Annotated in this window: 52 protein-coding genes, 1 tRNA gene and 1 other RNA gene (2 of these 54 only partly in view); 29 read left to right on the forward strand and 25 right to left on the reverse strand. The window is 65.2% G+C overall.

The window, feature by feature from the left end:
- The 4 genes from CHB77_RS12640 to rplU form a co-directional block, all read right to left on the reverse strand.
- Positions 1–192: the start of an LLM class flavin-dependent oxidoreductase gene (locus tag CHB77_RS12640; RefSeq protein WP_207303043.1), read on the reverse strand. 795 nt of this gene lie to the left of the window's left edge; 192 of the gene's 987 nt are visible here — the first part of the coding sequence; it begins with the start codon at positions 190–192; its stop codon lies off the left edge, out of view.
- Positions 193–330: 138 nt separating this feature from the next.
- Positions 331–879, reverse strand: coding sequence for a GNAT family N-acetyltransferase (locus CHB77_RS12645; RefSeq protein ID WP_089388586.1), 549 nt, complete (start codon positions 877–879; stop codon positions 331–333).
- A gap of 111 nt (positions 880–990) precedes the next feature.
- Entirely contained in the window at positions 991–1,263 is a 273-nt protein-coding gene (gene rpmA, locus CHB77_RS12650) for a 50S ribosomal protein L27 (protein ID WP_089388587.1), read from the reverse strand.
- Between the two features lie 12 nt (positions 1,264–1,275).
- Complete coding sequence (rplU, locus tag CHB77_RS12655) at positions 1,276–1,638, reverse strand: 50S ribosomal protein L21 (protein WP_089388588.1); 363 nt, start codon at positions 1,636–1,638, stop codon at positions 1,276–1,278.
- A 265-nt stretch (positions 1,639–1,903) separates the two neighbouring features.
- Between rplU and CHB77_RS12660 the strand changes: the two genes are divergently transcribed.
- Complete coding sequence (locus CHB77_RS12660; protein ID WP_089388589.1) at positions 1,904–2,878, forward strand: putative zinc-binding metallopeptidase; 975 nt, start codon at positions 1,904–1,906, stop codon at positions 2,876–2,878.
- On the opposite strand, the gene CHB77_RS12665 is transcribed toward CHB77_RS12660, so the two are convergent.
- Positions 2,875–4,683 (reverse strand): ABC-F family ATP-binding cassette domain-containing protein, encoded by a 1,809-nt coding sequence (locus CHB77_RS12665; RefSeq protein ID WP_089388590.1) that lies wholly within the window; start codon positions 4,681–4,683, stop codon positions 2,875–2,877. The two genes, CHB77_RS12660 and CHB77_RS12665, sit on opposite strands and share 4 nt — an antisense overlap.
- A gap of 106 nt (positions 4,684–4,789) precedes the next feature.
- Here CHB77_RS12665 and CHB77_RS12670 point away from each other — a divergent pair, with 106 nt between their 5' ends.
- On the forward strand, positions 4,790–5,728 hold the full coding sequence (locus CHB77_RS12670; protein WP_089388660.1) for a nucleoside hydrolase: 939 nt from the start codon (positions 4,790–4,792) through the stop codon (positions 5,726–5,728).
- Between the two features lie 4 nt (positions 5,729–5,732).
- Here the strand turns inward: CHB77_RS12670 and CHB77_RS12675 are convergent, their stop codons facing one another.
- From CHB77_RS12675 to pyrH, 8 genes are all read right to left on the reverse strand, one after another.
- Entirely contained in the window at positions 5,733–6,374 is a 642-nt protein-coding gene (locus tag CHB77_RS12675; RefSeq protein ID WP_089388591.1) for an OmpH/Skp family outer membrane protein, read from the reverse strand.
- Positions 6,374–8,674, reverse strand: a complete 2,301-nt coding sequence (gene bamA, locus CHB77_RS12680; protein ID WP_089388592.1) for an outer membrane protein assembly factor BamA — start codon at positions 8,672–8,674, stop codon at positions 6,374–6,376. Before bamA ends, CHB77_RS12675 begins: the two co-directional genes overlap by 1 nt.
- Before the next feature lie 101 nt (positions 8,675–8,775).
- Entirely contained in the window at positions 8,776–10,107 is a 1,332-nt protein-coding gene (rseP, locus tag CHB77_RS12685) for an RIP metalloprotease RseP (protein ID WP_089388593.1), read from the reverse strand.
- A complete protein-coding gene (dxr, locus tag CHB77_RS12690) occupies positions 10,104–11,261 on the reverse strand; it encodes a 1-deoxy-D-xylulose-5-phosphate reductoisomerase (RefSeq protein WP_089388594.1) in 1,158 nt (385 codons plus the stop codon). Before dxr ends, rseP begins: the two co-directional genes overlap by 4 nt.
- Positions 11,262–11,264: 3 nt before the next feature.
- Complete coding sequence (locus CHB77_RS12695) at positions 11,265–12,110, reverse strand: phosphatidate cytidylyltransferase (RefSeq protein ID WP_089388595.1); 846 nt, start codon at positions 12,108–12,110, stop codon at positions 11,265–11,267.
- The gene (uppS, locus tag CHB77_RS12700; protein ID WP_089388596.1) at positions 12,107–12,841 is read right to left on the reverse strand and encodes a polyprenyl diphosphate synthase; all 735 of its coding nucleotides are present in this window, start codon (positions 12,839–12,841) and stop codon (positions 12,107–12,109) included. Before uppS ends, CHB77_RS12695 begins: the two co-directional genes overlap by 4 nt.
- Positions 12,842–12,850: 9 nt before the next feature.
- Positions 12,851–13,414: a ribosome recycling factor gene (frr, locus tag CHB77_RS12705; RefSeq protein WP_089388597.1), complete on the reverse strand. Its 564-nt coding sequence runs from the start codon at positions 13,412–13,414 to the stop codon at positions 12,851–12,853.
- A gap of 120 nt (positions 13,415–13,534) precedes the next feature.
- On the reverse strand, positions 13,535–14,269 hold the full coding sequence (gene pyrH, locus CHB77_RS12710) for a UMP kinase (RefSeq protein WP_089388598.1): 735 nt from the start codon (positions 14,267–14,269) through the stop codon (positions 13,535–13,537).
- 93 nt (positions 14,270–14,362) lie between these two features.
- Between pyrH and miaA the strand changes: the two genes are divergently transcribed.
- Entirely contained in the window at positions 14,363–15,277 is a 915-nt protein-coding gene (miaA, locus tag CHB77_RS12715; RefSeq protein WP_242626625.1) for a tRNA (adenosine(37)-N6)-dimethylallyltransferase MiaA, read from the forward strand.
- Between the two features lie 61 nt (positions 15,278–15,338).
- Complete coding sequence (locus CHB77_RS12720; RefSeq protein ID WP_165456265.1) at positions 15,339–16,229, forward strand: helix-turn-helix transcriptional regulator; 891 nt, start codon at positions 15,339–15,341, stop codon at positions 16,227–16,229.
- On the opposite strand, the gene CHB77_RS12725 is transcribed toward CHB77_RS12720, so the two are convergent.
- Entirely contained in the window at positions 16,217–16,975 is a 759-nt protein-coding gene (locus CHB77_RS12725) for an RlmE family RNA methyltransferase (RefSeq protein ID WP_089388600.1), read from the reverse strand. The two genes, CHB77_RS12720 and CHB77_RS12725, sit on opposite strands and share 13 nt — an antisense overlap.
- 1 nt (position 16,976) lies before the next feature.
- The gene (locus tag CHB77_RS12730) at positions 16,977–18,098 is read right to left on the reverse strand and encodes a Ppx/GppA phosphatase family protein (RefSeq protein ID WP_089388601.1); all 1,122 of its coding nucleotides are present in this window, start codon (positions 18,096–18,098) and stop codon (positions 16,977–16,979) included.
- A gap of 251 nt (positions 18,099–18,349) precedes the next feature.
- On the opposite strand from CHB77_RS12730, the gene pdxY reads away from it, so the two are divergent.
- From pdxY to CHB77_RS12755, 5 genes are all read left to right on the forward strand, one after another.
- Positions 18,350–19,195, forward strand: a complete 846-nt coding sequence (pdxY, locus tag CHB77_RS12735) for a pyridoxal kinase (protein WP_423212894.1) — start codon at positions 18,350–18,352, stop codon at positions 19,193–19,195.
- 14 nt (positions 19,196–19,209) lie between these two features.
- Positions 19,210–19,689, forward strand: a complete 480-nt coding sequence (locus CHB77_RS12740; RefSeq protein ID WP_089388602.1) for a PaaI family thioesterase — start codon at positions 19,210–19,212, stop codon at positions 19,687–19,689.
- Between the two features lie 34 nt (positions 19,690–19,723).
- Complete coding sequence (gndA, locus tag CHB77_RS12745; protein ID WP_089388603.1) at positions 19,724–21,124, forward strand: NADP-dependent phosphogluconate dehydrogenase; 1,401 nt, start codon at positions 19,724–19,726, stop codon at positions 21,122–21,124.
- A 220-nt stretch (positions 21,125–21,344) separates the two neighbouring features.
- Positions 21,345–21,699: a transfer-messenger RNA gene (gene ssrA, locus CHB77_RS12750) on the forward strand.
- 143 nt (positions 21,700–21,842) lie between these two features.
- The gene (locus tag CHB77_RS12755) at positions 21,843–22,304 is read left to right on the forward strand and encodes an SspB family protein (RefSeq protein ID WP_089388604.1); all 462 of its coding nucleotides are present in this window, start codon (positions 21,843–21,845) and stop codon (positions 22,302–22,304) included.
- A gap of 21 nt (positions 22,305–22,325) precedes the next feature.
- On the opposite strand, the gene CHB77_RS12760 is transcribed toward CHB77_RS12755, so the two are convergent.
- A complete protein-coding gene (locus CHB77_RS12760; protein ID WP_089388605.1) occupies positions 22,326–23,921 on the reverse strand; it encodes a peptide chain release factor 3 in 1,596 nt (531 codons plus the stop codon).
- Between the two features lie 175 nt (positions 23,922–24,096).
- The gene (locus CHB77_RS12765; RefSeq protein WP_165456266.1) at positions 24,097–25,542 is read right to left on the reverse strand and encodes a reverse transcriptase domain-containing protein; all 1,446 of its coding nucleotides are present in this window, start codon (positions 25,540–25,542) and stop codon (positions 24,097–24,099) included.
- Positions 25,543–26,148: 606 nt separating this feature from the next.
- Here CHB77_RS12765 and CHB77_RS12770 point away from each other — a divergent pair.
- The 5 genes from CHB77_RS12770 (at position 26,149) to CHB77_RS12805 (ending at position 35,987) form a co-directional block, all read left to right on the forward strand.
- A complete protein-coding gene (locus tag CHB77_RS12770) occupies positions 26,149–26,778 on the forward strand; it encodes a recombinase family protein (RefSeq protein WP_089388607.1) in 630 nt (209 codons plus the stop codon).
- A 2,057-nt stretch (positions 26,779–28,835) separates the two neighbouring features.
- Positions 28,836–31,100, forward strand: coding sequence for a hypothetical protein (locus CHB77_RS12790; protein ID WP_089388611.1), 2,265 nt, complete (start codon positions 28,836–28,838; stop codon positions 31,098–31,100).
- Positions 31,101–31,109: 9 nt separating this feature from the next.
- Positions 31,110–34,880, forward strand: coding sequence for a hypothetical protein (locus CHB77_RS12795; protein WP_089388612.1), 3,771 nt, complete (start codon positions 31,110–31,112; stop codon positions 34,878–34,880).
- A gap of 128 nt (positions 34,881–35,008) precedes the next feature.
- Positions 35,009–35,320 carry a hypothetical protein gene (locus CHB77_RS12800; RefSeq protein ID WP_089388613.1) on the forward strand — a complete coding sequence of 104 codons (312 nt, stop codon included), beginning with the start codon at positions 35,009–35,011 and terminating at the stop codon, positions 35,318–35,320.
- Between the two features lie 67 nt (positions 35,321–35,387).
- Positions 35,388–35,987 (forward strand): RNase H family protein, encoded by a 600-nt coding sequence (locus tag CHB77_RS12805; RefSeq protein WP_165456267.1) that lies wholly within the window; start codon positions 35,388–35,390, stop codon positions 35,985–35,987.
- A gap of 1,270 nt (positions 35,988–37,257) precedes the next feature.
- Here CHB77_RS12805 and CHB77_RS12815 read toward each other — a convergent pair.
- Positions 37,258–38,775, reverse strand: coding sequence for a DUF6538 domain-containing protein (locus CHB77_RS12815; protein ID WP_165456268.1), 1,518 nt, complete (start codon positions 38,773–38,775; stop codon positions 37,258–37,260).
- Positions 38,776–38,867: 92 nt separating this feature from the next.
- Positions 38,868–38,942 (reverse strand) — tRNA-Thr (locus CHB77_RS12820).
- Positions 38,943–39,073: 131 nt separating this feature from the next.
- Between CHB77_RS12820 and CHB77_RS18360 the strand changes: the two genes are divergently transcribed.
- The 6 genes from CHB77_RS18360 to CHB77_RS12845 all read left to right on the forward strand — a co-directional run bounded on the left by CHB77_RS18360 (position 39,074) and on the right by CHB77_RS12845 (position 43,332).
- Entirely contained in the window at positions 39,074–39,238 is a 165-nt protein-coding gene (locus tag CHB77_RS18360; RefSeq protein ID WP_165456269.1) for a hypothetical protein, read from the forward strand.
- The gene (murA, locus tag CHB77_RS12825) at positions 39,239–40,507 is read left to right on the forward strand and encodes a UDP-N-acetylglucosamine 1-carboxyvinyltransferase (protein ID WP_089388617.1); all 1,269 of its coding nucleotides are present in this window, start codon (positions 39,239–39,241) and stop codon (positions 40,505–40,507) included.
- A gap of 3 nt (positions 40,508–40,510) precedes the next feature.
- Entirely contained in the window at positions 40,511–40,987 is a 477-nt protein-coding gene (locus tag CHB77_RS12830) for a DUF2948 family protein (RefSeq protein WP_089388618.1), read from the forward strand.
- 85 nt (positions 40,988–41,072) lie between these two features.
- Positions 41,073–42,386, forward strand: coding sequence for a histidinol dehydrogenase (gene hisD, locus CHB77_RS12835; protein WP_089388619.1), 1,314 nt, complete (start codon positions 41,073–41,075; stop codon positions 42,384–42,386).
- Positions 42,383–42,862, forward strand: coding sequence for a UPF0262 family protein (locus tag CHB77_RS12840; RefSeq protein ID WP_089388620.1), 480 nt, complete (start codon positions 42,383–42,385; stop codon positions 42,860–42,862). Before hisD ends, CHB77_RS12840 begins: the two co-directional genes overlap by 4 nt.
- 2 nt (positions 42,863–42,864) lie before the next feature.
- On the forward strand, positions 42,865–43,332 hold the full coding sequence (locus tag CHB77_RS12845) for an arsenate-mycothiol transferase ArsC (protein ID WP_176430342.1): 468 nt from the start codon (positions 42,865–42,867) through the stop codon (positions 43,330–43,332).
- 82 nt (positions 43,333–43,414) lie between these two features.
- Here the strand turns inward: CHB77_RS12845 and CHB77_RS12850 are convergent, their stop codons facing one another.
- Positions 43,415–43,639, reverse strand: coding sequence for a DUF1127 domain-containing protein (locus tag CHB77_RS12850; RefSeq protein WP_089388622.1), 225 nt, complete (start codon positions 43,637–43,639; stop codon positions 43,415–43,417).
- Between the two features lie 135 nt (positions 43,640–43,774).
- On the opposite strand from CHB77_RS12850, the gene CHB77_RS12855 reads away from it, so the two are divergent.
- From CHB77_RS12855 to recR, 8 genes are all read left to right on the forward strand, one after another.
- Positions 43,775–44,644: a LysR family transcriptional regulator gene (locus CHB77_RS12855; RefSeq protein ID WP_089388623.1), complete on the forward strand. Its 870-nt coding sequence runs from the start codon at positions 43,775–43,777 to the stop codon at positions 44,642–44,644.
- Positions 44,645–44,710: 66 nt separating this feature from the next.
- Entirely contained in the window at positions 44,711–45,508 is a 798-nt protein-coding gene (gene trpA / locus CHB77_RS12860; protein ID WP_089388663.1) for a tryptophan synthase subunit alpha, read from the forward strand.
- Positions 45,508–46,068, forward strand: coding sequence for a VOC family protein (locus CHB77_RS12865; RefSeq protein ID WP_089388624.1), 561 nt, complete (start codon positions 45,508–45,510; stop codon positions 46,066–46,068). Before trpA ends, CHB77_RS12865 begins: the two co-directional genes overlap by 1 nt.
- Complete coding sequence (locus CHB77_RS12870; protein WP_089388625.1) at positions 46,065–46,556, forward strand: GNAT family N-acetyltransferase; 492 nt, start codon at positions 46,065–46,067, stop codon at positions 46,554–46,556. Before CHB77_RS12865 ends, CHB77_RS12870 begins: the two co-directional genes overlap by 4 nt.
- Before the next feature lie 71 nt (positions 46,557–46,627).
- Positions 46,628–47,359 carry a molecular chaperone DjiA gene (locus CHB77_RS12875; protein WP_089388626.1) on the forward strand — a complete coding sequence of 244 codons (732 nt, stop codon included), beginning with the start codon at positions 46,628–46,630 and terminating at the stop codon, positions 47,357–47,359.
- 63 nt (positions 47,360–47,422) lie between these two features.
- The gene (locus CHB77_RS12880) at positions 47,423–49,213 is read left to right on the forward strand and encodes a DNA polymerase III subunit gamma/tau (RefSeq protein ID WP_242626626.1); all 1,791 of its coding nucleotides are present in this window, start codon (positions 47,423–47,425) and stop codon (positions 49,211–49,213) included.
- Between the two features lie 3 nt (positions 49,214–49,216).
- Positions 49,217–49,561, forward strand: a complete 345-nt coding sequence (locus tag CHB77_RS12885) for a YbaB/EbfC family nucleoid-associated protein (RefSeq protein ID WP_089388627.1) — start codon at positions 49,217–49,219, stop codon at positions 49,559–49,561.
- Positions 49,562–49,564: 3 nt separating this feature from the next.
- Entirely contained in the window at positions 49,565–50,164 is a 600-nt protein-coding gene (gene recR, locus CHB77_RS12890; protein ID WP_089388628.1) for a recombination mediator RecR, read from the forward strand.
- Here recR and CHB77_RS12895 read toward each other — a convergent pair.
- On the reverse strand, positions 50,161–51,744 hold the full coding sequence (locus CHB77_RS12895; RefSeq protein ID WP_089388629.1) for a lysine--tRNA ligase: 1,584 nt from the start codon (positions 51,742–51,744) through the stop codon (positions 50,161–50,163). The genes recR and CHB77_RS12895 overlap by 4 nt on opposite strands.
- A gap of 96 nt (positions 51,745–51,840) precedes the next feature.
- Here CHB77_RS12895 and CHB77_RS12900 point away from each other — a divergent pair, with 96 nt between their 5' ends.
- Entirely contained in the window at positions 51,841–52,263 is a 423-nt protein-coding gene (locus tag CHB77_RS12900; RefSeq protein WP_089388630.1) for a tellurite resistance TerB family protein, read from the forward strand.
- Position 52,264: 1 nt separating this feature from the next.
- Here CHB77_RS12900 and CHB77_RS12905 read toward each other — a convergent pair whose 3' ends face one another.
- The 4 genes in view from CHB77_RS12905 to CHB77_RS12920 are tightly spaced (each overlapping or abutting the next) and all read right to left on the reverse strand, a layout consistent with a single transcriptional unit that may run on beyond the window.
- A complete protein-coding gene (locus CHB77_RS12905; protein WP_089388631.1) occupies positions 52,265–53,629 on the reverse strand; it encodes a D-alanyl-D-alanine carboxypeptidase in 1,365 nt (454 codons plus the stop codon).
- A complete protein-coding gene (locus CHB77_RS12910) occupies positions 53,626–54,225 on the reverse strand; it encodes a nicotinate-nucleotide adenylyltransferase (protein WP_278185019.1) in 600 nt (199 codons plus the stop codon). The genes CHB77_RS12905 and CHB77_RS12910 overlap by 4 nt, the downstream gene beginning before the upstream one ends.
- Complete coding sequence (pgeF, locus tag CHB77_RS12915; RefSeq protein WP_089388633.1) at positions 54,225–54,989, reverse strand: peptidoglycan editing factor PgeF; 765 nt, start codon at positions 54,987–54,989, stop codon at positions 54,225–54,227. The genes CHB77_RS12910 and pgeF overlap by 1 nt, the downstream gene beginning before the upstream one ends.
- Positions 54,973–55,969: the 3' portion of a class I SAM-dependent methyltransferase gene (locus CHB77_RS12920; RefSeq protein WP_089388634.1), read on the reverse strand. Its footprint extends 62 nt past the window's final position; only the last 997 of its 1,059 coding nucleotides appear in the window; its start codon lies off the right edge, out of view; the stop codon is at positions 54,973–54,975. Before CHB77_RS12920 ends, pgeF begins: the two co-directional genes overlap by 17 nt.

The raw sequence follows: 55,969 nt of genomic DNA on the forward strand, positions 1-55,969 counted from the left end.
CACCAGCCCGATCAGCACCGCCGTGGCCGCGCTGGCGATGCCTGGCATGTTGTGATGTTCGGCCAGCCAGAACCGCCCATAGCCCCAGCTTTCCGCGTGGCGGGCAAGATCCAGCGTGTTGCGGATAGCATCGCCGGCCTCGAACCCTTCGGGCACCGGCGACAGATCGAGAAGGGAAAAAGGAATGGTCATGACGCCGAGTTATGCGCTGGGGCCTCGAATGCAAGCACCTGCGTGCAGAATCTGCAACGCGCCATCGTCCGTGCGCGAATATCCTGGGGGGGTGAATGGCGCGCCTTGGGCGAGAGGGGGCGCAAAGGCCCCCGCCCGTCAGGCCATCTTGCGCAGATAGGTCCAGGTCGGCACCCGGCCATTGCGCGCGACCGACCAGCTTTCCGCATCGCCCAGATAGACAAAGCCGCAGTTCGTCAGCACCCGCGCCGAACCGGGATTGTCCTGAAACACCTCGGCGAACAGGGTGCGCGCCTTGTGGGGATTGGCACGGACAAGGGCGTCCACGGCTTCGGTCGCGAATCCCGTGTTCCAGAACCCGGCGCCGATCCAGAAGCCCAGTTCGGACTGGTCCCCCTCCATCCGGGTCAGGGACACGACGCCCAACAGTTCCGCCAGATGGGTGTCGGACCCGTCGATGGCCCAGACATCCTCGACCCGGTTGGGCGACAGGGCGCGGGCCACGAAATCCTCGGACGCGCCGGGCGGCAGGGGATGCGGGATCGCCCGCGTTCCTTCGGCGACGCGTTTGTCGGCGGTGTAATGCGCAATCATTCCCGCGTCGGATGGACGCAGGGGCCGCAGGACCAGACGTTCGGCGGGGATGACAGGCTGGTTCAGCGCATCGGAAATCTTCAGATCGTCCAAACGCGTCCCCCCCCTCATCGGTGCTGACATGACCATTTTCCCTCCCCGGAAAACAGGCGGGGGACCGGCTTTCGCCGATCCCCCTGGTAACACTGAAATGTTAAGCTCGGGTTACTCGGCGGCTTCGAGGGTGGCGGGCACCACCGAAATGAAGGTGCGACCCTTCAGGCCCTTCCTGAAGCTGACCTGCCCGTCGGCCAACGCGAACAGGGTATGGTCCTTGCCCATGCCGACGTTGTCGCCTGCCCACCATTTGGTACCGCGCTGACGCACGATGATGTTGCCGGCAATGGCTTCCTGACCGCCATACAGCTTGACGCCCAGGCGACGGCCGGCCGAATCGCGACCGTTGCGGGACGAACCGCCTGCTTTCTTATGTGCCATGGCTGAATCTCCTTACGCGTTTTCTTTGGTGCGGGCGCCCAGCGCGGCCTGTACGCCGGTGCTGTCCGCGCCTTCGGCCAGAACGTCGGTCACGCGCAGCAGGGTCAGTTGCTGGCGATGCCCGCGAGTCCGCTGCGAGCTGTGCTTGCGGCGGCGCTTGACATAGGTGATGACCTTGTCGGCCTTGATCTGGTCGATCACTTCGGCCTGGACGCAGGCGCCGCCGACCAGCGGGGCGCCCAAGGTCGATCCGACCATCAGGATTTCGTTGAACTGGACCTTGTCGCCAGCCGCGGCATTCAGCTTTTCAACGCGCAGGACATCGCCCGCCTGCACCTTGTATTGCTTGCCGCCCGTCTTCAGAACCGCGAACATCGCTTTCGTTTCCTTTGTTGCCGCGCCCTTTGGCCCCGGATCGTTCCGGCGTTGGGGGTGAACCGCCTTCGGACAGCGCATCCCGCATGTAGGGATGTCATTGAAAATAACACGCCGGCCAAGGGCGTCTGCCCGGCCGGTCCGCGCGGATATGGCGGATTTCCGGGGGCAAGTCAAGCATTCGGCACGACGGCAAGTTTTCTGGCGTTTCGTGGAACCTTGGCCCGCAAACCGGCTTGGTCAGCAGCCCACAAGGACGCATACCATGCAAAGTTTCACCTGTCCCGCCTGCCAGTCCCGCGTTTACTTCGAAAACCTGTTCTGCGGCTGCAGCGCGCCGCTGTTCTATGAACCCGAAGCCCGCGCGATGTGGAACGAAGGCGTGCCATGCGCCAACCGCGAAACGATCCAGTGCAACTGGATCGCGGTTCCCGGTGCCACGCTGTGCCGGTCCTGCGACATGTCCGACGTGGTTCCCGCGCTGCATATCGGCGACAACCAGCAGCTTCTGGAACGGGCGGAACGGGCCAAGCGGTGGGTGCTGGCCAACCTGTCGAACTGGCAGTGGTTCACCGATGCCGACGGGGGAATGCGGCCCCGGTTCCAGATGTTGTCCGAAAACACCGGGGGCGGGCGCGCGGTGCAGATCATGATGGGCCATGACAACGGGGAAATCGTCATCAACGTCACCGAGGCCGATGAACTGATCCGCGTGCAGCGGCAGCATCAACTGGGCGAACAGTATCGGTCCATGGTCGGCCATTTCCGTCATGAACTGGCGCATTTCCTGTTCGACCGCCTGGCGGTCGCACCCGGCTTTCTGGATGAATTCCGCCCGCTGTTCGGCGACGAGACCAGCGATTATGACGCGGCCTTGCAGGAACACTATGCCAATCCGAAAGAACCCGGAGAGGATTTCATCACCGGATACGCGACCTCGCACCCGCACGAAGACTGGGCCGAAACGGTCGCCCACCTGCTGCACATGGTCGATTTCACGGACAGCTTCGTCAGCGCGGGCCTGTCGATGAAAGACGTTCCCCAGGATTACCGGCCCTATGCCGACACCGACGCCGACCACCTGCTGACCATCGCGACCGAGGTGGCCATCGCGATCAACGACATCAACCGCGCCCTGGACAATTCGGATCTGTATCCGTTTGTCCTGACCCCCCGGATACGAGAAAAGATCAAGTTCGCGCACGGCTGGATCAGCAGCCATATCGAACGCGGCGCCTAGGACGCGGCCTTTTCCTCCAGCGTCAGCCATTCCTCCTCGGCGGCGGACAGGGCTTGCTGGCGTTCGGCCAGGGCCTCGGTCGCCTTCTGGAACCTGGCGGGCGCCGTCGAATACAGATCGGGCTGCGCAAGGAAATCGGTCAGCCTGGCGATCTCGGCTTCCAGCCGATCGATCACGGCGGGCAGGCCGTCCAGGCGATGACGTTCGCTGAAGGTCAGCCCGGACTTGGCCGCCTTTGGCCTCTCGGCCGGGGCATCGGGCCGCCGGGGGGGGGTATCGGCGGCCATCGGCGCGTCCTCGCCCCGCTGCGCGCGGTAATCGGTCCAGCCGCCGGCATAGACGGTCGCGCGTCCGTCGCCCTCCATTGCCACGGTGGTATCGGCCACGCGGTCGATGAAGTCCCGGTCGTGGCTGACCAGCAGGACCGTGCCGTCGTAATCGCCCAGCAGATCCTGCAACAGATCCAGCGTTTCCACGTCCAGATCGTTGGTCGGTTCGTCCAGCACCAGCAGGTTCGACGGCCGCGCCATCAGCCGCGCCAGCAGCAGCCGCGCCTTTTCGCCCCCCGACAGGCTGCGCACGGGCGCGCGGGCCTGCGCGTCGTCGAACAGGAAATCCTTGAGATAGGCCACCACATGCCGGGGCTGGCCCCGCACCATCACCTGATCGGCCCGGCCGGACACGCGCATGTCGGGATCGCCCGTCAGCGATTCCCACAGGGTCTGTTCGGGGTTCAGGGCCGAACGGGTCTGGTCGAAGACCGCAAGTTCAAGATTGGTGCCCAGCGTGACCGTTCCCTGATCGGGCGCGACCTCTCCGGTCAGCATCTTGATGAGGGTGGTCTTGCCCGCGCCGTTCGGACCGACAAAGGCCACCCGGTCGCCCCGGTTCACCATCAGGTCGAAGGGGCGCAGGATCACGCGGTCGCCAAAGGACTTGGCGATGCCCCTGGCGTCGATCACCTTCTTGCCGGATTGCTGACCCGCGTCCAGGGCCATGGCCGCCGTCCCCTGCCGCCGAATCTGGGCGCCGCGTTCGGCGCGCAGGGCGGCCAGGGCGCGGACGCGGCCCTGGTTGCGCTTGCGCCGCGCGCTGATGCCTTCGACCGCCCAGCGGGCCTCGGCCCTGATCTTGCGGTCCAGCTTGTGCCGGGCGTCATCCTCGGCCGACCAGACGGCCTCGCGCCAGTCCTCGAACCCTTCGAAACCGCGTTCCTGGCGGCGCACCTCGCCCCGGTCGATCCACAATGTCGCGCGGGTCAGGCGGCGCAGAAAGGCGCGGTCGTGGCTGATGATGACATAGGCGGCACGGGTCTGGGACAGGTGATCCTCCAGCCAGCCGATCGCCTGGATGTCCAGATGGTTGGTCGGTTCGTCCAGCAGCATCAGTTCGGGCGCCTGCGCCAGCAGCCGGGCCAGGGCGGCGCGGCGGCGTTCGCCGCCCGATGCGGTGGCAACGGGGCGGGCGGGATCGAACTTCAGCCCCTCGGCCGCCATCTCGACCCGATAGCGTTCCGATTCCGGCATCCCGTCGGCGGCGAAATCGCCCAGGGTGGAAAAGCCGGACAGGTCGGGATCCTGCTCCATATAGCCGGTGGACACGCCCGCGCTGGCGACGCGTTCGCCCCGGTCGGGTTCCACAAGGCCGGCCATCACCTTCATCAGCGTCGATTTGCCCGACCCGTTGCGGCCCACCAGTGCCACCCGGTCGCCGGGCTGGATGGTCAGGGACAGCCCGTCGAACACGGGATCGCCGCCAAACGTCAGCGAAATGTCGGTCAATTGCAAAAGGGGTGCGCGTGCCATCTGCGCGCCCTATCGCGGGACAGGCGGGGGGTCAATGGACCAACGGCGGGGGCTTGCGCCGGAACCAATTCAATCCCACAACGGCCTCACGATCGAGGAGGTTTGCATGGCGCGCAAGATCATCATTGACACGGATCCCGGTCAGGACGATGCAGTGGCGATCCTGCTGGCCCTGGCCAGTCCCGAACTGCACGTCCTGGGCGTGACCGCGGTCGCGGGCAATGTGCCCCTGGCCCTGACCGAACGCAACGCGCGCAAGATCCTCGAGCTGGCGGGGCGCGCGGACGTTCCGGTCTTTGCGGGCTGTGACCGCCCCTTGTCGCGCCCTCTGGTCACGGCGGAAAACGTCCACGGACAGTCCGGCCTGGACGGCATCGATCTGCCCGACCCCACCATGCCGTTGCAGACGGGGCACGCGGTCGATTTCATCGTCGAAACACTGCGCCGCGAAGCGCCGGGCACCGTCACGCTGGTGCCTGTCGGCCCGCTGACCAATATCGCCCAGGCGTTCCGCAATGCCCCCGACATCATCGGCCGCGTCCAGCAGATCGTGCTGATGGGCGGCGCCTATTTCGAGGTGGGCAACGTGACGCCCGCCGCCGAGTTCAACATCTATGTCGATCCCGAAGCCGCGGCCGAGGTGTTTGCCGCGGGCGCCCCCCTGGTGGTGATGCCGCTGGACGCCACGCATCAGGCCCTGACCTCTCGCGACTGGATCGAGGGGATGCGCGCCTTGCCCGGCCGGTGCGGCCCGGCCATCGCCAGCTGGACCGATTTCTTCGAACGCTTCGACAAGGAAAAATACGGAAGCCAGGGCGCCCCGCTGCACGACCCCTGCACCATCGCCTGGCTTTTGCGCCCCGATCTGTTCAGCGGGCGCGACATCAACGTCGAAATCGAAACCGAAGGCCGCTTCACCTGCGGCATGATGGTCGCCGACTGGTGGCGCGTCACCCGCCGCCCGGCCAATGCCCTGTTCATCCGCGACCTGGATCGCGACGGGTTCTTCGCGCTGCTGACGGAACGTCTGTCCCGGTTGCCCTGAGCGATCAGTCGCCGCTGCCCGGATCCGGCAGCGGCACCCGTCCGGCCCCGTCGCCAAGTTCCGCGTTCAACCGCAGGACCATGGCCTGCGTCAGGTCGATGGCGTCCAGCGACACGAAGATGGTTCGACGGTCCAGCACGACGACGGCACCGCGTTCCTGCATCATCTCGCCCATCAGCGGCAAAGCTGCGCGATAGAAAGCGGCACGATCAGCCTCGGCCCAGGCGTTCAGACCCTGGACCACCTGCGCGCGTTCCCGCCGGACCTCGGTCGCACGGGTGTCAAAGGCTTCGGCAAGGCGCCGGAACTCGGCCGGATCCAACGTGCCGCGCTGTTCGGTCAAGGTCGCCTCCTCGGCCGACAGTTGGGCGGCCAGACGTTCGTTTTCGGCGGCGATCCTGCCCCCGGTTTCGTCCAGGACACGCTGCGCGCGCTTGCCCCAATCGGATTCGGCGAACAGCAGATCCTGGTCCACCGTCAGCAGGGGCGCCGTCGCCATCGGCTTGGCGTCCTTTGGGGATTCAATGGTCCGCGACGGCAGCGCGGGCGGCGCCTGCGCGCCTGCGCTGCCCGGCATGTCCTGCGCCGTCGCCCCGCCAGCCGTGGCCAGCATCACGATCGCAGCCAGCCCCCGAACCGCCGCCATCAAAACCGGGTCGAGATGGTCAGATCGAAGTTCTGCTCCTCGTCATAATCCTCTTGCTGGATCGCCTTTGAAAAATTGAACCGCAGCGGCCCGATGGGCGTCGTCCAGAAGACCGAGGCACCGACCGACGCGCGAATGCTCATCGAATCATCCACCGCGACCCCGCCAGTGCCAACCGTATCGTCCAAGCCCCAGATCGATCCGACATCCGCGAACAGACCGCCGGAAATGCCGTATTCCTCGGGCAGGCCGACGGGGAACTGCGCTTCGGTGCGGACCACCCAGAAATAGTTGCCCCCCAGGCCATCCTCGTTGTCCGCCGCCAGGTCGCGTGGTCCGATGCCGTTCGGTTCGAAACCGCGTATCCGGGTGCCGTTCCGATAGCGGTCCAGGATCCAGGTCGAATAATCGTCAAACGAGTAGATCGCCCCCGCCTCGAATTCCGCGCGCAGGGTCACTTCCTCGCGCCAGGCATTGCTTTCGACCCCGGCCAGGGCGCTTGTGGTCACGCTTTTCGTGTCGCCGCCTATGCCTGCGAAATCCTGCGAGAAACGCAGCTTGTAGCTGGTCAGCGGATCCAGCCCGGTGATGCGGGTGTCCCAGAGATAACTGTAGCCAAGGGCCGACGTGACGCGCTGCCCTTCCTCGGCCTGCAACAGTGCCGAGCTTTCGTCCTCGACCCCGCCCAGGGTGTCCTTGGACAGACGATAGCGCAGTTCCAGCCGCCCGTTCTGCGAGATCGGGAATTCGATCGAGGGCCGCACCCCGACCGAGCGGGTGTTGTAATCGGAATTCAGGCTTTCGGTGACGTTGTAATAGGTGTTGAACCCAAAGCGCAGGTCGCGGCCCAGGAAATACGGTTCGATGAAGGTCAGGGACGACGATTGGTCGCCATCGGCGGTCGACAGCGACACGCCGACCGTCTGGCCGCGACCCAGAAAGTTGTTTTCCTGCAACGAGGCGTTCAGGCCCACGCCGGACGACACGCCATAGGACGCGCCGAAGGACAGCGATCCGGTCGGCTGTTCTTCCACGTTCACATCGACGATCACCTGTTCCTGGCTGCTGCCGGGGCGGCTTTCGACCTGCGCATCGCTGAAATAGCCAAGCGCGCGGATGCGTTCGGCCGCGTTGCGGATTTCGCGCGGATTGAAGGGATCGCCCTCGACCGTATTGAATTGGCGGCGGATCACCTGGTCCAGGGTGGTGGTGTTTCCCTCGATGTCGATGCGTTCGACAAAGACGCGCGGGCCGCGCGTGATGGCAAAGGTCAGGTCCAGCGTCTGGGTCTGCGGGTTGCGGGTCACGCGGGGATCGATGTTGACAAAGTTCAACCCCTGCTGGATCGCCACCGTCTCCATCCGGCGGATGGTATTGTCGATGGCGGCGGGGTTGTAGACATCGCCCTGTCCCACGCGGTTCTGCGCCGCAAAGGCCCCGGCATCGACGCCCGGAATCTCGGACACCGTGTTGACCTGGGCGAAACGGTAACGCGGGCCTTCCTGGATGTTGAAGGTGATGTAGAAGGCGTCGCGTTCGCGCGCCAGTTCGGGCGCCACCGCCTGCACCCGGAAATCGGCATAGCCGCGCGAGCGGTAGAAATCGGTCAGCAGCTGTTCGTCCAGTTGCAGCCGTTCGGGGGCAAAGGTGTCCCGGCGGATAAAGGTGCGCAGGATGCCCGCCTGCTTGGTGTCCAGCACGTTGCGAAGCCGGCGGTCGCTGAACGCGCGGTTGCCGGTGAATCCGATGCGCTCGATTTCGGTGACGTTGCCTTCGCGCACTTCGAACACCAGATCGACGCGGTTGTCGCTGCGCCGGATGATGCGCGGATCGACGCGGGCGGCCAGACGGCCTTGCGCGGCATAGGCCTGGGCGATGTTGTTCGCATCCTGCAAGGCCTGGCTGGGCTGATAGACGCGGCGCGACTGGCTTTGCACGACCTGGGCCAGTTGGTCGTCCTTGATGCGGCGGTTGCCTTCGAAGCTGATCTGGTTGATCGTCGGGTATTCGCTGACCCGGATCACAAGAACGCCGCCCTGGGGCAGGATTTCGACCGTTTCGAACAGGCCCGAATTTTGCAGCCGTTGCAGCGCATCGTTCAATTCGCCCGCCGACACGTCCTGCCCGCGCGCGATATTGGCATAGGACAGCACCGTCGCGGGTTCGACCCGCTGCGCGCCTTCGATGCGCACGTCGTTGAAAACGGCCGCCGCCCCCGCGCCGGGGATCAGGACCGCCGGTGCCGCAATCGCCAAGGCCGTCACAAGCGCAACCGCGCCCTTGCCCAGTTTCCGTGTCATTGCCGCCCCTCTTATCCAGCCTGCATGGCGCCCTTCCGGCGCCTTCTTTTCTGTAATTCTCTAGCCCCAACCGGGACTGCCTGTCAAAACCGCATCATGGCCTAGGGGCAGAAAAGATCGTTGGTGAGCCCGAAAATCATCAGCGACAGGACCGCCGCCATGCCGATCCCGGTCAACAGGCTCAGCGCCCGGTCGGACGGCGGGCGGCCGATCACGGCCTCATAGGTGTAAAACATCAGGTGCCCGCCATCCAGAACCGGGATCGGCAGCAGATTCAGGAACCCGATGGCCGCCGACAGGACCGCGATCCACCACAGGAAATTGCCGCCCCCCGCACTGGCCGCCTGGCCGGTGCTTTCGGCAATGCTGATGGCGCCGCCCAGATTGCAGCTGTCGATCTGGCCCGAGATCATGGCCCACATCCCCGACAGGGACGACGCCACGATTCCCCAGGTCTGCGCAACCCCCAGCCACAACGATTCCAGCGGCCCGGCTTGCCGGGTGGCGGGCGCGAAGAAACTTTCGCCGCCAGTCACGCCGATCAGCCAGCGGCGTTCGTATCCGCCTCCCTCTGCCGGCAGATCCTGCATCTTGGGGACCAGCGTGTAATCCGCCACGCCCTCGCCCGGACGCCAGACTTGCAGGGTCAGGGGCTTGCCGTCTGCCGCCTCGACTGCCTGGCGCATCTGGGCAAAGCGGCTGATGGGTTGGGCGTCGATGGCCAGAACCACGTCGCCCGCGCGCAATCCGGCATCGGCGGCAGCCCCGCGCGGTGCGACCCCGCTGATCCGGGCAGGCATTGGATCGGGACCGCGCACGGTCAGTTCGGCGCCATCGCGTCGGACGCGCCAGTTCTGATGGTCGGCCACGGGCAGGGTTTCGGCGATCCGGCCGATGTCGCGCCAGGATTCCACCGGCGTATCGCCAAGAGCGACGATCCGGTCGCCGGGCCGCAAATCGTTGACGACCCCTGAAGGCGCCTCGGCGATGACGCCGACCCGCGGTTCTTCGGTCGGCAGGCCGCCGAACAGCGCGAAGCCGCCAAAGATCAGGATCGACAGCACGAAATTGAACACCGGCCCGGCCAGCAGCGTCGCGAACCGCGCCCACAGCGGCGCCCCGGTCAGCGTCTGGCGGTGCAGCGCCGGGTCCACCGCCCGGCCCGGCCCGGCGCTGGCGGCATTGGCATCGCCCAGAAAGCGCACATAGCCGCCCAGAGGGATCGCTGCCACCTGCCATAAGGTGCCCCGGCGGTCGCGACACGAGACGAGCCGGGGTCCGAACCCGACCGAAAACACCTCGGCCCGGATGCCCGAAAGCTTGCCGATATAGTAATGGCCGAATTCATGGACGGTGACGATCACCGCCAAGGCCACGACGAACGTCGCCATGGTCCACAGCGTGCCGCCGAATTGCGGGATCAGGTCGGTCATGCGGCGGCTTTCTTGCGTGCTTCGCGGTCCCAGTGCAGAACCGTGTCCAGGTCCGGGGGATTATCACCGAAACCCGCCTGGCCCGACAGGGCCTGCAAGGTCATTTCCACGCGAGCCGCCATCTGCATGAAGCCGATCCGGCCTGCGATGAAATCGTCAAGCGCCTGTTCCTTGGCCGCATTGAACACCGCGCCCGCCATACCCCCCGCCGCCAGCACCTCTCGGGCAAGACGAAGGGCGGGCCAGCGGTTTTCATCCGGAGCACGAAAGGTCAGGCTGCCCAGGGTCGCCAGATCCAGCGGCGCCACGGGCAGCGGCGCGCGGTCCGGCCAATGCAGCGCGAATCCTATGGCATGGCGCATGTCGGGCGCGCCCAGATGGGCGATGGTGCCGCCATCGATATGGCTCACCATGGCGTGAACGATGGATTCGGGATGGACCAGTACCTTGATCTGATCGGATCGGAGGCCGAAGAACTCCTTTGCCTCGATGACTTCCATCGCCTTGTTGAACATGCTGGCGCTGTCGATGGTGATCCGCTGGCCCATTGCCCAGTTGGGATGGGTGGAGGCTTCGGCCACGGTGGCCACCGCCAGCCGCTCCAGGGGCCAATCCCGGAACGCGCCGCCGGATGCGGTAATGGTCACATCCTTGACGGTTTCCAGGTTGTCATTGCCAAGAGACTGAAAAATTGCGGAATGTTCCGAATCGACCGGCAGGATCGTCGCGCCGCTGGCCTTGGCCGCGCCATGCAGCAACGGCCCCGCGCAAACCAGCGACTCCTTGTTGGCGAGGGCCAGCACCCCCCCTTGAGCCAGCGTCGTCAGTCCCGGCGCCAGTCCGGCAGCACCGACGATGGCGGAGAGAACCCAGTCGGCAGGCCGCTCTGCCGCCTCGATCAGGGCCAACGGTCCCGCCGCGGACTGAACGCCGCTGCCTGCCAAGGCCGCGCGCAGGTCGCCCAGCAGTTCGGGATGCGCCGTCACCGCAATTTCGGCTTGCAGGTCGCGGGCCATCTGCGCCAGCCGCGCAATGTTGCGCCCGCCCGTCAGCGCGACGGTGCGATAGACCGCGGGGCCGCCTGCCCGGCGGATCAGATCGACGCCGTTCACCCCGACCGACCCGGTGGCCCCAAAGATCGAAATACGCCGCATGGGTCAGTGCACCACCGGCAGCGCCGTCAGAAGCCCGATCAGCATCGCGGCCAGAACGGCCCCCGTCACAGCATCGAAACGGTCCATGAACCCGCCATGGCCGGGGATCAGGTTCGAGCTGTCCTTGACCCCCGCCCGGCGTTTCAGCCAGCTTTCGGCAATGTCGCCCATCTGCCCGGCAAGGCAGACCAGCGGCGAACTCCAGACCAGCGATCCGTCCGCCCGTCCCATCCACCACAGGACCAATCCCAGAAGAAACGCGCCGATCCAGCCCGCCACGGTGCCGGACCAGGTCTTCTTGGGGCTGAGCGAGGGCCAGAACTTTGGCCCGCCAAGGATGCGGCCAAAGAAATATCCCGCCGTGTCGGACACGATGACAATGCCCATCAGCCACAATACGAAATTCAGGCCATACGCCTCGCGGAACCCGACCAGCCCATAGGCGACCAGCATGATCGCCAGACCAAAGATCGCATAGGTCCAGCGGTCGCGCGTCGCCGCGCCGGGGATGCCCGCGACCAGGGGAAACATCAGCGCCAGGATCGCCAGCGGATGACCGAACATCGTGGCCACGACTTGCGACATGAAGGCGATGATCGCCAGCGCAAAGGGTCGCCATGCGCCAAAGATGCCGGGATGCAGGCGCGGATTGCGCCAGCCCGTCATCGCCGCCAGTTCCCAGAACGTCACGGCCGAGATCAGGGCCATCGCCAGCCGCAGCCAGATCCCGGTGGCGACCGCCAGCATCACGCCGATCCCCAGCAGCACCAGGGTCGAGGCGACCCGGCGCGACAGATCGGCCCATCGGCCGGGCGGAGGCTTGAGCGCCTTGGCGCGCGCCCTGCTCATACGCCCCCGAACCGCCGTTCACGCAGTCCAAAGCGGTCCAGGATTTGAGCTAGATGGTCGGGGGTGAAGTCGGGCCACAAGGTCGGCGTGAATTCGTATTCCGCGTACGCCGCCTGCCAGGGCAGGAAATTCGAGATGCGTGTTTCGCCCGAGGTGCGGATCACCAGATCGGGATCGGGATGGCCCGCCGTATCCAGGCAGGCCGTCAGGTCCGCTTCGGTCGGCTGAGAGATTTCGCCGCGCACGATCTTTTGCGCCAGCCGGGCCGAGGCGCGGGTCAGTTCGTCCCGCCCGCCGTAATTGATCGCCACCGTCAGGTTCAGCCGGGTATTGCCCGCGGTCCGCGCCTCGATCGACGACATCAGGGCGCGCAGCTTGTCGTCCAGCCGGTCGCGCCCGCCGATGAAACGCAGGCGCACGCCCTCGGCGGCCATGCCCTCGGCCTCGTACTGGATGTAACGGCGGAAGATCTTCATCAGACCCAGGACTTCCTCGGTCGTGCGCTTCCAGTTCTCGGTGGAAAAGGCATAGATGGTCAGCCAGTTCACGCCCAGATCCGGGCAGGCGCGGACGATCTGCTTGACCCGTTCGGCCCCCCGGCGGTGGCCCACCAGACGGGGCCAGCCCCGATCGGCCGCCCAGCGGCCGTTGCCATCCATGATGATCGCGACATGCCGGGGCCGCTGATCGACCCCGCCCGAAGTCAGCAGCGGTGCGGTTTCAGCGGCCATGTCGTTCCCTCAGACCTGCATGATTTCGGCTTGCTTGCCTTCAAGCGCCTGATCGACATGGGCAATCATCTTGTCGGTCAATTCCTGCACGGCGGTTTCCCAAAACTTCTGGTCGTCCTCGGGCATTCCGTTTGTCTTGCCCTTCTTGATCTGATCCATGCCGTCGCGGCGCACGTTGCGGATCGCGACGCGCGCGCTCTCGGCATACTGGGCGGCAACCTTGGTCAGTTCGCGGCGGCGTTCCTCGTTCAATTCGGGGATCGGCAGCATGATGATCGTGCCGTTCAACTGCGGGTTGATACCCAGGCCGGATTCCCGGATGGCTTTTTCCACCTTGCCGACCATGGCCTTGTCCCAGACGTTGATCGTGACCATGCGCGGTTCGGGGACGTTGACCGTGCCCAGCTGGTTGATCGGCGTCATCTGTCCATAAGCCTCGACCTGCACGGGTTCCACCATGGACGCCGAGGCGCGGCCGGTCCGCAGGCTGCCGAATTCGTGGCGGAGACTTTCCATCGCGCCCTTCATCCGCCGTTCCAGATCGTCGATGTCGATTTCGATGTCCTCTGCCATGCCGGACTGCCTTTGCCTTTGAATTTTGTCTGCTTGTAACTGCATTGCGCAGGCTTGGCAAAGTCTTTGCCCCGCCCATGCGCAAGCGTCTGCCGGTCGTCCGTCCGCTGCCGCCGGGGGCTAGTTGTGGACCCGCGTATAGGTGCCACGGCCTTCGAGGATACCGCGGAACCCGCCCGGCTCGTCCAACGAAAAGACGATGATCGGCAGGCGGTTGTCGCGGGCCAGCGCAATCGCCGACGCATCCATCACGCCCAGATGCTTTTGCAGCACCTCGTCATAGCTGACTTCGCCGTAACGTTTGGCATCGGCGTGCTTTTTCGGATCCCTGTCATAGACGCCATCGACCTTCGTGCCCTTGAAGATCGCCTCGCAGTTCATCTCGTTCGCGCGCAGGGTGGCGGCCGTGTCGGTGGTGAAATACGGGTTTCCCGTGCCTGCGGCAAAGATCACGATGCGCTTCTTTTCCAGATGCCGGATGGCGCGGCGGCGGATGTAGGGTTCGCACACCTCGTCCATGCGGATGGCGCTGATGACGCGGCAATGCAGGCCCTTTGCCTCCAGCGCCGACTGCATGGCCAGGGCGTTCATCACGGTGGCCAGCATGCCCATGTAATCGGCGGTTGTCCGTTCCATTCCCTGCGCGCTGCCTTGCAGGCCCCGGAAGATGTTGCCGCCGCCGATCACCATGCAGACCTCGACGCCCATCGCCTGGACCGATTCGACCTCGTTGGCAATGCGCGCGACGGTCGGGGGATGCAGGCCATAGCCCTGATCGCCCATCAGCGCCTCGCCCGAGATCTTCAGCATCACCCTGCCGTATTGCGCGGGCGCCGCGCCCCCAAGATCGGTCATGTCGATTCCTTCGTATCAGCGCCGGTCGCTTTCATCGCCGCGCAAAATGTCGCAAAAGGCGGCGGTGTTCAACCGCCCGAAAGCCGCCCTTCCGTGACCTGCCTGAATCGGATCGATCCCGCGCGCCACCTGCTGATCGCCGGTCCGACGGCCAGCGGCAAATCGGCGCTGGCGCTGGCCGTCGCCCGCGCGCAGGGCGGATTGATCGTGAACGCCGATGCGCTGCAAGTCTGGTCCTGCTGGCGGGTGCTGACCGCCCGTCCGTCGCCCGAAGACGAGGCGTCGGCGCCCCATGCGCTTTACGGCCATGTCGCCCCCGGCGTGGTCTACTCTGTCGGCGACTGGCTGCGCGACGTGGCCGGGCTGATGAACCGGCGGCTGATCGTGGTGGGCGGGACCGGATTGTATCTGACGGCGCTGACGCAGGGACTGGCCTATGTGCCACAGACCCCGCCCGACATCCGGGCGGCGGGCGATGCCCGACTGGCCGAAGGCGACGGCCTTGCCCGGATGGCGGCCGATCTTGACGCCGCTACCCGCGCCCGCATCGACACGCGCAATCCGGCCCGTGTCCAGCGCGCGTGGGAGGTTCTGACAACCACAGGGCGCGGGCTGGCCGAATGGCAGGCCGACACCCCCCCTCCGCTGATCGGGCCGGACGACGCCCAACGCATCGTCCTCACCGCCGACCGCGACTGGCTGGCCGACCGGATCGCCCGACGCTTTCATCGGATGAGGCAGCACGGCGCCTTGGACGAGGTCCGCGCGATGATGCCCGTCTGGGATCCGGCGCAGCAATGGACCCGTGCCATCGGCGCCCCCGATCTGATGGCGCATCTGAAGCAAGAGATCGACCTGCCCACCGCGACCGAACGGGCCATCATCGCGACGCGCCAATACGCCAAGTCGCAGCGAGCCTGGTTCCGGGGGCGGATGAAGGATTGGCACAGGGTGGCAGCGGATTCGGAAATATCCGTAAAGATTGATCGAACCGGAAATTCGGATTGAGCCAAAAGCCTTTATCGGCAATAATCCGCTTATTGATCTTTTGTATCAGCGGATCATGTCGATGTTCCAATATCCACGACATCCAGACGGCTTTCCGGTCAAGCCGGACCCCCTGCGCCTTGGACGCCACACCTCGCAGACCCGGCAGGCACGGCGGTCCATCGCGGATGAGAACGCCGTTCGCCTGCTGCCCGTTCATGCCTTTACGTGGGGCAGCCGGGCTGTGCCGCAGCAACCGCGAACCCGTCCCGACCATGTGCTGATCTGGGTGACGAACGGCAGGGTGCGGCTGGACTTTCCACGCGCCTCCCTGTGGCTGATCGCCGGCGACCTGCGTCACATCCCGGCGGGCACGGCGTTTTCAGCCCTTGCGGACAACGGGGCGCAAGGCCTTGCAGTCCTGATCCCGGCGCGGCTTGCCTACGGGGCGACGCCGCCCTTGCCCGAACGTGGATTGGCCACGCATGTCGGGAACAATGCCCCGCAAATGGAAGCGACGCTTCACCAGCTTGCCGTCGAAGGGCCAAATCCCGACCCGGCCATGACCGCCTGCCTGGTCAATCTGCTGTCGCTGCGGCTGCGCCAGCTTGCCCCGGCTCGTTCCGACGATGCGCCCCAGGCGATGGCGTCCGACCAACCGTTGCTTGACCGTTTCCTCGCCCTTGCCCGCCAAGGGCTTGGCGAATATCGGTCCGTGGCCGAACTGGCTGCCGAACTGGGCTGCACGACCTTGACACTGGATCAGGCCTGCCGTCAGGCTCATAGCAAGCGCGCGGTCGATCTGATCCACGATCTGCAACTGGATTGCGCCAAGGATCTGCTGCGGAATACCGAACGACCGATCCACAACATTGCCTGCCGGCTTGGCTATTCCAGCCATGCCCATTTCAACCGCGCCTTTGCCGCTGCGACAGGACGCTCACCCCAGGCCTTTCGCGCTCAGCCCGGCTGATCGTCGTCCAGATCAACGGCGTGCCGGCCGCGAAATCCGGTGGCAACCACGAATTTCTCGGACGAATCGCTGCGGCTGGCGGGCGGCTTGACGTTCGCCACCTTGTCGAAGTTCCGCTTGAGCATGGCCTGCATCTCTGTTTCCGCCCCTCCTGCCAGCACCTTGGCGACAAATGTTCCGCCGGGTTCGAGGACATCGAAGGCAAAGGCCGCCGCCGCCTCGACCAGGGCCACGATGCGCAGGTGATCGGTGCCCTTGTGGCCTGATGACGCGGCGGCCATGTCGGACATCACCACGTCGGCGGGACCGCCCAGCCAGTCCTTGACCCGTCCATCCGCGCCGTCGGACAGGAAATCGAGCTGATGGATGTCCGCCCCGGCAATGGGATCGACCTCTTGCAGATCGATGCCCAGAACCTTGCCCACGGCCTTGCCCGATTTTTCGCCCAGGGCGTTGACGCGGCCGACAGCCACCTGGCACCAGCCGCCGGGCGCGCAGCCCAGATCGACCACCCGCGCGCCTGGAACCAGAAACCGGTACTTGTCGTCCAGTTCCAGGATCTTGAAGGCCGCGCGCCCCCGATACCCCTCGCGCTTGGCCCGCACGACATAAGGATCGTTCAACTGCCGTTCCAGCCACAGCTTGCTGGACAGCTTGCGCCCCTTGGCGGTCTTGACCCGCACCCGCAGGTCGCGTTGCCCGCGCCCGCTGGATTTGCCTTCGCGGCTGTTCGGTGCCTTTGTCATGTCACGCCACTCCGTTCAGTCCTTCGGCCTCCAGCACGCCATCGCGCACCATCTGGGCGTAAAGCAACCCCTCGCGCAGGCCGCGATCGGCCACCGACAGCCTGCTGGTGGGCCAGATTCGCATCAGGGTTTGCAGGATCGCCGCGCCTGACATGATAAGCGCATGGCGTTCCCGTCCGATGCGCGGATCGGCCCGCCGCCCGTCGGGACCAAGCTGCAAATAGGAATGGATTACCCGGTCGATCTGCCCGCTGGTCATTTCCAGACCGTCCACCTTGGTCCGGTCATAGCGGCGCAGCCCCAGAAAGCTGGCCGCGACGGTCGTGACGGTGCCCGAGGTGCCGATGATCTGGAACCCCTCGTCCGGCGACCCTTCGGCATAAGGGGTAAAGCCCGCCAGCATCTCCTCGAAATACCAGCTCATCAGGGCGAAACGGCCCTGGTCGTCCTCGACATCGGCGAATTGGTCGCGCAGGGTCGCCACGCCCAGGGGCACGCTGATCCAGTCGACGACGCGCGCGCCACCCGGCTGCGGATTGCCGAACCCGTCCGACAACCGCATGATCGCGCGCGGGCGTTCCTTGGGCTCCACGTCCTCCAGGTCGATCCAGACCAGTTCGGTCGATCCGCCGCCGATGTCCACGACCATCAGGGTTTCGGTCTTGTGGCTGACCAGCGGCGCGCAGGAAATCACGGCCAGTCGCGCTTCTTCTTCGGCGCCGATGATTTCGATGGGCAGGCCGGTTTCGCGGCGGATGGTGCGCAGAAGATCGCGGCTGTTTCTTGCGCGCCGGCACGCCTCGGTCGCGACCAGGCGCATGTTGCGGACGCGATGCTGTTCCAGCTTGCGCCGGCAGACCTGCAAGGCATGGACCGTCCGCGCCATCGAACTGCGCGACAGACGCCCAGACGCTTCCAGCCCCTGACCAAGCTGAACGGGCTTGGAGAAGCTGTCGATGACCTGGAACTGACTGCCCTTCGGTCGGGCAATCAGCATCCGGCATGAATTCGTGCCCAAGTCGAGGGCCGCATAAAGTGCCCCCTCCTCGGGTTGGCGGGCGACGGACGGCTCTACCGCAGGTTTCGGGAACGCGTCCGCACCCGCGGGACGCTTGGGCGTCATGTCAACACGCCCTCCGATATCAAGTTAGGGCAAACGTAACCTGCGCCCTGCGCCCAATCAAGGGGCGGGAAATGGACGATTGCCGAACGCGTGCCAGTCGGTTGATAACGGTCCAAAGTTTACATCCGAACCGTTATGCCGATGCCCCCGCCGAACGCACGGACAGCACCCGTCGCAGCCCAGGTCAGGCTGGCCGACAGTCATCGGCATCGGGGATGCCGGGCCACGTGCCCCCGGCAATGGGACCGTCCATGAGCATGGCACCACCCCCGCTGGTCATCTCGATCCAGAGCCAGGTCGTCTTCGGCCATGTCGGCAATTCTGCCGCCGTTTTTCCGATGCAGGCGGCGGGGCTGGAGGTCGCGGCGATCCCCACGGTGATCTTTTCGAACCAGCCCGGCCATCCCACCCTGCGAGGCGCCCCCCTGCCCCCGGACCTGTTCGCCGATCTGCTGGCGGGGGCCTGGGAACGCGGCTTGCCCCAGCGGGCGTCGTGGCTGGTGACGGGCTATATCGGATCGGTCGAGGTGGCAGGAATGATCGCGGATTTCGTCGGGCGCGCCAAGGCCGCCAATCCCGGCCTGCGATACCTGTGCGATCCGGTGATGGGCGATCACGAGCCGGGGCTGTATGTGCCCGCCGCTCTGGCGGGGATCCTGCGCGACCGGCTGTTGCCGCTGGCCGATCTTGCCACGCCGAATTCGTTCGAGGCGGCCTATCTGAGCGGACGGGCCATGGCCACGCTGCCTGACCTTGCCGCCGCCGCCGCCGCCCTGCGACTGGCCGATGGCGGCACGCTGATCGCCACAGGCTGTGTGCTGGCCGACAGCCCGCCGGGACATCTTGAAAGCGTGATCGCCGGGCCGCATGGCCTGTCGCGTCATCCGATACCCCGGCTGCCCGTGGCCCTGCCAGGCGCCGGCGATCTGTTCGCGGCCCTGATCGTGGCGGGGTTGGCCAGGGGCCGCGCCCTGACCCAGGCCGTCGAATCGGCGCAGGGCCTGACAGCCGCCGCATTGGCCCATGCCGACCGGATCGGCGCGGCCGAGGTCGTCTTGTCCGACCCCGGCTTTCGCGCCGCCCTGCTGACCTTGTGATAACGGAGAAACAGATGGATATCGGCCACGACCTGCCGCAGGAAACGGTGCAGCGCATCGGCGACAGCTTTGCCCGCCAGGGACTGATGCGGCTGCTGGGGGCCGAACTGGCCCAGGTCAAGGCCGGGCTGGTCACGATCCGCCTGCCCTTCCGCCCGGAACTGACCCAGCAGCTTGGCTACTTTCACGCGGGCAGCACGGCCTCGATCGCCGATTCGGCGGGCGGCTATGCCGGCAACACCTTGCTGCCGCAGGGCCAATCCGTTCTGACCGTCGAATTCAAGCTGAACCTCGTCAATCCCGCGCAAGGCGTCTGGCTGGAGGCCGTGGGCCGCGTGCTGAAACCCGGCCGCACGCTGACGGTCTGTCAGATGGACGTCTGGGGGATCGCGCCCGGCAAGCGCGTCCATGTCGCGACCGGGCTGCAAACTTTGATCGGGGTACCGGACACCGGCCCCCAAGCCGCCGTGACAAACGCTGCCCTCTTGGCATAGACAGGCCGGAACGGGGGCTTGGAAAGGCGGCGCCATGGAACGGCCACGGATCGGGTTGATCGGACTGGGCACAATGGGAACGGCCCTGGCGCTGAACATCGCCGAAAGGGGCTTTCCCATCGCCATCTGGAACCGCACTGCCCAGGTGACGGCAAAGGTGGTCGCCCAGGCTGGCATGCTGGCCGACAGGATCGTTCCCGCGCAGACGCTTGCCGACCTGGTTGCTGCCATCGCACCGCCGCGCGCGATCATCCTGATGATCCCGGCGGGTCAACCGGTGGACGACCAGCTTGCGGCCCTGGCGCCGTATCTGGATCGGGACGATCTGGTGTGCGATGCGGGCAACGCCGATTTCCACGACACCGACCGCCGCATGGCCGCCGGCCTGCCGTTCCGGTTTCTGGGCATGGGCATTTCAGGAGGGGAGGAAGGTGCCCGCCACGGCCCGGCGATCATGGCCGGGGGCGACCGCGCCGACTGGGACCGGGTGGCCCCTGTGATGACCGCCATCGCCGCGCGTGCCGATGACGGCACCCCGTGCGCGGCCTGGATGGGCCAGGCGGGCGCGGGCCATTTTGTCAAGATGGTCCACAATGGCATCGAATATGCCGACATGCAGATGATCGCCGAAACCTATGGCCTGATGCGCGACGGGATGGGCATGGATGCCGCGGCCATCTCGGACCTGTTCACCGGCTGGAACGACGGCCCGCTGAAGTCCTATCTGATCGAAATCTCGGCCCAAATCACAGCGGCTGCCGATCCCCGCACCGGCAGGCCGATGATCGACATGATCCTGGACCGCGCGGGTCAGAAAGGCACCGGCCGATGGACCGCCGTCGAGGCGCAGCACCTTGCGGCCCCGATCCCGGTGATCGAGGCCGCGGTGATGGCCCGCAACGTTTCGGCCCGTCTGGGCGAGCGGCTGGCGGGCGAGGCCCGTTTCGGCCCGGCGCCGCAACCCTGCGACCTGGCCCCGGACACGCTGGAACAGGCACTGATCGCGGGCAAGATCCTGTGCTATGCGCAGGGCTTCGCGATGATCGCGGCGGCGGCGCAGCGTTTCGGGTGGTCCCTGGATCTGCCCCGGATCGCGCGCGTCTGGCGGGCAGGCTGCATCATCCGGTCGGCGATGCTGAACGACATGGCCGCCGCGCTGGCCGAGAATCCGGCCCGAAACCTGATCCTGGCCCCTTTCTTTGCGGACCTGATCGAAACCGCCTTGCCCGGCCTGCGGCAGGTGGTGGCCCAAGGCACGGCCCATGGCCATGCCCTGCCCGCGCTTGCATCCGGGCTGATGTGGTTCGACCTGATGCGGACGGGGCGCGGCACGGCGAACATGATCCAGGCGCAACGCGATTTCTTTGGCGCCCACGGGTTCCAGCGGCTGGATGGTCTGGCCGATCCCCATGGCCCATGGGGTCGGACGATCTGACAGAAAAACGGGGTCCGGCATTGTCCGCCGCGTCTGGATTCCATCGTGGCGACCCATTTCGCCCGTTACGGAATCGACCCGGCGGGCGGGGCTTCCTGCACGGAAAGCACGGCGGAGGCGGCAAGGTTTGCTGCCGGGACAGCCTTGCGGGTGGTCATCGACATTTTCGTCAGGGATTGCGGCGACCAACTTTGCTGGCACAAGGGGCCTGGATCAGGACAGCCTTGCGGACCGAGCAACCCCGTCCTATATTCGTATCGTTCGGCGCAAGCCGGGCTATGGACATAAACGCGCATGGAATAAGCGGATCGGACCCGGGGGCGGTACCCGGCGACTCCACCAGATCACCCTCGTTGGGGGGCCAGGGGGTCGAAACAGGATCGACGAACGTCTAAAGATGTTTGCTTTGTCTCGGTGAGCCACCACCGTCATCGGTGCAAAATGTACAGTTGCCAACGACAACCGTGCTCCGGTCGCGCTGGCTGCGTAAGCAGTCCGCAAGATCGAAACCTAAGCCCTTGCGCCTAGCAGCGTAAGGCGGGGCCCGCAGGAGCCTGGCAACAGAATCCTGCATTTTCATTTGCTTTCGTTCCCTGTCTGCCTGTGGCCGTTGCGACGGCCGATCGGGCAGCGTGGGTTTCTTGCATCCGTGCGGGCCGTCCCCCTTTTCAATACTGGTCATATGCCTATGCTGGCCCGGAATCCGAAAGGGACAGGCATGGCGCGATCGGGAATTGATTATGGCGGAATGATGCGCAGCGCGTTGCAGGGGCTTATTGCCGATGTCCTGGAACGCGTCGCCGATCACGGACTGCCGGGCGATCACCACTTCTTCATCACCTTCGACACGCGCGAACCCGGCGTCGAGATGGCCGACTGGCTTCGCGAACGCTATGCCGAGGAGATGACGATCGTCATCCAGCACTGGTTCGACAACCTGACGGTGGACGACGAAGGTTTCACCGTGACGCTGAACTTCGGCAATTCGCCCGAACCGCTGCGCATTCCGTTCGACGCCCTGCGCAGCTTTGTCGATCCCTCGGTCGAATTCGGCCTGCGCTTCGAAACGCATGATTCCGACGATGACGACGACGATGCCGAGGATGGCAACGGCGACGGCCCCGACGAAAACCCTCCGGGCGGAGGAGAGGTCGTGCAACTGGATCGCTGGCGGAAATAGCCCGCGATCCCGGAAACAGCCCTAGGCCATCATTTCCTTTGTCGCCGTCAGCCGCAAGTCGGGATGATCGCGCTGAACGCGGTCGATGTCCCATTGCAGGCGGGTCAGATAAACCATGTCGCCGTCGTGATCCTGGGCGATATGGCCCTTGTTGGCGTTCGCGAAGGCGTCCACCTTGTCTTTTGGCCCCGCCACCCAGCGGGCGGACGTGAACTGGGATCCTTCGAACCGGACCGGGATGCCGTATTCGATCGCGATTCGGCTGGCCAGCACCTCGAACTGCAAGGCGCCGACGACGCCCACGATGAAGCCTGACCCGATCATCGGCTTGAAGACCTTGGCCGCGCCTTCCTCGGCGAACTGCATCAGCGCCTTTTCCAGATGTTTGGCCTTCATCGGATCGGTGGCGCGCACCGATTGCAGAAGTTCGGGCGCGAAGGACGGAATGCCGGTGAACCGCAGCGCCTCGCCTTCGGTCAACGCGTCGCCGATCCGCAGCTGGCCGTGGTTCGGGATGCCGATGATGTCGCCCGCCCAGGCCTCGTCCGCCAGTTCGCGGTCGGCGGCCAGGAACAGCACCGGATTCGTCACCGCCATCGGTTTCTTCGACCGCACATGGGTCAGCTTCATGCCGCGTTCGAAATGGCCGCTGGCCAGCCGCACAAAGGCCACGCGGTCGCGGTGCTTGGGGTCCATGTTGGCCTGCACCTTGAAGACAAAGCCGGTCACAGGCGTTTCCTCGGGCGCGATTTCCCGGTCGGCGGCGTTCTGCGGCTGCGGCGGCGGGCCGTATTCGCTGATGCCCTTCATCAGTTCTTGCACGCCGAAACTGTTGATCGCGCTGCCGAACCAGATCGGCGTCATATGGCCCTCCAGGAACGACGGACGGTCGAAGGCGGGCAGCAGCTCGCGCGCCATCTCGACCTCCTCGCGCAGCCTCGAAAGCAGGTCGGCGGGAACGTGATCGGCCAGGCGCGGATCGTCCAGCCCCTGCATCTTGACCGATTCCGCCACCTTGTTGCGGTCGGCGCGGTCCATCAGTTCCAGCCGGTCGTGCAGCATGTCGTAGCAGCCGATGAAGTCACGCCCCACCCCGATGGGCCAGGATGCCGGGGCCACGTCGATGGCCAGGTTCTCCTGGATCTCGTCGATGATCTCGAAGGTGTCGCGGGATTCGCGGTCCATCTTGTTGCAAAAGGTCAGAATCGGCAGGTCGCGCAGGCGGCAGACCTCGAACAGCTTTCGCGTCTGCGATTCGACGCCCTTGGCCCCGTCGATGACCATGATCGCCGCATCCACGGCGGTCAGCGTGCGATAGGTATCCTCGGAAAAGTCGCTGTGGCCCGGCGTGTCCACCAGGTTGAAACGATAGCCGTCGAAATCGAACGACATCGCCGATGCGCTGACGGAAATCCCGCGATCCTGCTCCATCTTCATGAAATCCGACCGCGTGCGCCGCGCCTCGCCCTTGGCGCGCACCTGCCCGGCCATCTGGATGGCGCCGCCATACAGCAGGAACTTTTCGGTCAGCGTGGTCTTGCCCGCGTCGGGATGCGAAATGATCGCAAAAGTCCGGCGTCGGGCGATTTCGGCGGGAAGATCGGGACGGTTTGTCATGGGGCGCGCTCTAGCCTGCGACGGGCGAATGCGCAATCCACAGGCGCGATAGGATGTCTGAGAAGATGGTGCTGTGAGAGAGGATTGAATTCGGCGTCAAACTTAACTGTATGTTGATTTTATTACAGAAATTTTGGTGGCTTGCAAGTGCTGTGTGTAAGGTAAGTGTGCACTGTCATGGGGCAGTCGGCTTGCGCCTTGATACTGCCCTCACCAAGGCGGCAGCAACACGCCTGCGCATTATCGCCTCAAACGAGTCTACTTGTTTGAAGATCCGATCACCTTTCACTCCAAACACACTAGATGCTCTAAGAATATAACTGTAGAACGTCCAGGTTCTATGGTCATCAGTTAACTTTTCCTTCTTTTGCCGCATGAAACGACTAAGCAGCAGGGAATCGGTCTTAATCAAGTCGGCAGCAGGGAGGCTAGGGTTTTTCTCTGCATGTCGATGCGCAGCCTGGTTAATAGCCGACGATATCTTTCTATAAAGGCGAGATACCGTTGACTCTCTTATGTAGACCTTCCGACCATCGTAACGAAAGCCCAAATACTCCAGACCACCGCTCCCCTGAGGGCCACTCAAATGCTTGAACCGCAGTTTTTGGCCGTCCCGCTCATATTGAACAATACAGGTTTTCTCATTCTTGATTCGGAGCTTGTTTCCCTGCTTGGTGATTTCCTGAACGGCAAAGTCAGCGGCGGCGCTGGCGGCGGCTTCCCCTCCCGGTAGGATAAGAAGAATGTCATCTGAGTAACGCATGTAGCAGCCACCCAGAGACCGAGCGTAATTTGCAAGCGATAAATCAAAATCTATCAAGTAGAAGTTCGCAATAAGGTCTGAAATGGGGGAGCCTTGCGGTATGCCATAACAGCCTTGGTTCTTCTGGATCAAAGACGTGTAGACGCCACCATAGCCACAAATTTTTTGCCGAAACTCTTGCATGGTGCACAGTTTCTTCGGGATATCTTCAAAAGGCTGTAGAAAACCTTCAATCGATTTACCATTGACGACCTTGGGACCAAAAAACCCAAGCCTCCGATAAACCTCACGCTGGTCCACGAACCGATAATCGGTCACATTCTTGAATACAGCAAAATGATCTTCAGGTAGTCGCGCCACTCCGAGCAAGTCGCACCAAATTTCCTTGATCCTAGCGTGGTCCAGATGCTCAAAGAACTTGGAGATGTCCAGAGCGATAGCGACACAATTGCCTATTCTGTCAATCTCATTGAAAGCATCCTTCGCGAAATCAATATTGCATTTACCGCCGCTCTGTCCGGGCTTGCGTATCTTCCTGTAGGCGATAGGACAGTCAGAAATTCCAAGGGTCACGAGCCGTTCTTCATACAGCTTTGAGAGCTGCCTTCGGTAGTGAGTGAAGATGTAAGCGTCACGCCTTGCGCCGTAGCGAATGGGACGGGACTTCCTGTCCGGCTTGGCGGCACCCTTTTCCCTGTATGGTTGCCACCCTTCCTCGTATCGCATGAACGGGAAGAAAGTGTTCGAGGCGACCCGCGTCTTGCAGGTGACTAGCTTCCTGATCTCGCGAAGAGAGATCGGACTATCAAAGTGGGGATAATTCTTGAGGTCTGACGAACTGAAGTCGAAGGTCGTCATAGGCGGTCCCAAGTGGAGACGGAGCATTGGGCCAACGCACTTGCCCTTAGCATCTCCGCCCCCGCCGTTTTGTGGGGTGCGCTATCTTTCGACGTGGCCGTGTATACTGTGGTCGTGCTGGCAATCTGGTATTGCCGCAATGCCGGTATGCCGGACCGATATCTGGCACGAGGAGCCCGAATTGTGAAACTCGCGCATTGCCTGGACATCGCGACATGCCTTGACAGTAGAAACACGTAACTGCGAAACCCTTTCGGTCCCGATACAAAATCACTTGGGACGCGCTAACCAATCTTTCAAGGTCATCCTAGGAACTTTTTTGCCTACCGCGTAACGCCCCACATTCGCACCAGAAATTCCGTGCATTTTTTCCTCAAAAATGTGAAGGGCCAGCCTCGACAGGGTTGACCCACGCACACCCCCCGTGCCCCCGCACGGTTGTTGCTCCCGCGTATCGCCTCCGCGCCCAGGGCCCTCCGCAGGGTGGTTCTTCTGGGTATGCTTCAAGCGAACCGGCTTGCGAATGGTTCGATAAATACCCATTGACAACCCATAGCGAACCGAAGATAAGAGAACCATCCAAACCGAACCGATGGGGTTTCCGCCATGTTCATCCGCGCCTATCTCCGGGCTTCCACCAAGGACCAGGACGCTGACCGCGCCCGTGCCGACCTCGAACGCTTCGCCAGTGACCGGGGCGTCCCCATCGCCGCCCGCTACACGGAGAACGAAAGCGGGGCCAAGCTGGAACGCCCCGAGTTGTTCCGCCTTCTGTCCGACTGCCAGCCGGGCGACGTGCTGCTGGTAGAACAGGTGGACCGCCTCAGCCGCCTCAACGCTGCCGATTGGTCCCGCCTCAAGGCCGAGATCGCGGCAAAGAGGGTCCGTGTGGTCGCCTTAGACCTTCCGACCTCTTATCAGTTGATGCAGACGGGCGGGAATGACTTCACGGCGCGGATGCTGGACGCGATCAACGGCATGATGCTGGACATGCTCGCGGCGATTGCCCGCAAGGACTACGAGGATCGGCGCAGGCGGCAACGGCAGGGGATCGAGACGGCCAAGGCCAACGGGGTCTACCGGGGCCGTCCGGCCGATCAGGAACGCAACGGGGCGATCAAGGACATGCTGCGCAAGGGCCAAAGCTGGAACAGCATCACCAAGGCCACGGGATGCTCGCGATCCACCCTGGCACGGCTCGCAAAGGAGATTGCCCCTGCTGTATTAGCGTCTTAACCAGCAATTTCTCTTAGCAGGCCGTCCTTAGTGTTGCAGGATCAAGCCACTAGCAGTCGAGGGCACTTCTATGAAGAGCGGCAAGTTTATCCCTACGCGGGAACAATGGGACGACGCGGGGCAGGTAGCTGAAAGACGGCATCCCTACCCCGCCACGTCCACAGCCCTTGCAACAGCCTGCGGCCTCTTCGGCGGCGCGATGGCTGCCGTTATCGTCCTGGGCCTTCATGGCATCGACCCCTCAGTCTACCCAGGGAGCCGCACGGTGGGCCTCATGGGCGTTGGCTGCGGGCTCGTGGGATACCTCTGGATCAGGGCCCAGCAGAGGGCACATGCCCGAGTCGCAAGGCGAGTCTTGGCGATGTATGAGCAAGCTGCCCAAAAGAACCATCGCTCCTAGTTTTCGCTTGACGCGGCCAACACGGACGATATACGGGGCGGTTATGTGGAGTAAAACTGCCGCGTGTCTCGCACCCTCTGCTCTCTGAGCACCGCGAGATCGCTTAATGACCAGACCGAAGCCCGAAAGGGAGGTTCGGTAAGATGCCGCCGGGGCGCAAGCCTCAAGATTGATCCCCGATCCACGGCCTCCTTCGGGCGCATGGATCATAAACCCCGCGCTTCTATCAACCCGCCAAACGGCGGGCGATGTCGTGCACCCCCATGAATAGCACCTGACGCCACCGTCCTGTCCATCGGGAGGGGACCGGCTGTCGGTGCCGTTTTCTCTGTTCCCCAGATCAACAGCTTTTTCCCTCGTCACGGGGGCGGGTGCGGGTGGCCGATCCATCGCGTCTAACCCACGACACGGGGCCAGCGCATTAGACCGGCGGATGCCGTTGTGACCGAAACAACCCAATGGAGTAGGTCTAAGCTCTCCCCCCTCGATGGAACGGGGTGGGGAGTTTCACGCGCATGTCTTCTTTTCCCCCGCAGAATTATTTTCATAGGGATGCAGTCCCCTGTAGGGAGCACCGCCAACGAGTCCCATCAAAGACTTACGGGTATTTTCCTGGAAATGTAGTCCCCTATAGGGAGCAAACTACTGATATATCTGTAAAATTTCTCTTGCGGTGCATTCTGGACAGGGCGTAAGGATCGCCCATCCAACCCCAGAGGAACACCTATGAACGCCCCTGTCCACCTTCCTAGCGCCCTTCCCACCCTCTCCTCCAACGACGCTCCAGCCCCCGCGCTCTGCGACAGCCGCCCGCTAGACTATGCGCTGTGCCGGTGCATCGGCAATTTGATCGCGGCGCAGCGTTCCATGTTCCGAGGCTTCCCTGCGAGCGATCCAGAGGTGGCCGTCCATCTGCGATGGGCGGAAGAATACTTCGCGCAGATCATGCAGCCGCTTCGCCTCCCGATCACAGGAACGTGAAGTAAAAGGGTGGGAGTCTGTAGACCACAAATCTTTCCCAGCAGCCGCCACCAGGATCAGCATCCGCGTAGATTAAAACTGGTCGATAGACTCTATAACTAGCTGCGCCGGCTGGGAAAATCCGTTGACGAGGATACGGCGCTGACTCATGCCTAGCCCGTCAGCCACCCTTAAGGAACACCCCTCATGCCCCACAAACGCCGCCGCCATCCTCTGTCAGGCGATCCTCTTGTTGATCTTCTCGACGTGATGCTGATGGACGCAACCGCCTCCTATGTCAGCGCAGAGACTGCCCGCGCCGTCCGTGCCCTCCGCCATTCTGCCGAATATGCCGTGATGGCGGCTCACGCGATGCTTGAAGGCAGCCGGAGGGGGGCCGACACGTCTGCTCACCAAATGATGCAATGGGCTGCGATCAGACTGGACGAGGCCCGTTGCGGCTCCGCGCCCGTCTCCTGCCGCCCGCTGTCCCCCTTCGCTGCCTAATCGCTCTTCTCGGAAGGCCGAAGCCTTCTGAACCGCCGTAAGTCGGCACCCCCACCCGACAATTCCCACCATCCCCGCCTGCTGCCTTCTCAGCAGATTGGAAACGCATGGCCTAACGCCACCCAAAGATAAGGATCAAAATCATGAAAATTGCCACCGACAATGCCCATCGCCGCCGGAGGGCCACCTGATGGCAGGTCTGTTCGGATCAGGAAAGAACATCGCTCCGGCCACGCCGGTCAAGGTCCAGGTCTCCCCTACCCCGCAGCAGGCCGCGCTACGGCCCCCGCAGCAGGACACCGGGGGGAATGCGAAGGCCCTGGCATCGGCGCTAGGAAGCCTGAACGGCTCGCTCCGGCGCTATGCCGAGGTCGATCTTGCCATCAAGGAAAACCCCGAAAGCCTCGCCAACCGGGAATGGATCGCCCGCGCTCAGCAGATGAGTAAGGAAGAATTGGAGGCCGCCCTCCACAACGGCGAAACCGACGGTCGCCGTGTCCGGGAGGATGCGGCCCATCTCTTGCTAGGTGAGAAGGCAGTAAGCGATACCCGCGCTGAGATCGCCGAATATTTCAACACCGGCTTTGATTACCAGAGCGGGGATGCTCAGGCCGAAATTGACGAGATCATCACCCGCCACGCTCAGGCGCTCCCCACCGACATCTCCCGTGCCGCCTTCACGCGCGGCATGGGCACCTTCCGGCAGGGCTGGCTAGACAAGGTAACGGAGATCAAGGTCTCGGACGCCAAGGTCAAGGTCAACTCGGCCATCGTGGACAGCTTCCGCAACACCATTGACGACGCCCAGGCCAACGGGAGAACGGCGGCGGAGACGGCGGCGCTGGTCCTGGAGAGGTCGGCCAGCAACCGGACTTTCCTGGGGCTGAGCGGTCAGGAGCAGAACGAGACGATCCTGGCGATTGCCCAAGAGGCAGCGAACCGGGGCGATGTCGATCTTGTTGACGCCCTCGTCAACGGGGAGCGTAAGGGTGCCGGTGGGGAGACCATACCGGCCCTGTCGCGGATCGCGGGCATCTCGGACAAGACCACGAGGCTCATGGACGTGGCCCGCAACCGTCAGACGGAAGTGCTGGAGCGGGAAAACTTTGCGATCTATGACGGGTTGAACCGAAAGGTCGCTGACGGCACCTTCACCCAGGCCGATGCCGAGCCCCTGATCGCCAAGGGGGCGCTGTCTGCCAAGGGGGCCGCCACGGCTGTCAGGCAGTCGGACGCCAACCGGGCGCAGGCCCAGGCACGGGCTGCAAGAGAGCAGCAGGAGCTTGGCTACAAGCAGGCCAACGAGCGCCAGACGGCGGCGGTGGTGGCGGCGGCAACGCACGAGCTAGAGACCTACGCCGGGGTGACGAACATCCGGGATGTCGAGGTGGTCAGTAAGAGCGGAGAAGGCACCACGACCGTCTCCAAGAAGCAGATCATCGACACGGCGATTGCCCGGAAGGAACAGGCGCTCCAGGACAAGCGGGCGATGCTGATCCAGGAGGGCACCTCCGAGGCCGATGCTGACCGGATCGTCAACCGCGACCGCGTTTCCTTCTACGCAGCGAACGCCCTGGATAACAGCGCATGGCAGATGCAGTTCAACGGGATCGCCGCGATGGTGGCCCCCGATGCTCTCGCGAAGGGAGGCGCTCCGTCCCAGCAGGCCCAGGACGTGGCAGAGCTCTATCTCCAGGTCCGGGCGGCCAACCCCGCATACGCCGAAGGGATCGTCTCGAACCCCCAAGCGCGGGAGTTCCTGGACGCCTACGAGATCGAGCGAAACGTCACGCGGCTTCCCCCGGATCGTGCGGCTGTCGCTGCGTCCCTCTGGCAGGCCAAGCCCGAGCACGAGAAGAACCGCTACCGGATGAAGGACGAGGACCGGGACAAGATGTCGGGACAAGTCCTGAACGATGCCCTGGGTGGCGGCTGGTTCACCTCCGTTGACACGGGCGGGGCCAACTATGCCCTGGTCCGGTCGAAGGTCGAACAACTCTCCCGCATGAACCTCCCCGAGGCTGTCATCAAGCAGCGGACGGAGGAGTGGCTCAAGACCTCCACAACGTCCGTCAACGGGATGCTGATGGTCACGAACGGGCGCACCCCGTCCGACTTCAAGCCCCTTGCCGAGGCCCGTCTCGCCACCCTCTTCGAGGAGGTGAAGGAGGCCGAGGTGCTGGACGACGAGGACGCGTCGGACCTCTATCTGGTTCCCACCCCCTCGGGCGGAAGCTGGACCGTGTGGTCGAAGTCGCGGCGCGTTCCGCTGGCCTACACGATCACCGAAGCGGACCTTGAACGGGGTCGGCAAGCGGCTCGTGACAAGCGGGCGGCAGAGGGCGCGGCGGCATCCGGCGATGCAGCGGCAATCCGGCGTCAGGAAGCTGACACCCAGCAGAGGATGCGAGACGCGGACGCGGACATCTCCGCAGGCTTCGGCTTCTGGCAGTAAGGAACGAACATGACCAATCGTCTAGCCGACGCCATCCGCAAGGAAGCGGCCCGGATCGGGGCTGACCCGGCCGACTTCGCCACCGCCATGAGCTTTGAGACCGGGGGCACCTTCGACCCCTGGCAGCAGGGGCCCGTCACGAAATGGGGCCGCCACATCGGCCTGATCCAGATGGGCGAGCCCCAGCGGGAGAAGTATGGCTACTACGAGGGGATGCCGATTGAGGACGCGGTTCGCGCCTCTGCGGACTATCTCGTGGACAATGGCTTCAAGCCGGGCATGTCCGGGGCTCAGCTCTACGCCACGATCAACACCGGATCGCCCAACGGCGGCCACAAGTCGGACGCGGCGGCGGGCGGCACCTGGGGCTCCGCTGACGACAAGTGGAACCACCAGATGGAGGGGCACCGGGCGAAAGCTGCGGCCCTCCTCGGGGGCACCTACGTCCCCCAACAGTTCGACGGGTTCACCGATGCGGACGGCAGGCCGAACGCGGCGCTGGACTACGAGGCCGCCTATCAGGGCCCGAAGGCCGTCACCCCGAACGACTACCTGTCTGAGGAGAGCCAGAGGGTCCAACCCTACGGCTCCTGGCTGGAGGAGATCGGGGCGCAATACCGCTCCAACGCCATGACGGCCCACGCCGTCCGCGCCGCCTCCGAGGGCACTATCGACCCCCTCTTCGAGATCGGTGAAGCCCGCGCTGCCGAGCTCGTCCAGTCCGTCCCCGAGCACTACCAGGACTTCATCATGACCGCTGGGTCGGAAGAGGTTCTGCGTTCCCGGGTGCAATGGATGACCGAGGACATGGACCGGCAACAGAAGCTCGCTGCGGGCGGCTGGAGCGCGATGGGAGCGGGCCTTGTCGCGGGCGTCATCGACCCCATTCCGCTCGCTGTGGGGGTCGCTACGGGCGGCCTATCGGCGGGCGCTGCGGGCTTCGGCTTGGCCGGTCGTGTGGCTGTCGGGGCGGCGGCAGGCGCGGCGGAGAACGCGGCGCTTGAGGTGGCCTCGGGCGAGCTCCTGGACAACCCCAACGCGGACCCCGGAATGGCGGCTGTGTTCGGGGGCGCTTTCGGTGCCCTTGGCGGGGCGTTGGCGCGTGGTCCGGGGGGCGCTGCCCATCCCGAGGCGGCCAAGGCTTACAGGATCGCTGGCGACATCAATGCGGGCAAGGAGAGGCTCCACGCGGACCCGATCATGGCCCGTGACGACAGCCTCAGCGCCGCCCGCAACACCACCTCGCTCACCCCCCTGATGCCCGATGCGAGGGCCTACGATACCGAAGTGAACCCCGGCGATGCCCCACGGGGCTACAGCCTTCGGGAGGACGGGAAAGACAGGTTCGACGTAACGGGCCAGATGACGACCTCGGATCAGCCCCTTGTGCGGGTGCTGGGGGCGCATCTGGGGGAGGAAGTCGCGGGCTTCACGGATCATTCCGTGGTCCCGGACAGCGCCTCCAGTCGGATGATCGCGTATCATCGGAAGGCCGTGGGCAACTACATGTCCGTCGCGCGGCGGGCTGAGGCGGAATATCTGAGGGAAGTGACCGGCATCCGGCGGGGCCTGTTCCATCCCATCAAGGCCGCCCAGGCCAGCGCCGATTTCAACCGGCAGGTCCGGGATTGGGTGCTGGATAGAAACCCCAGCCAGGACGTTCACCCTTCCGTCGCCAAGGCAGGGACAGCGTTCCGCAACGGGATGGCACATTTCCGCGACGAGATGGAACGGGTCGGACTCGCCACCCTGAACGCCGACCCCCATTATGTGCCGATGGTCCCCGATGCGTCCCGGATTGCCGAGCTTGACGTGCGCGTTGGGGAGGACACGATGGCCGAGCTTCTGTCGGCGGCGATCCGTGCCCATTCACCCCACCTTTCGCCCGAGGTCGTTTCTCGCATGTCCGTAGGCTACTGGCGAAACATCCGCAGGGCCGGATGGGGCATGGAAAATGACATGGACCGGGCCATGTCCACCGGGGACCGGACGGCTTTCAAGGAGGCGCTGATGGCCTCGCTGGGGGGCAGGAACAGCCTGACGGAGGCCCAGATAGAGGAGGCGTTTGACGCCATCACCGGGGCCCTGGACGGGACCGGCAAAGACCCCAACGCGCCCTCGTCACGGGGGATGCGGGCCCTGAAACGGCGGACCCTGATGGATTACACCTTCAAGGCCACCGTCAAGGACCGCGACGGCAACCCCCTGGAGGTCCGGGTGGCGGATTTCTTCCGGCAGGATGCGGGCGAATTGTTCCAGCATTACGCCCGGTCCATGTCGGGCCGGATCGCCTTGGCGGAAACCCGCATCGAGAACCCCTCCAAGCCCGGATACTGGATAACCGAAGGCATCAGGGGGGACGCCGATGTCGCCAAGCTCCGCGAAGCGATCATCGAAGAGGCGCGGGCCATGGGCAAGGATGCGGACAACAAGGACGTGGCGAACCAGCTTGGGAACCTGGATTTCTTCTACAAGAAGATCGCGGGCATCCCCGTATGGGATCAGTCGGGGCGGGCAGCGCAATGGGCGCGGCGCATCAAGCAGTCTCAATTCATTCGCCTGATGTCGAACATGGGCCTTAATCAGGTTCAGGAAGGATGGAAGATCGCTACCTTGACGGGCTTCCGGGCGGCCTACGATCAGATGCCGTCCATCCGGGGCATGGTCGCAGGCATCCGCTCCGGGAAGTATCAGGCCGATGCGCTTGCGGAAGAGTTGCAGGCCATGACCGGGATCGGCGTGGACGGGCTCTTCTCGGCACGGGCGATGAAGGCGGCGGAAGAACGCGTCGGGGAGAAGGTGGCCGGGAAGTTCGACCGGGCCGTAGACGGGACGCTGGACCACATGTCCGAGGTCACGTCCTCCATTTCCCTGATGCGGGCGATCCACGGCACCCAATCGACCTGGGCCGCATCCTCCATCATCCAGCAGATGGCGAACATGGCGCGGCTGGCCCGCACGGAAACCGGCTTCGACCTCTCCAGATTGGCGAAGGGGGATCGTGACCGGCTCGCTACGATGGGGCTGGGGGCCAAAGATGCCCGCACCCTGTTCCGCAACCTGCTGGACCATGCTGAGTTCGACGGGCGGCGCGTGGTGCAGATCAACCATCACCGCTGGGATGCCGATGCGGTCTCCAAGGCGCGGGTGTTTATCGGGCGTTACGTTGACCGCTTGGTGCAAGCTAACGACCCTGGGGGGCTGGCGAAGTGGATGTCGCACCCCGTGGCGTCCATGCTCGTCCAGTTCCGCACCTTCACTTATGGGTCGTGGCACAAATCGACCCTGTGGGCGATGAACCACGGCGCATTCACCGACCCACGGATGCAGGCGCTTATCGCCGGGGAGGTGGCGATGGGCGCGGCGATGTATGCCGTCCGGTCCACCGTGGTTCTTGCCGAAGAGGACGGCTGGGACAAATACAAGGAACGGATACTGAACCCCACCGGGCTCCTTGCCAATGGGTTCGCCCGGACGGCCTCCGCTTCCATCATTCCCATGCTGATTGACAGCACCCTGATTTTCACCCCCGCAGGACCGCAGTTTGGTCAGGCGAGAAGCTCAGGAACCCCCACAGATGCCTTCATCGGCATCCCCGCAGCGGATCACCTCAGGTCGCTAAAGGACTTCTCACGGGGCAGCATGGAAGCGGCCTTCACCGACAAGCCCTTCACCAAGGGAACGGCCAAGGCGGGGGTCCGGGCCTTCGCACCCTTCGGCAACTGGCTCCCCTTCGCAGCCGGTTTCAGCGCCCTGACGCGGGGCCTGCCGGAACGCTGACAAGAACACGGGCGGGGGATCGTTCCTCCGCCTGCCTTCTCTCCCCAACACGACAACTTAACTCGCTCTGCCCTGTCCACCCAGCGTGGCAGGCGGCGGCGACATGCAAACACGACAAGGAAATCACCATGAACACGCCCACCGAAAAAACCGCAGAAATGCAGATCGAAGCCAAGTTCCGCGACATCCTAGCAATCCTCAAAGCCGAAGCCACAGCGAATTGCGACCCTCTGCAATACAAGGTCGCGGATGGGATGGCCCTCGTAGCCGTCCGGGCTCTGTATGCGGCAATGGCCGCCGCAAAGGTTCGTCACGTCGATACCACGGAGGAGGCGCTGACGGCCCTGTGCGAGCCCCTGCTGGCGCTGTGGGATGGGGAGAAGCTGACCCTCCCGGCGCATTGGTATGCCGAGGCCAACGAGGAAGCGATGGCGCGATGAACAGGCCACGGGCGGGGGCACCCTCGGCCCTGCCACCCTCCTATCAGCACGACAATCAGGAACAACGATGCACAACAGATACCCGGAAGCAGTCACGCGGGAGGTTGGAGACCACATCATACTCTCGCCCGCTTCTTACATTAACGCCCAAGATACCGTGCCCGGCAATTTCGCGCACAAAGAACAAGTCGTCGTCTATATCGCAGCAGGGAGTTACGCCCCCGCCGCAAGCCTGGCTGCGTTCTCTGTTCTCCTCGTCAAGGGGGATCGTTGTGGCAACCCCCTTGCCCCTGCACTCAGCTTCACGGGGCGTAGCTCTGCCTTCACTACCGACCAGCGCATGGTCCTTCTCGGAAGCCGACAAGCTCTTAAGTCCCTAAAGGACTCCTCCCATCTCCCTGCGCTTGTCCGGTCGGACATTCAGACCCTAGTAGGCGGCCTAGAGAAATGGATGTCGGGGTGGAAGCGCAACGGCTGGCGCACTTCCTCCAAGAAACCTGTGGCAAGCGTGGACCTGTGGCAAGACATCGACGCCTTGTGCGGCCCGTTGTCCGTGCGGGCCGAGAAGGTGAAGGCGGGGACAGGCGATCCATGGCACGAACGCTGCACCCATGCCCTAGCCGCAGCCTTGGAGACCGCCGTGGCAGAATGGCAGGCTCAGAAATGAAAGGCGGCACGGGGGCGGCAGAGATCATCGCCCCTGCTCTCACCACCACCGTCTGCCCCCACTGCAAGACCCCGTTCACGCCCCGGCGGAGCAATCAACAGTTCTGTGGAAGGGCCTGCCAGAAAGCCTCCAGCAGACACACTGCGCGGGGAGCCCGGACAATCGAGAACGCGACACGTAACCGGGACCATTACAGCCGTGCAGCGTGGCTCTGCTATGACATCTTGAGGATGCCCGAAGCGAGGCGAGAGGGAGCCTTGCACGATCTCTTGGTGGCTGCGAGGGGCGGCAGGGGGGCGAAGCTGCGCAACATCCTGCAAGACCCTCGGCTCCTTGGTGCCCCGCGTGAAAGCCCACTCGGAAAGCTCTATCCCGACACCTCAGACCCCTCCGTCAGAAACATCGCCCAACAGGTGAACGCATACTGCCAACGACGATGGGGAAAAGGGTCGCGGGAAATACTGAAAGCCGATTGCCTGCCGCGAGACGGGAGGGCGGAAGCGCCCGAAACGTCAGAAGCGGAAACATATTGGCAGGCCATGCGGCGGGAGGGGAAGCTGGAGCGGCAGTCCCCTGCCCACGACCCGTTAGTCAAGAGCTATGACTGGCGGCGGCTGGCGCGGGCCATGCGGGATCGGGGCTGGCGGCGATATTTCACCCCTGAGGAGCTAGACGAAATGTTAGAAATCCGCCCCCCGCACTTGGAAAGGGGATCGTTTGCGGTTTCGTTTGGGGCTGCCCCCGATGGAGACATAGACCTCCTAGACGATGGGTCTACGGACGGGGAACAGGTGAAGCTCGCTGCATGACGGGCGAGCTAATCCGCCCCCCGCACTAGTATAGAGGATCGTTTGCGGGACTGTTCGGGGCCTGTGAAAGGGAACGCCGGACGGACCCCTCCCCTGGGCGAGCTAATCCGCCCCCCGCACTAGTATAGAGGAACCATAACGACACCCTGAACGGGGATCAGGGAGGGAGACCCACGGACGCAGGCCGCCAAGCCTGCTCCGCGTAAGACCCCCTGAGGAAAGACGACCGGAGGGAGGGGGATTGGGGCCCACTATAGGAGATGAGAACAATTCTCAATTAACCCTCCCTATAGGATAGCCTTCACCTTTGCGGCTATCTGTTATGCGGCCCCATATCGACCATTTAGGGGCCTGTGACAGGGAGCCCCGGACGGACCCCTCCCCTCCCATGTTCCTCATTGCTCCAAGCATCAGGGTTCGATGGTCTTGGGGGTCGCTGGGCGAACGGCATCCGCCGTCCGTCAGACCGGATACTCGGGCAGCTTGCATATCTCCCGATACAGCGCCTTCACGCGCCTTTCGCCATACCCTTCCGCAGCCCTTGGGTTGCTATGTCCTTGGAGGTGGTCTGCCCATTCCCCTGCAATGTCGTGGTCCCGGCTGAGGGTCTTGAGGCGATGCCGCCACGCATGGTTGGGCTGTAGGGCGGGGTCCGTTACCTTCGCATGATCGCGGACCCACCCGCCTATCCTCCCGCTAGTGGTCTTTGCCGACTTTCCGGGGGCGTGGAACAGGGGCCCTGACGGCATCGCTTCGGCCATCCTTACGAACCCTTCACGAACCAGTTGGGGATGCAGCGGGACAATCCGGTGACTGCCCGTTTTCACTGACCCCGCTTCGGGCGTGATTCTGATACAGGGGATGCCGTCTACCGTCAGGACATCCGACCGGCGAAGCTGCGTTATCTCCGTCACCCGTGCCCCCGTGTGTGCACAGACCCAGGGAACCCACCGGATAGCGCGGCGCATGTGGTCGGACATTCTATCGGATACCCCCACGCCCGCACGGGCGGCAGACAGGATGCGCTTGGCTTCATCGTCGGTGAACCCCCGGTCCCGCGTGGTCTGCCGCTTGGGGGCCTTGACCCGGAGCCCTTCGGTAGGATCGCCCAGCCCCATTGCGCGGCTCTTGGCGAAGCTGAACATTAGCCGCACGGCTGCCAGATACTTCTGTCCAATGGTCTTGCCACTCAGCCCCCGTTCATCTCGAAGATAGTCCAGCCACCGCACGATGTCAGCGGGCTGCATGTCGCGGATGCTATCGTGCCTGAGGAAGGCAATCAGGTCGTCCACCTTCTGGCGGAAATCGCGGATCGTCGCGGCAGGCTTCCCGTCTGCCTTGGCCTGCTTCTCCCACGCTCCGAACAGGCCCGTCAGAGTCTTGCCCTTCGCCTCGTCAGAACCCTTCTCAGGACTCGTCACAGGCCGCACAGGGGCTGGGAAACGATCCTCATGGGGGTCTGCCCCATAGTCGCCTCCCGCCCGTCTGGAAAGCGTCTCCGTGGCCCTGACAACGGTATCGTGCAAGCGATCCAAAAGACGCTCACGGCTCGCATCATCGGCAAGCATCCCGTGCCGCAGAAGAAGCCCGTCAGCACTCGCGCCATACCACCGGCCCAGAACCGCCTGCCGTTCCTCCCCCTGCTTGTCGCTGATGGCTGCATTGATCGCAGCAACCTGCTGCCAGACCCCCGCCTCCCCCGGCTCTTGGGAAAGGCCCGTCACCCAATCCCGATAAAACTCCCCGCAGAGTGCCATGATGGTCCGCATAGGGATCGGCTGGGGACCTTTGCGGATCGCTTCCCAATGGGCGTGGTGCTTTGCCAACTCGGCCGCGTGGCGTCTCTTGGCCTCCGCCTCGTCCGTGGTCCCGAGGGAATAGGAGACCTCCCGCCTGCCGAGTCGCTCGACCAGATCGGCCGGAACGCGGGTGCGAAAGTAGAACGGGGAACCGGATTTGCGCTGAGTCGGACGTGGCATCTGCAAGACCATTGTGTGTAACCCCTGTGTGTAAGAGGGGCCGAACCAAGTCCTTGCTACAGCGTATCTTCTTGTATCTTTTCAAGAAAAAATGGTGCTGTGAGAGAGGATTGAACTCTCGACCTCACCCTTACCAAGGGTGTGCTCTACCACTGAGCTACCACAGCGCCGTGCGGGGCGTTTAGACAAAGGCGCCTGCGCGCGCAAGGGGGCATAGCAGAAAAAACGCCCCCTCGGCGACCCGGCGTCAGCACGGCCTTTGCTGGACTGTGCGCGCGGGCGACGCTAACAGGGCAACATGAACGACCGCCCCGACGACACGAAAAAGCAGGACGCGAGAGAGGAACGGCTGCGTGCCGCCCTGCGCGCCAACCTGCAACGGCGCAAGGCCCAGGCCCGCGCGCGGGCGGCTGACGGGAATGACGGACGCGACGACGGCGAAACAGGCAAGGACGACAGCTAGATGGACCAGATCATCGTGCGCGGGAACGGCCCGCTGACCGGCGAAATCCCGATCGCCGGGGCCAAGAACGCCTGCCTGACCCTGATGCCCGCGACGCTGCTGACCGACCAGCCGCTGACGCTGACCAATGCGCCGCGCCTGTCGGACATCCGCACCATGACCGCTCTGCTGCAATCCCTGGGGGCCGAGGTCGCCAGCCTGCAAGACGGGCAGGTTCTGGCCCTGTCCAGCCACGCGCTGACCAGCCACCGCGCGGATTACGACATCGTGCGCAAGATGCGCGCATCCATCCTGGTGCTGGGACCGATGCTGGCCCGCGACGGCCGGGCCGAGGTGTCCTTGCCCGGCGGCTGCGCCATCGGCGCGCGTCCGGTGGACCTGCACCTGAAGGCGTTCGAGGCGATGGGGGCGGACCTGGACCTGCGCGACGGCTATGTCCATGCCAGGGCGCCCCATGGCGGGCTGCGGGGCGCGGTGGTGGATTTCCCGCTGGTGTCCGTCGGCGCCACGGAAAACGCGCTGATGGCGGCGACGCTGGCGCGCGGCACCACGGTCCTGAAGAACGCGGCCCGCGAACCGGAAATCGTCGATCTGGCCCGCTGCCTGCGCGCCATGGGGGCACAGATCGAGGGCGAGGGCACCGGCACGATCACGGTTCAAGGCGTCTATGCCCTGCATGGCGCGACCCACCCGGTCGTCACCGACCGGATCGAGCTGGGCACATACATGCTGGCGCCCGCCATCTGCGGCGGAGAGGTCGAATGCCTGGGCGGGCGGATCGACCTTTTGTCGGCGTTTTGCGAAAAGCTGGACGAGGCCGGGATCAGCGTTACCGAAACCGCGCGCGGCATCACGGTCGCACGCCGGAACGGCATCCGCGCCGTCGACGTCACGACCGAGCCGTTCCCCGGCTTTCCGACCGACCTGCAAGCGCAGTTCATGGCGCTGATGTGCGTGGCCGAAGGCACCAGTGTGCTGGAGGAGACGATCTTCGAGAACCGCTTCATGCATGCCCCCGAGCTGACCCGCATGGGCGCCCGGATCGAGGTCCACGGCGGCCATGCCACCGTCACCGGCGTCGATGCGCTGCGCGGCGCCCCGGTGATGGCCACGGACCTGCGCGCATCCGTCAGCCTGATCCTGGCCGGGCTTGCCGCCGAAGGCCAGACCACGGTCAGCCGCGTCTATCATCTGGACCGAGGTTACGAACATGTCGTGCGAAAGCTGCGCGGCGTGGGCGCCCATATCGAACGCGTGAAGGAGGACTAAGCCATGCCGCAGGACGCCCGTTTCGCCGATGCAGACCCCGCGCCCCTGTCCCTGATGGCCGAGGACGAGGGGGATCTCCGCATCCTGTCCGCACTGTTGCAGGACGCGGTGCTGCCCGCCTCGGAAATGTCCTATGATCCTCGCGGCCGGTCGCTGGCGCTTCTGGTCAACCGGTTCCGCTGGGAAGACGCCGACCAGGCCGCGGCCGAGGGGCGCGATTACGAACGCGTCCGCTCGGTCCTGCTGATCCGGGATGTGATGCGGGTGCTGTCCGACGGGATCACCCGCGATGGCGACACGGTGATGGAACTGCTGGCGATCGCCTGGCAACCGGGCCAGGACGGCGCCGGGCGGCTGGTTCTGGAATTCGCCGGCGACGGCACCCTGGTGGCCGAGGTGGAATGCATCAACATCGACCTGCGGGACGTGACGCGGCCCTATCGCGCGGTGTCGGGCAAGGCGCCCGCCCATCCCGATTGAGACCGCGCCGCGCTTGAGGCCGCGCGGCGCAATCGCTAACAAGGCGTGACAAGGGGCTTTCGGATCCCCTCTGCGGGGACAGATCATGCCGGTGACACTCAACACTTCCCAACCCGACTTCGAGGCCCGTCTTGCTGAAATGCTGTCGGCCAAGCGCGAGGATTCGACCGATGTGAACGCCGCGGTCGCCGCGATCATCGCCGATGTCCGCCACCGTGGCGACGCGGCGCTGTGCGATCTGACCCGCCGCTTCGACCGGCTTGACCTGACGCCTGGCACCCTGCGTTTTTCCCCCGACGAGATCGCGGCCCATGTCGCCAAGGTCACGGCCGAGGATCGGGCCGCCCTGTCGCTGGCCGCCGAACGGATCCGTGCCTATCACGCCCGGCAGATGCCCGACGACGCAAGCTGGACCGATCCCGACGGCGCCAGCCTGGGCTGGCGGTGGACGCCCGTATCGGCGGCGGGGCTGTATGTGCCGGGCGGCCAGGCGGCCTATCCGTCATCGGTCCTGATGAACGCGGTCCCGGCACGGGTGGCGGGTGTGGAACGGCTGGTCATCTGCGTGCCGACGCCCGGCGGGGTCGTCAACCCGCTGGTCCTGCTGGCCGCGCAACTGTCGGGCGTGGACGAGATCTATCGCATCGGCGGCGCGCAGGCGGTGGCGGCTATGGCCTATGGCACGGACACCATCGCGCCGGTGGACAAGGTCACGGGGCCGGGCAACGCCTATGTCGCGGCGGCCAAGCGGCAGGTTTTCGGCCGCGTCGGCATCGACATGATCGCTGGCCCCTCCGAAGTGCTGGTGATCGCGGACGGCGACCAGCATCCCGACTGGCTGGCGCTCGACCTGCTGGCCCAGGCCGAACACGACGCCGATGCGCAGTCGATCCTGATTACCACGGACCCGGCCCTTGGTCACGCCGTCGCGGGCGCCGTGGACCGGATCCTGCCCACCCTGCCCCGTGCGCAGATCGCCGGGGCAAGCTGGCGCGACTATGGCACCATCATCGTCGTGCGCGACCTGGACGAAGCGGCCGCACTGTCCAACCGCATCGCGCCCGAACATCTGGAACTGTGCGTGGACGACCCCGAAGGACTGGCCGCGAAATGCGTCCATGCCGGGGCGATCTTCCTGGGCAGCCATACCCCCGAAGCGGTGGGCGACTACGTCAGCGGGCCGAACCATGTCCTGCCGACCGCCCGGTCGGCGCGGTTTTCGTCCGGCCTGTCGGTGCTGGATTTCCTGAAACGCACGACGATGGCTCGCCTGACCCCCGGCGCCCTGGCCGCCATCGGCCCCGCCGCGATGCGGCTGGCGGCCGCCGAAGGATTGCAGGCCCATGGCGAATCCATCCGGGCGCGGCTGGACATGGTGAACGAAAGACCGGCGGAATGACCCGGATCGTCCATATCCAGATCGACGATTCCCAAGCCTCGCCCGCCACGCCCGAGATGGAGCAGGAACGCAGGGTCGCGATTTTCGATCTGATCGAGGACAACAGTTTCGCCATTCCCGGCCGCGACGGCCAGCCCGCCCCGCCCGGACCGTTCCGCCTGGATCTGGGCATCCGCGAACGACGGCTGGTGTTCGACGTGGCGGGCGAACAGGGCGGCAAGGTGGCCGAATTCCACCTGTCGCTTGGACCGTTCCGGCAAGTCACCAAGGACTATTTCCAGATCTGCCAAAGCTATTTCGATGCTGTCAAGCGTCTGCCCCCCGCCCAGATCGAAGCGATCGACATGGCCCGGCGCGGCATTCACAACGAAGGCGCCCGGACCTTGCAGGAACGGCTGGAGGGCAAGGCCGAACTGGACATCGACACGGCCCGGCGCCTGTTCACCCTGATCTGCGCCCTGGTGCCGCGGGGCTGACGATGACGCGGAACACGATCCCCGCCTCGGTTCTGTTCTGCTGCGATCACAATTCGATCCGTTCCCCGATCGCCGAAGGCATGATGAAGAAATTCTATGGCCGCGCGGCCTATGTGCAGTCGGCGGGAGTCCGAAACGACCTGGAGGTGGACGGCTTTGCCATCGCCGTCTGCGACGAGATCGGCGTCCGCATCGAAAATCACCGCAGCCGCAGCTTTGAGGAGATGAAGGACTGGGGCGACGACCTGGGCGGATTCGACCTGATCGTGGCCCTGTCGCCCGCCAGCCAGCGGCAGGCCCTGGAACTGACGCGGGTGTTTCACCTGGAGGTCGAATACTGGCCGATCATGGATCCCACCGGCCTGGCCGAGGGGCGCGAGGCCAAGCTGGCCGCCTATCGCCAGACCCGCGACCAAATCCAGAAGCGGATGATCGAACGCTTTGGCGCGCCAACCGTCGCGGAACCCTGATAGTGCGCTTTTCGGGCGATGAAAAAGCCGCGCCGTTCCCCTGCGGGCGGCGCGGCAGTATGGCGATCCTGATGGGGTAAGATCAGCGACGCCAGTTCCTGGGCACGTCCCAGATCGGGCGTGCGATTTCCTGCGTGACCTGATCGCGCGTCAGGCCGATGTCACGCAGCTGGTCGTCGCCCAGTTGCGACAAATCCAGCCGAGAGCGGCGGACGCTAAGAGCAGTCAGGATGCGCTTGCCCAAGGAGGGGCGCGGTAAGAAGCCGTCCCCGGCAAGGGCATGAAGCGATGCGGCGTGATGGGCCATCGTTCATCTCCGGTCATGGAAAACATCACAAGGCGTGATTGTTTCCTAATTATTCAATTTCCATTCTTGATGATTAGCGCGGCTTGAAGCATAATTGAAACGAATGTTTTTGATCCCATACATCAGGATTGTTGAATGATGCGCAATCTCGACATCGGCACGCTTCGGTCGCTGCAAGCGGTGGCCGAATACGGCGCCGTCACCCGCGCGGCCGAGGCGTTGAACATGACCCAGAGCGCGCTGTCCATGCAGATGAAGCGGCTGGAGGATCTGTTTGGCGAACCGATGCTGCAAAAGCAGGGGCGCGGCGTCGTTCTGACCGATTTCGCCGTCGAGCTGCTGATCGAGGCGCGCAAGCTGGTGGCGCTGAACGACGCGATCGTGTCCCGTTTCACCGGCCAACGCCCCGAAGCGCGGTTGCGGGTCGGCCTGACCAGCGACTGGCTGTTCACAAAGGTCGCGCAGGCGGTGCGTGCCTTTCGGCAGGCCAATCCACGGGTCGAACTGATTATCAACGACGGACGCAGCAAGGATCTGCGCCAGCAGATGAAGCGCGGCGAACACGACGTGATCCTGACCACCGAATTCGAAACCCCGCCCGGCGCGATCCACCTGGCCAAGATAGACCTGGCCTGGTTCGGGGCGATCGGCGGGCAAGCCTGGGCCCAGCGTCCCCTGCCTTTGGCGAATTCGCCGCATTGCGCATACTATCCGGTCGGGCTGACCGCGCTTGACCGGGCGGGCATCGAATGGGTCCAGGGCGTGGCCGATGGCGGCAGCGACACCTGGCGCGTCACCGCCGCCGCCGATCTGGGCATCACCATCCTGCCGCGCGGCATCGCCCAGGCGGGACTGGAACCCGTGGAACACGGCGGCGCCCTGCCGCCCCTGCCGCCGACCTGGCTGAACGTCTATGTGGCCGACGGCCCCGCCCGGCGCGAGGCGGCGGAATTCGCGGGCTATCTTCGACGCGCCGTCTGCGAAGTGGCCGCGATGGCCGCCTGAAGCCTGCGGCTGATTGACAGCCCGCCCCGTGCGCTGCACTTAGGCAGCGGCACAGCGGAGTGGATGATGACCCGGATCGACGACACCTTTCAGCGGTTGCAAGCGCAGGGGCGCAAGGCTTTCGTGACCTATATCATGGCCTCGGACCCCGATGACGCGACCATGCTGGACATCATGTGCGGCCTGCCGGATGCCGGGGTGGACATCATCGAACTGGGAATGCCCTTCACCGATCCCATGGCTGACGGCCCCACCATCCAGGCTGCCGGCCAGCGGGCGCTTGCCGCAGGCGGCAGCGTGACGCGGACGTTGGACATCCTGCGCGAATTCCGCAAGACGGACGATACCACCCCGGTCGTGCTGATGGGGTATTACAACCCCATCTATGCCCGCCAGGGCGGGGTCGACGGCTTTCTGGCCGAGGCAAGGGACGCGGGCGTGGACGGCCTGATCGTCGTGGACCTTCCGCCCGAGGAGGATGCCGAACTGTGCATCCCCGCCACCCGCGCCGGGTTGAACTTCATCCGCCTGGCCACGCCCACGACCGACGACCGCCGCCTGCCCGCCGTGGTCAGGAACACGTCGGGTTTCGTCTATTACGTCAGCGTCACCGGCATCACCGGCGGCCCGGCCGCCAATGCCGCCGAGGTCGCGCCCGAAGTCGCCCGCATCCGCGCCGCCGCTAATCTGCCCGTGGTCGTCGGTTTCGGCATCTCGACCCCCGAGGCCGCTGAACAGGTTGCAAGCGTCGCCGACGGCTGCGTGGTGGGCAGCGCCATCGTCAGGAAGATCGGCGAAGGCCGCCCCGTGGCCGAGGTGCTGGACTTCGTGCGCGACCTGGCCGCCGGGGCGCATCGCGGCTGATGCGGACGCCGGCGTTCGATCACATCGCCATCGCCGCCCGGTCCCTGGACGAGGGCGCGGCATGGTTGACGGATCGTCTGGGCATCGCCCCCGAACCGGGCGGCAAGCATCCGGCAATGGGCACGCACAACCTGCTGCTGTCGCTGGGTCCGGGGGAATATCTGGAACTGATCGCGGTCGATCCCGACGCGCCTGACACCAGCCGCGCCCGCTGGTTCGGTCTGGACCGTTTCGACGGCCCGCCGCGTCTTGCCGGTTGGGTCATGCGGCAGTCCCCCCTGGATCCGCCCGTCGGCACCTCGATCGCCGCCGCCAGCCGGGGCGATCTTCGCTGGCGAATCACCCTGCCGGATTCGGGGCAGATGCCGCAGGATGGGGCGCAGCCCATGAGGATCGACTGGGGCAGCGGCGCCCATCCGTCGGACCGCCTGCCCGACAGGGGGCTGCGGCTGTCGGGCCTGACGCTGCCCCTGGACCGGATGCCCCTGGATGATCCGCGTCTTCGACAAGGGGGCTTCGGCGCGCGGATCGCCACGCCTGCGGGCGAGGTCGCATTGTGATCCGCCCGGCCAGTCCCGGCGACGTACCGGCGATCGCCGCGATCTGGAACCCGATCATCCGCGATACCGTCATCACCTTCTGGCCGACCGAGCGCAGCGAGGCGGACATCGCCATCCTGATCGCTGACCGCCAGGCCGCGGGCCATCCCTTTGTCGTGGCCTGCGACGCGGACGGGATTTCGGGATTTGCGACCTACAGTCAGTTCCGCGCGGGCGGCGGGTACGCGCGCAGCATGGAACACACCATCTATCTTGCGCCCCGATCCCGCGGTCGCGGCACGGGTCGCCTGCTGCTGGCGGCCCTGGAAGACCATGCCCGCGACCGGGGCCACCGGATCCTGATCGGTGGAATCACCGCCTCCAACGAGGGATCGCTGCGGTTTCACGCCCGCGCGGGTTACGGCGAATGGGGGCGCGTCCCCTGTGCTGGCTGGAAATTCGGCAGGTTTCACGATCTGGTGCTGATGGGCAAGGATCTGAAGGCCTGACCTTCGGACAAAAGGACCGCCGTGACACACTGTCCCTACACTTGCCGCGTGTTACCCGTTAACCTGTGCTCATGAACATCCGCGCGACCCACACCCTCTGCCCCAGCCTGCCGAAGCCCCGCAGCTTCTGGCAGCGGATCGGCGACCGTCTGGCCGCGCTGCTGGGCAGCCAGCGCGCGGCGGTCCCGCCCGAACGGTCGGTGGCCTTCACCATCGCGGTGATCGCGCTTGGCGCCAAGCTGGCCAAGGCCGACGGGGCCGTGGGGCGGGCCGAGGTCGCGGCCTTCCGCCGGGTCTTCATCATCCCGCGGGCCGAGGAAAAGAACGCGGCCCGTGTCTTTGACCTGGCCCGTCAGGACGTGGCCGGTTTCGACGCCTGGGCGCGCCGCATCGCCGCAATGTTCCAGCCGGGCGACCCGGTTCTGGCCGACGTGATCGAGGGATTGTGCATCATCGCCGTGGCCGATGGCGACATGCACGAAAACGAAATCCTGTTTATCGACGAGGTGGGGCGCATCTTCGGCCTGCCCGCCGACCGCGTCGTGGCGATCCGCCTGCGCCACGATCATCCGGCGGGCTGTCCGCCCTGCGACGTGCTGGGCATCCCCCTGGACACCCCCCTGCCCGAGGCGCGCAAGCGGTTCCGCGCCCTGATCCTGGACGCCCACCCCGACCGCGCCATCGCCCGAGGCCTGCCGCCCGAGGCCGTGCGCCTGGCCGAGGCGCGCACCCGCCGCCTGAACGAGGCCTGGCAGAAATTTCGCGTCCTGCATCGCGGTCCCATGGCCACGCCCGCCGAATAGGCCCCGGCCCTTGCCGCCCCCCGTCGCAGCGACTAGGTTCGGCCCGATCCCCTGACGGACCCGATGATGCCCGACGACGCCCCCCCAAGCCCTTCGGCAAAGACCTATCAGGTTCTGGCCCGGAAATACCGGCCGGAAACCTTTGCCGATCTTGTGGGTCAGGATGCGATGGTGCGCACCCTGAAGAACGCCTTTGCCGCCGACCGCATCGCGCAGGCCTTCGTGATGACCGGCATTCGCGGCACTGGAAAAACCACCACGGCGCGCATCATCGCCAAGGGCATGAACTGCGTCGGCCCCGACGGCCACGGCGGTCCCACCACCGAACCCTGCGGGGTGTGCGAACATTGCGTGGCGATCAGCCAGGGCCGCCACGTCGACGTGCTGGAAATGGACGCCGCCAGCCGCACCGGTGTCGGCGACATCCGCGAGATCATCGAAAGCGTGCATTACCGGGCAGCCTCGGCGCGCTACAAGATCTATATCATCGACGAAGTGCACATGCTGTCCACCAGCGCCTTCAACGCGCTGCTGAAGACGCTGGAAGAACCCCCCCCGCATGTGAAGTTCATCTTTGCCACCACCGAAATCCGCAAGGTGCCGGTGACGGTGCTGTCGCGCTGCCAGCGGTTCGACCTGCGCCGCATCGAGCCCGAGGTGATGATCGCCCTTTTGCGCCGCATCGCCGCGGCCGAGGGCGCGGGCATTACCGACGATGCCTTGGCGTTGATTACCCGCGCGGCCGAAGGATCGGCCCGCGACGCGACCAGCCTGCTGGACCAGGCGATCAGCCATGGCGCGGGCGAAACGACCGCCGAACAGGTCCGCGCGATGCTGGGCCTGGCCGACCGTGGCCGCGTCCTCGACCTGTTCGAGATGATCCTGCGCGGCGACGCGGCATCCGCCCTGACCGAACTGCAATCGCAATATGCCGATGGCGCCGATCCGGTGGCCGTGCTGCGCGACCTGGCGGAAATGACGCACTGGATCTCGGTCGTGAAGATCACGCCGGATGCGGGCGACGATCCGACGATCGCCCCCGACGAACGGGTGCGGGGCCGGGATCTGGCCGACCGGCTGGCGATGCGCGTGCTGACGCGCCTGTGGCAGATGCTTCTGAAGGCGTTGGAGGAGGTGTCCGCCGCCCCGAATGCCATGATGGCCGCCGAGATGGCGGTGATCCGCCTGACCCATGTGGCCGACCTGCCCGACCCCGAACAGTTGATCCGCCGCGTCCAGCAGGCCCAGGCGGCGGGCGATTTCGCGCGTTCCGCTGCGCCTGCCGTCCCGGCGCAGGCCCCGCGCGCCATGCGTCCCGCCCCCGTGATCGCGCAAGGGTCCGGGGCCGCGACGGCGTTGGCGGTCAGCCCCGATGCCTTTGCCGCCTGGCCGGATTTCCCTTCGGTTCTGGAACTGATCCGGCGGATGGGCGACATGCTGCTGCTGATGCAGGTTGAAAGGCATGTCGGGCTGGTCCGCTACAGCCCCGGCCGGATCGAGTTCCAGCCCCAGGGCAATGCCCCCCGCGATCTGGCGCAGCGGCTGGCCGAACGGTTGCGCGGCTGGACCGGCGGACAACGCTGGGCCGTCACCGTCACGAACGACGGCGGCGCGGCGACCATTGCCCAGCAGCAGGCCGCACAGCAGCGCGACCGGGAAGACCGCGCCATGCAATTGCCCATCGTGCAACAGGTGTTGGCGGCGTTTCCGGGCGCCACGCTGCGGCGGGTCCGCCACGACCCCGTGATGAGCGAAACGATCGAGGCCGCCGAGGGCGCGGCCAACCCGCACGAGACGACCCAAGGCCCCGTGGCCGAGGTCGAGGAATGGGATCCCTTCGAAGACGAGGAATAGGCGATGATAAAAGGTCTGGGCAACATCGGCGACATGGCCAGGATGATGAAGGCCGCAAAGGACATGCAGGACCGGATGCAGCAGGTGCAGGCCGACCTGGACGCCATCACCGTGACCGGCGAATCCGGCGCGGGGCTTGTCCGGGCCACCTGCACCGCCAAGGGCGAATTGACGGCGCTTGACATCGACCCGTCGATCTTCGTGCCGTCGGAAAAAGAGGTGGTCGAGGATCTGATTCTGGCCGCGATCAAGGATGCGCAGCGCAAGGCGCAGGACCGGATGCAATCGGAAATGGCCCGCATCACCGAAGGCATGGGCCTGCCCGCCGACATGAAGCTGCCGTTCTGATCCATGGCCGACGGCAGCGACGACATCCAGGCGCTTGTGGGGTTGATGGCGCGGCTGCCGGGGCTTGGCCCCCGGTCCGCCCGGCGCATCGTGCTGCACCTGATCCGCAAGCGGACCGGGCAGATGTCGCAACTGGCGGGGTTGCTGGACCGTGTGGCGGTGAATTCCCGCGAATGCGTGACCTGCGGCAACGTCACCGACCGCGACGAATGCGCGATATGCGCCGATCCGGCCCGCGCAACCGGCGAGATCTGCGTCGTTCAGGACGTGGCCGATCTGTGGGCGATGGAACGCGGCCGCGCCTTCGGCGGGCGCTATCACGTCCTGGGCGGCACCCTGTCCGCCCTGGACGAGGTCGGTCCCGACGACCTGGGCATCCCGGCCCTGATCGACCGGGTGGAGCGCGAGCGAATCCGCGAAGTCATCCTGGCCTTGAATGCCACCGTCGATGGCCAGACCACGGCGCATTACATCGCCGACGCCCTGGCCGATTCAGGCGCGACCGTCACGGGCCTTGCCCAGGGCGTGCCGGTCGGCGGGGAACTGGATTACCTTGACGACGGCACGATCAGCGCCGCGCTGCGGGCGCGGCGGCGGCTTTAAGCCTCGGCCAGTTCGCCCGCCAAGGCCCGCTCGATCAGTGCCCGCGTCTCGTCGATGCCATACAGCGCGATGAACCCGCCGAATCGCGGCCCCTGATCGGCGCCGAGCAGCACCTGATACAGCGCGCTGAACCAATCCCTGAGCGGTTCGAACCCGTGGTCCTTGCCGATGGCAAAGACCATGGACTGCAAGGTTTCGGGGTCGGCCGACTGGTCCCAGTCGGCCAGGCGGGCGGCCAGATCCTCCATCGCGCGGCGTTCCACCTCGGACGGCTGGCGGAAGGTTCGCGTGGGGGCCACGAAATCCGCAAAGTAGCGCACCGCAAAGCCTGCCGCATGGTCCAGGCCCGGATGCGTCTCGGGGGATGCCTCGGGCGCATAACGGCGGATGAAGCCCCACAGCCCGTCCTTGTCCTTGGCCCCGGCGACGGACGCCAGATTCAGCAGCATCTGGAACGGCACCACCATGTCGGAGGCGGGCACCTCGCCGCCATGGATGTGCCAGACGGGGTTCGCCAGTTGCTGTTCCGGCGTCTGATCGGCATAGGCGCGCAACTGCTGGTGATATTCGTCCACCGCCTTGGGGATCACATCGAAATGCATCCGCTTGGCGGTCTTGGGCTTTTGATACATGAAATAGGACAGGCTTTCAGTCGCCGCATAGGTCAGCCATTCGTCGATGGACAGACCGTTGCCCTTGGACTTGCTGATCTTCTGACCATGCTGGTCCAGAAACAGTTCATAGGTGAAATGCTCGGGCTTGCGCCCCCCCAGGATTTCGCAGATGCCGTCATAGATCGGCGTGTTGGTGGAATGATCCTTTCCATACATCTCGAAATCGACATCCAGCGCGGCCCAGCGCGCGCCGAAGTCGGGCTTCCATTGCAGCTTCACCTGGCCCCCCGTGACCGGCAGGGTCAGTTCCCGACCATCTTCGTCATCAAAGGTGATCGTGCCGTTCTTGGCATCGACGTGCTTGATCGGCACATACAGCACCTTGCCGGTCTTGGGGCTGATCGGCAGGAAGCAGGAATAGGTCTGCTGGCGCTCCTCGCGGAGGCTGGCCAGCATGACCCCCATGATCGCGTCATAGCGTTCAGCGGCCAGCAGCAGGGTGGGATCGAACCGGCCGGATTTGTAGAATTCGGTCGCGCTGATGAATTCATAGTCGAATCCGAAGGTGTCCAGGAACCGGCGCAGCATGGCGTTGTTATGGGCGCCGAAGCTGTCGTATTCGCCGAACGGATCGGGCACGGCCGTCAGCGGTTCCTGCAAATGCCCGCGCAGCATGTCCTGTTGCGGGACGTTTTCCGGCACCTTGCGCATTCCGTCCATGTCGTCGGAAAAACAGAAAAGCCGCGTCGGAATGTCGGAAATCATCTGGAACGCGCGGCGGATCATCGTGGTGCGCGCGACCTCTCCGAAGGTGCCGATATGGGGCAGGCCGGATGGGCCGTACCCGGTTTCGAACAGGACGTAACCCTTGTCGGGATCGCGCTTTTCATAGCGTTTGAGCACCCGGCGCGCCTCCTCGAACGGCCAGGCCTTCGATTGCATCGCGGCGTCGCGCAGGGTGGTCATCGCGTCTTCTCCTGTATCCAAGACCTTGACGCCTTATTGAAAGCAGGCTGTATCGTCAATAATTTGCGCCGGAACCCGCTTGTCAAAGGACATGCCATGACCATCGAACTGCCCTCGTTCTCGCCCTGCGATGCCTTGGTGGCAGTGATGGTCGCGGTGTCGGCGTCGGACCAGACCTATCGCACATCGGAACTGGTGGCGATCCAGCGCAGCGTGGACCATTATCCGGTCTTTGCTGACTATGATGCCGACCGGATCCGTGCGGTCAGCCAGACCGTCATCACGCTGTTCGAGGAGGAGGAGGGCCTGGACGCCTTGTTCGGCCTGATCCGCGACGCCCTGCCCGAAAAACTGTACGAAACCGCCTATGCCCTGGCCTGCGACGTGGGCGCGGCCGACGGACGCCTGTATGAAGGCGAAGTCGCGATGCTGGCCGAGATCCGGCACCAGCTGACCATCACCCGCCTGCACGCCGCCGCGATCGAACTGTCGGCCCAGGTCCGCCACCGGATACTGTAGGTCAGGACCAGATGGCCAGCATGTCGCGCTGCAATTGCTTGGCCTGACGCGTCCAGGACAGGACGCCCGCTGGCAAGTCCTGTCCCGCCGTCGCTTTCTGCCGCGGCACGTCGCTGCACAGGATCGCAAAGGCCGATTGCGTGCCGTCCGGGCGGCGCAGATAGCCCGCAAGATTCGACACGAAATTCAACGTCCCGGTCTTGGCCCGGATCGGCGCCGATTGCGCGGCACGCTGGTCCTTATCGTCGTCCAGGGGGTTCAGTTTCAGCAGATCCGGCAACCCCGCCGCCACACCCGGCCCCGCCAGCAGCCTCACCATCCCCTGCGCCGTGACCCGGTTGTCGAACGACAGGCCCGAATGGTCGGACAGCGTGAAATCCTGGCCCTGCCCCTGCGCCCCCAGCCAGGCCTGCATCGCGCGGGCCGAAGCCGCCGGGTCTGCCGCGCCGCTGGCGTGCAGGCCCACCGCCTCGGCCGTCAGGTTGGTCGAGAAAAACAGCATTCCGCGCAGGATCTCGTCCAGCGAAGGGCTGGAATGGCTGGCCACCACTTGGCCCGGCGGCAGGTCGTCGATGACCTGGGGCGCAGGCAGAACCAGGCCCTTAGCGCGGCACAGGGTCTGGAACACGTCGCCCGCATACAATTCGGGCTTGCGGACGGGCAGCCAGCGGCTGCCGGGGCGGGCGGTGGCGGTGCGGGCGACGGTCCAGCCTTCGCCCGCAGCGCGATCCTGCCAGTCGAACGGATCGGCCTGATCGGCAGGGGCCGCGGTGATGGTATAGGCGCGCGGGGAATGGTCGGCCGCCCGCGCCTCGACCGACATCTGTGCGCCGCCCTGACGCCAGCCCAGATGGACGCGGTTGAAATTCAGGATCATGCCCGACAGCGCCGGATTATAGGCCAGGTGATCGGCCTGATCCGGCGCGATTTCGGGGATGCGGGGCAGCGCGCCGCCCCAGACCCCGAACCGCGCGGGCGTGGACAGGCCCGTGGCGGCAAGATCGGCGGCCAGTCGTGCCAGATCGTCCGTTGTCAGCACCGGATCGCCGCCCCCCGCCAGAACCAGCATGTCACCGGACCGGATCACGCGCGTGGCAAACGTCCGGGCGCGGCCCAGCATCGCCAAGGCATAAAGCGCCGTCACCGTCTTGAGCGTGCTTGCGGGGATCATCGGAGCCATCGCCAGCGCGGCATCGCCCAACCCATCGCCGGGGCCGTCCAGCCGGGCATAGGAGACGATCCCCGGCAGACGGGCAGAGGCGACGACCGGTCCCGCCGGAAAATCGGGCCGGGCCGGCGGACGGCCCCAGGCAGGCGCCATCGGCAGCGCCGCAAGTCCCCCCAGCAAGCTGCGCCGCCGCATCATCCCGCCCCCAGGGACTGCCGCAGCGCGGTCGAGGACTGGGGCGACATCGGCAGGTTCACCAGCACCCAGGCGGGCGGTTCGCGCGTGGCCAGCGTCCCGGCCCGCGACAACGGCAGCCGTGCCCGCGCCATGGCCCGCCCGGCGACCGAATGGCGCGCCGCCGTCTGCGATCCGGGACGGGCCAGCACGCCGATGGGAAGGGATGCGGCGATATCCCTCCACCGGTCCCAGCGGTGGAATTGCACCAGGTTGTCCGATCCCATCAGCCAGACGAAACGCACCCCCGGAAAGATTCCCAGCAATCCCGCGATGGTGTCGGCCGTCATCCGCGTGCCAAGGCGCGTTTCGATATCGGTCGCGACCATATGCGGATCCGCCAGCATCTGGCGCGCATGGGCGATGCGGTCGGCCACGGGCGCCGGACCCCGCGCCTTCAACGGGTTGCCGGGCGATACCAGCCACCAGACACGATCCAGCCGGAACCGCCGCATCGCGGCGCGGCTGATGTTCACATGGCCTTCGTGCGCGGGATCAAAGGAACCGCCCAGCAGACCGATGCGCATTCCCGGCAGCGCACAAGGCAGGCCTGCACGGATCAAAGCATGATCGCGGAAATGAGCCTGCCGTAATCGGCCTCGCCCTCGTGCGTGGCGCGGCGATAGCTGAAGAACTTGTCGGGGTCGGAATAGGTGCAATGACCGGACCATTCGGCATCCACGCCGGCATCACGCAGCCGCGCCAGGCCGAATGACGGCAAGTCGAACAGCGGGCGGCCGTTCGGCCCGCCGCCGAAAAAGCGTTGGTGGCCGGGATCCACGGCCAGGAAGCGGTCCATGAAGTCCGGGCCGACCTCATAGGCGCGCTGACTGATCGTCGGGCCGATGACCGCACGGATCCGGCTGGCGCCAAGCGCGCGCATGGCATCGACGGTCGCTTCGATGATGCCGTCCAGGGCCCCGCGCCAACCGGCATGGCAGGCACCGATCACGCCTGCCTCGGGGTCGGCCAGCAAGATCGGCTGGCAATCGGCCGTCAGAACGGCAAGCGCCACCCCACGGCGCGCGGTGACGATGCCGTCGGCTTCGGTATCCGCCACCGCAGCAATGGCGTCGCCATCGGCCAGCGTGACCACCCTGGCCGAATGGACCTGCTTCACGGTGGCCAGCGCATCGGCGGAAATGCCCATGGCCGTGGCGACGCGGGCGCGGTTCAGGATCACCATCTCGCTTTGGTCGGTGGACCGGCGACCGCAGTTCAGTCCCGAAAACAGGCCCGAGGAAGCGCCGCCCTTGCGGGTGAAGAACCCATGCCTCACGTCGCGCAGCAGGGGGTGGGACAGGATCTCAAGCGTGGTCTGCATGAAGCCTCAGCGCATCAAATCCGGGCACCGGGGGCGCCCCTTTCGGCCAGATGGCAATCGCCTTGAACAAGTGACCCATTTCGTCCGGGTGGGTCAAGCGCCGAAGCGCCGCCACGGCGCCCGCGTCCCCCGCTGCGGCCAGCCGTTCGGCACGCTGCGCCGCGCCCAGCGACACAAGCCAGTCGCCCTGGCAGACAAGGCGTGCGGCCACGGCACCCGCGCGGATCGCGGCGGCGGCCAGGGGTGCGAAATCGACATGGGCGGTCAGATCCGCCTCGCCCGGATGGTCCAGCGGGTTTTCGGGGGCGTGGTTGCGCACGGCCTGGAAGGTATCGCCCAAGCCGTTCCAACCGCCATAGTCGATCAGGATCGCCGCCCCGCCACGGGCGGCGATGCGGCGGGCGATCGCCTCGACCATGGCCGGGGCGGCGGGACAGTCCTCGACCACGTCGCCCGGCCTGCCATCGCGGGAAAGCTGCACCGCGGGTCCAAGGCCGAGGCGCAGGCCGCCGTCGGACAGGCCGACCACGCGTTCGGCCCAGCCGCCCTCGACGCGCTGATACTGACGGATCGGCAGGGCATCGAAAAATTCGTTCGCCATCAAAAACAGCGGCTTGTCCGGCATGTCCCCGACATGATCGAGATGGTTGACCGGACCCAGCCGGTCCCGCTGGATCTGCCGCAGATGCGGCGACGCCTCGATCAGCGCCACCTGGGCGGCGTTGGCCATGCCGGGCACCACCCGGATGGCGCGCAGCATGTCGGCCATCATCGTCCCGCGCCCCGGCCCGGCCTCGGCCAGGGTGAACGGCGCGGGGCGCCCCTGGTCGATCCACGCCTGGGCCAACGCCAATCCGCACAATTCCCCGAACATCTGGTGTATTTCGGGCGCGGTCGTGAAATCGCCGCCCGCGCCAAAGGGATCGCGCGTGGCATAGTATCCATGGCGCGGATGCAGCAGGCAGATCTCCATATAGTCG

This window comes from Paracoccus sediminis, assembly GCF_900188295.1.
GTDB lineage: Bacteria > Pseudomonadota > Alphaproteobacteria > Rhodobacterales > Rhodobacteraceae > Paracoccus > Paracoccus sediminis.

What these genes read in the sequence shown, in the direction of transcription:
- CHB77_RS12675 (WP_089388591.1), bottom strand. Translation starts at nt 6,374, where the DNA reads ATGGCGGCGGTTCGGGGGCTGGCTGCGATCGTGATGCTGGCCACGGCT.
- CHB77_RS12740 (WP_089388602.1), top strand. Translation starts at nt 19,210, where the DNA reads ATGGATATCGGCCACGACCTGCCGCAGGAAACGGTGCAGCGCATCGGC.
- CHB77_RS12725 (WP_089388600.1), bottom strand. Translation starts at nt 16,975, where the DNA reads ATGACAAAGGCACCGAACAGCCGCGAAGGCAAATCCAGCGGGCGCGGG.
- uppS (WP_089388596.1), bottom strand. Translation starts at nt 12,841, where the DNA reads ATGGCCGCTGAAACCGCACCGCTGCTGACTTCGGGCGGGGTCGATCAG.
- trpA (WP_089388663.1), top strand. Translation starts at nt 44,711, where the DNA reads ATGACCCGGATCGACGACACCTTTCAGCGGTTGCAAGCGCAGGGGCGC.
- CHB77_RS12800 (WP_089388613.1), top strand. Translation starts at nt 35,009, where the DNA reads ATGAACACGCCCACCGAAAAAACCGCAGAAATGCAGATCGAAGCCAAG.
- CHB77_RS12755 (WP_089388604.1), top strand. Translation starts at nt 21,843, where the DNA reads ATGGCGCGATCGGGAATTGATTATGGCGGAATGATGCGCAGCGCGTTG.
- rseP (WP_089388593.1), bottom strand. Translation starts at nt 10,107, where the DNA reads ATGACCGACCTGATCCCGCAATTCGGCGGCACGCTGTGGACCATGGCG.
- CHB77_RS12845 (WP_176430342.1), top strand. Translation starts at nt 42,865, where the DNA reads ATGACGCGGAACACGATCCCCGCCTCGGTTCTGTTCTGCTGCGATCAC.
- pgeF (WP_089388633.1), bottom strand. Translation starts at nt 54,989, where the DNA reads ATGCAGACCACGCTTGAGATCCTGTCCCACCCCCTGCTGCGCGACGTG.
- CHB77_RS12815 (WP_165456268.1), bottom strand. Translation starts at nt 38,775, where the DNA reads ATGCCACGTCCGACTCAGCGCAAATCCGGTTCCCCGTTCTACTTTCGC.
- hisD (WP_089388619.1), top strand. Translation starts at nt 41,073, where the DNA reads ATGCCGGTGACACTCAACACTTCCCAACCCGACTTCGAGGCCCGTCTT.
- pdxY (WP_423212894.1), top strand. Translation starts at nt 18,350, where the DNA reads ATGAGCATGGCACCACCCCCGCTGGTCATCTCGATCCAGAGCCAGGTC.
- frr (WP_089388597.1), bottom strand. Translation starts at nt 13,414, where the DNA reads ATGGCAGAGGACATCGAAATCGACATCGACGATCTGGAACGGCGGATG.
- CHB77_RS12790 (WP_089388611.1), top strand. Translation starts at nt 28,836, where the DNA reads ATGGCAGGTCTGTTCGGATCAGGAAAGAACATCGCTCCGGCCACGCCG.
- CHB77_RS12670 (WP_089388660.1), top strand. Translation starts at nt 4,790, where the DNA reads ATGGCGCGCAAGATCATCATTGACACGGATCCCGGTCAGGACGATGCA.
- CHB77_RS18360 (WP_165456269.1), top strand. Translation starts at nt 39,074, where the DNA reads ATGAACGACCGCCCCGACGACACGAAAAAGCAGGACGCGAGAGAGGAA.
- CHB77_RS12840 (WP_089388620.1), top strand. Translation starts at nt 42,383, where the DNA reads ATGACCCGGATCGTCCATATCCAGATCGACGATTCCCAAGCCTCGCCC.
- CHB77_RS12730 (WP_089388601.1), bottom strand. Translation starts at nt 18,098, where the DNA reads ATGACGCCCAAGCGTCCCGCGGGTGCGGACGCGTTCCCGAAACCTGCG.
- CHB77_RS12720 (WP_165456265.1), top strand. Translation starts at nt 15,339, where the DNA reads ATGTTCCAATATCCACGACATCCAGACGGCTTTCCGGTCAAGCCGGAC.
- CHB77_RS12850 (WP_089388622.1), bottom strand. Translation starts at nt 43,639, where the DNA reads ATGGCCCATCACGCCGCATCGCTTCATGCCCTTGCCGGGGACGGCTTC.
- CHB77_RS12895 (WP_089388629.1), bottom strand. Translation starts at nt 51,744, where the DNA reads ATGACCACCCTGCGCGACGCCGCGATGCAATCGAAGGCCTGGCCGTTC.
- CHB77_RS12900 (WP_089388630.1), top strand. Translation starts at nt 51,841, where the DNA reads ATGACCATCGAACTGCCCTCGTTCTCGCCCTGCGATGCCTTGGTGGCA.
- pyrH (WP_089388598.1), bottom strand. Translation starts at nt 14,269, where the DNA reads ATGACCGATCTTGGGGGCGCGGCGCCCGCGCAATACGGCAGGGTGATG.
- CHB77_RS12770 (WP_089388607.1), top strand. Translation starts at nt 26,149, where the DNA reads ATGTTCATCCGCGCCTATCTCCGGGCTTCCACCAAGGACCAGGACGCT.
- CHB77_RS12875 (WP_089388626.1), top strand. Translation starts at nt 46,628, where the DNA reads ATGAACATCCGCGCGACCCACACCCTCTGCCCCAGCCTGCCGAAGCCC.
- bamA (WP_089388592.1), bottom strand. Translation starts at nt 8,674, where the DNA reads ATGACACGGAAACTGGGCAAGGGCGCGGTTGCGCTTGTGACGGCCTTG.
- murA (WP_089388617.1), top strand. Translation starts at nt 39,239, where the DNA reads ATGGACCAGATCATCGTGCGCGGGAACGGCCCGCTGACCGGCGAAATC.
- CHB77_RS12695 (WP_089388595.1), bottom strand. Translation starts at nt 12,110, where the DNA reads ATGAGCAGGGCGCGCGCCAAGGCGCTCAAGCCTCCGCCCGGCCGATGG.
- CHB77_RS12885 (WP_089388627.1), top strand. Translation starts at nt 49,217, where the DNA reads ATGATAAAAGGTCTGGGCAACATCGGCGACATGGCCAGGATGATGAAG.
- rplU (WP_089388588.1), bottom strand. Translation starts at nt 1,638, where the DNA reads ATGTTCGCGGTTCTGAAGACGGGCGGCAAGCAATACAAGGTGCAGGCG.
- recR (WP_089388628.1), top strand. Translation starts at nt 49,565, where the DNA reads ATGGCCGACGGCAGCGACGACATCCAGGCGCTTGTGGGGTTGATGGCG.
- CHB77_RS12760 (WP_089388605.1), bottom strand. Translation starts at nt 23,921, where the DNA reads ATGACAAACCGTCCCGATCTTCCCGCCGAAATCGCCCGACGCCGGACT.
- rpmA (WP_089388587.1), bottom strand. Translation starts at nt 1,263, where the DNA reads ATGGCACATAAGAAAGCAGGCGGTTCGTCCCGCAACGGTCGCGATTCG.
- CHB77_RS12665 (WP_089388590.1), bottom strand. Translation starts at nt 4,683, where the DNA reads ATGGCACGCGCACCCCTTTTGCAATTGACCGACATTTCGCTGACGTTT.
- CHB77_RS12855 (WP_089388623.1), top strand. Translation starts at nt 43,775, where the DNA reads ATGATGCGCAATCTCGACATCGGCACGCTTCGGTCGCTGCAAGCGGTG.
- CHB77_RS12830 (WP_089388618.1), top strand. Translation starts at nt 40,511, where the DNA reads ATGCCGCAGGACGCCCGTTTCGCCGATGCAGACCCCGCGCCCCTGTCC.
- CHB77_RS12905 (WP_089388631.1), bottom strand. Translation starts at nt 53,629, where the DNA reads ATGATGCGGCGGCGCAGCTTGCTGGGGGGACTTGCGGCGCTGCCGATG.
- CHB77_RS12765 (WP_165456266.1), bottom strand. Translation starts at nt 25,542, where the DNA reads ATGACGACCTTCGACTTCAGTTCGTCAGACCTCAAGAATTATCCCCAC.
- CHB77_RS12660 (WP_089388589.1), top strand. Translation starts at nt 1,904, where the DNA reads ATGCAAAGTTTCACCTGTCCCGCCTGCCAGTCCCGCGTTTACTTCGAA.
- gndA (WP_089388603.1), top strand. Translation starts at nt 19,724, where the DNA reads ATGGAACGGCCACGGATCGGGTTGATCGGACTGGGCACAATGGGAACG.
- dxr (WP_089388594.1), bottom strand. Translation starts at nt 11,261, where the DNA reads ATGCGGCGTATTTCGATCTTTGGGGCCACCGGGTCGGTCGGGGTGAAC.
- CHB77_RS12880 (WP_242626626.1), top strand. Translation starts at nt 47,423, where the DNA reads ATGATGCCCGACGACGCCCCCCCAAGCCCTTCGGCAAAGACCTATCAG.
- CHB77_RS12805 (WP_165456267.1), top strand. Translation starts at nt 35,388, where the DNA reads ATGCACAACAGATACCCGGAAGCAGTCACGCGGGAGGTTGGAGACCAC.
- CHB77_RS12865 (WP_089388624.1), top strand. Translation starts at nt 45,508, where the DNA reads ATGCGGACGCCGGCGTTCGATCACATCGCCATCGCCGCCCGGTCCCTG.
- CHB77_RS12795 (WP_089388612.1), top strand. Translation starts at nt 31,110, where the DNA reads ATGACCAATCGTCTAGCCGACGCCATCCGCAAGGAAGCGGCCCGGATC.